This window comes from Nocardia iowensis (assembly GCF_019222765.1).
In the GTDB taxonomy this organism is placed as follows: domain Bacteria; phylum Actinomycetota; class Actinomycetes; order Mycobacteriales; family Mycobacteriaceae; genus Nocardia; species Nocardia iowensis.
This window is the reverse complement of record NZ_CP078145.1, coordinates 3,094,902-3,151,486: the sequence shown is the minus strand read 5'-3', so window position 1 is coordinate 3,151,486 and position 56,585 is coordinate 3,094,902. Positions and strand designations below refer to the sequence as shown.

General features: G+C 67.2%; 55 protein-coding genes (2 of these 55 cut by a window edge). 29 read left to right on the top strand and 26 right to left on the bottom strand.

Annotated elements, in window-relative coordinates; translation table 11 throughout:
* Together KV110_RS14480 and KV110_RS14475 are read left to right on the top strand one after the other, a co-directional pair.
* Window positions 1-636, top strand: the 3' portion of a protein-coding gene (locus KV110_RS14480; protein WP_218476602.1) for a response regulator. It extends 12 nt beyond the left edge of the window; the window shows 636 of its 648 coding nt (coding positions 13-648); the start codon falls outside the window, past its left edge; the stop codon is at window positions 634-636.
* 64 nt (window positions 637-700) lie between these two features.
* On the top strand, window positions 701-2,446 hold the full coding sequence (locus KV110_RS14475; protein WP_218476600.1) for a GAF domain-containing sensor histidine kinase: 1,746 nt from the start codon (window positions 701-703) through the stop codon (window positions 2,444-2,446).
* Between the two features lie 43 nt (window positions 2,447-2,489).
* Here KV110_RS14475 and KV110_RS14470 read toward each other — a convergent pair whose 3' ends face one another.
* From KV110_RS14470 to lpqS, 3 genes are all read right to left on the bottom strand, one after another.
* Entirely contained in the window at window positions 2,490-3,746 is a 1,257-nt protein-coding gene (locus KV110_RS14470) for an MFS transporter (RefSeq protein ID WP_218476599.1), read from the bottom strand.
* A complete protein-coding gene (locus KV110_RS14465; protein WP_218476597.1) occupies window positions 3,743-4,870 on the bottom strand; it encodes a PLP-dependent cysteine synthase family protein in 1,128 nt (375 codons plus the stop codon). Before KV110_RS14465 ends, KV110_RS14470 begins: the two co-directional genes overlap by 4 nt.
* Before the next feature lie 105 nt (window positions 4,871-4,975).
* A complete protein-coding gene (gene lpqS, locus KV110_RS14460; protein WP_218476596.1) occupies window positions 4,976-5,410 on the bottom strand; it encodes a putative copper homeostasis (lipo)protein LpqS in 435 nt (144 codons plus the stop codon).
* 462 nt (window positions 5,411-5,872) lie between these two features.
* On the opposite strand from lpqS, the gene KV110_RS14455 reads away from it, so the two are divergent.
* Together KV110_RS14455 and KV110_RS14450 are read left to right on the top strand one after the other, a co-directional pair.
* Window positions 5,873-6,760, top strand: coding sequence for a hypothetical protein (locus tag KV110_RS14455; RefSeq protein WP_218476595.1), 888 nt, complete (start codon window positions 5,873-5,875; stop codon window positions 6,758-6,760).
* A gap of 73 nt (window positions 6,761-6,833) precedes the next feature.
* Entirely contained in the window at window positions 6,834-8,231 is a 1,398-nt protein-coding gene (locus tag KV110_RS14450) for an outer membrane protein assembly factor BamB family protein (protein ID WP_218476594.1), read from the top strand.
* A gap of 80 nt (window positions 8,232-8,311) precedes the next feature.
* Here KV110_RS14450 and KV110_RS14445 read toward each other — a convergent pair whose 3' ends face one another.
* The 3 genes from KV110_RS14445 to KV110_RS14435 are packed head-to-tail and all read right to left on the bottom strand — an operon-like array spanning window position 8,312 to window position 10,946.
* Entirely contained in the window at window positions 8,312-9,250 is a 939-nt protein-coding gene (locus KV110_RS14445; protein WP_246634534.1) for a metal ABC transporter permease, read from the bottom strand.
* Window positions 9,247-10,005, bottom strand: coding sequence for a metal ABC transporter ATP-binding protein (locus KV110_RS14440; protein WP_218476593.1), 759 nt, complete (start codon window positions 10,003-10,005; stop codon window positions 9,247-9,249). The genes KV110_RS14445 and KV110_RS14440 overlap by 4 nt, the downstream gene beginning before the upstream one ends.
* Window positions 10,002-10,946 (bottom strand): metal ABC transporter substrate-binding protein, encoded by a 945-nt coding sequence (locus KV110_RS14435; protein ID WP_218476592.1) that lies wholly within the window; start codon window positions 10,944-10,946, stop codon window positions 10,002-10,004. Before KV110_RS14435 ends, KV110_RS14440 begins: the two co-directional genes overlap by 4 nt.
* A 238-nt stretch (window positions 10,947-11,184) precedes the next feature.
* Here KV110_RS14435 and KV110_RS14430 point away from each other — a divergent pair, with 238 nt between their 5' ends.
* A complete protein-coding gene (locus KV110_RS14430) occupies window positions 11,185-11,475 on the top strand; it encodes a hypothetical protein (protein ID WP_218476591.1) in 291 nt (96 codons plus the stop codon).
* Between the two features lie 327 nt (window positions 11,476-11,802).
* Here KV110_RS14430 and KV110_RS14425 read toward each other — a convergent pair whose 3' ends face one another.
* Complete coding sequence (locus KV110_RS14425; RefSeq protein ID WP_218476590.1) at window positions 11,803-12,273, bottom strand: DIP1984 family protein; 471 nt, start codon at window positions 12,271-12,273, stop codon at window positions 11,803-11,805.
* A 161-nt stretch (window positions 12,274-12,434) separates the two neighbouring features.
* On the opposite strand from KV110_RS14425, the gene KV110_RS14420 reads away from it, so the two are divergent.
* Both KV110_RS14420 and KV110_RS14415 read left to right on the top strand, forming a co-directional pair.
* On the top strand, window positions 12,435-12,731 hold the full coding sequence (locus KV110_RS14420) for an ArsR/SmtB family transcription factor (RefSeq protein ID WP_246634533.1): 297 nt from the start codon (window positions 12,435-12,437) through the stop codon (window positions 12,729-12,731).
* Window positions 12,731-13,117, top strand: coding sequence for a VOC family protein (locus tag KV110_RS14415; protein WP_218478466.1), 387 nt, complete (start codon window positions 12,731-12,733; stop codon window positions 13,115-13,117). The genes KV110_RS14420 and KV110_RS14415 overlap by 1 nt, the downstream gene beginning before the upstream one ends.
* A gap of 14 nt (window positions 13,118-13,131) precedes the next feature.
* Here the strand turns inward: KV110_RS14415 and KV110_RS14410 are convergent, their stop codons facing one another.
* The gene (locus KV110_RS14410) at window positions 13,132-13,473 is read right to left on the bottom strand and encodes a hypothetical protein (protein ID WP_218476588.1); all 342 of its coding nucleotides are present in this window, start codon (window positions 13,471-13,473) and stop codon (window positions 13,132-13,134) included.
* A gap of 293 nt (window positions 13,474-13,766) precedes the next feature.
* Here KV110_RS14410 and KV110_RS14405 point away from each other — a divergent pair, with 293 nt between their 5' ends.
* Together KV110_RS14405 and merB are read left to right on the top strand one after the other, a co-directional pair.
* Window positions 13,767-14,171, top strand: coding sequence for a MerR family transcriptional regulator (locus KV110_RS14405; RefSeq protein WP_218476587.1), 405 nt, complete (start codon window positions 13,767-13,769; stop codon window positions 14,169-14,171).
* On the top strand, window positions 14,168-15,109 hold the full coding sequence (merB, locus tag KV110_RS14400) for an organomercurial lyase MerB (protein WP_246634532.1): 942 nt from the start codon (window positions 14,168-14,170) through the stop codon (window positions 15,107-15,109). Before KV110_RS14405 ends, merB begins: the two co-directional genes overlap by 4 nt.
* 67 nt (window positions 15,110-15,176) lie before the next feature.
* Here the strand turns inward: merB and KV110_RS14395 are convergent, their stop codons facing one another.
* Entirely contained in the window at window positions 15,177-16,115 is a 939-nt protein-coding gene (locus KV110_RS14395; protein WP_218476586.1) for a helix-turn-helix domain-containing protein, read from the bottom strand.
* Window positions 16,116-16,328: 213 nt separating this feature from the next.
* On the opposite strand from KV110_RS14395, the gene KV110_RS14390 reads away from it, so the two are divergent.
* The 7 genes from KV110_RS14390 to KV110_RS14360 are packed head-to-tail and all read left to right on the top strand — an operon-like array spanning window position 16,329 to window position 24,201.
* On the top strand, window positions 16,329-18,668 hold the full coding sequence (locus KV110_RS14390) for a bifunctional salicylyl-CoA 5-hydroxylase/oxidoreductase (protein ID WP_218476584.1): 2,340 nt from the start codon (window positions 16,329-16,331) through the stop codon (window positions 18,666-18,668).
* A gap of 5 nt (window positions 18,669-18,673) precedes the next feature.
* Window positions 18,674-19,459: an SDR family NAD(P)-dependent oxidoreductase gene (locus tag KV110_RS14385; protein ID WP_218476583.1), complete on the top strand. Its 786-nt coding sequence runs from the start codon at window positions 18,674-18,676 to the stop codon at window positions 19,457-19,459.
* A gap of 1 nt (window position 19,460) precedes the next feature.
* Window positions 19,461-20,075, top strand: a complete 615-nt coding sequence (locus KV110_RS14380) for a MarR family winged helix-turn-helix transcriptional regulator (protein WP_246634531.1) — start codon at window positions 19,461-19,463, stop codon at window positions 20,073-20,075.
* Window positions 20,072-20,923, top strand: a complete 852-nt coding sequence (locus tag KV110_RS14375) for an enoyl-CoA hydratase family protein (RefSeq protein ID WP_218476581.1) — start codon at window positions 20,072-20,074, stop codon at window positions 20,921-20,923. Before KV110_RS14380 ends, KV110_RS14375 begins: the two co-directional genes overlap by 4 nt.
* Before the next feature lie 5 nt (window positions 20,924-20,928).
* On the top strand, window positions 20,929-22,104 hold the full coding sequence (locus tag KV110_RS14370) for an acyl-CoA dehydrogenase family protein (protein WP_218476580.1): 1,176 nt from the start codon (window positions 20,929-20,931) through the stop codon (window positions 22,102-22,104).
* 34 nt (window positions 22,105-22,138) lie between these two features.
* Entirely contained in the window at window positions 22,139-23,782 is a 1,644-nt protein-coding gene (locus KV110_RS14365) for an AMP-binding protein (RefSeq protein WP_218476578.1), read from the top strand.
* Complete coding sequence (locus KV110_RS14360) at window positions 23,779-24,201, top strand: RidA family protein (protein WP_218476576.1); 423 nt, start codon at window positions 23,779-23,781, stop codon at window positions 24,199-24,201. Before KV110_RS14365 ends, KV110_RS14360 begins: the two co-directional genes overlap by 4 nt.
* 61 nt (window positions 24,202-24,262) lie before the next feature.
* Here KV110_RS14360 and KV110_RS14355 read toward each other — a convergent pair whose 3' ends face one another.
* Complete coding sequence (locus KV110_RS14355; RefSeq protein ID WP_218476575.1) at window positions 24,263-25,681, bottom strand: vanadium-dependent haloperoxidase; 1,419 nt, start codon at window positions 25,679-25,681, stop codon at window positions 24,263-24,265.
* A gap of 189 nt (window positions 25,682-25,870) precedes the next feature.
* Between KV110_RS14355 and KV110_RS14350 the strand changes: the two genes are divergently transcribed.
* Window positions 25,871-26,368: a MarR family winged helix-turn-helix transcriptional regulator gene (locus KV110_RS14350; protein ID WP_218476573.1), complete on the top strand. Its 498-nt coding sequence runs from the start codon at window positions 25,871-25,873 to the stop codon at window positions 26,366-26,368.
* Window positions 26,369-26,380: 12 nt separating this feature from the next.
* On the opposite strand, the gene KV110_RS14345 is transcribed toward KV110_RS14350, so the two are convergent.
* Entirely contained in the window at window positions 26,381-26,983 is a 603-nt protein-coding gene (locus tag KV110_RS14345; RefSeq protein WP_218476571.1) for a DUF6506 family protein, read from the bottom strand.
* A gap of 127 nt (window positions 26,984-27,110) precedes the next feature.
* Between KV110_RS14345 and KV110_RS14340 the strand changes: the two genes are divergently transcribed.
* Window positions 27,111-28,019, top strand: a complete 909-nt coding sequence (locus KV110_RS14340) for a LysR family transcriptional regulator (RefSeq protein ID WP_218476569.1) — start codon at window positions 27,111-27,113, stop codon at window positions 28,017-28,019.
* 114 nt (window positions 28,020-28,133) lie between these two features.
* Window positions 28,134-28,688 carry a cysteine dioxygenase family protein gene (locus KV110_RS14335; RefSeq protein WP_218476568.1) on the top strand — a complete coding sequence of 185 codons (555 nt, stop codon included), beginning with the start codon at window positions 28,134-28,136 and terminating at the stop codon, window positions 28,686-28,688.
* Between the two features lie 94 nt (window positions 28,689-28,782).
* Here the strand turns inward: KV110_RS14335 and KV110_RS14330 are convergent, their stop codons facing one another.
* Window positions 28,783-30,696, bottom strand: coding sequence for a Xaa-Pro dipeptidyl-peptidase (locus KV110_RS14330; protein ID WP_218476566.1), 1,914 nt, complete (start codon window positions 30,694-30,696; stop codon window positions 28,783-28,785).
* A gap of 117 nt (window positions 30,697-30,813) precedes the next feature.
* Window positions 30,814-31,773 (bottom strand): M64 family metallopeptidase, encoded by a 960-nt coding sequence (locus KV110_RS14325; protein ID WP_218476564.1) that lies wholly within the window; start codon window positions 31,771-31,773, stop codon window positions 30,814-30,816.
* A 146-nt stretch (window positions 31,774-31,919) separates the two neighbouring features.
* On the opposite strand from KV110_RS14325, the gene KV110_RS14320 reads away from it, so the two are divergent.
* From KV110_RS14320 to KV110_RS14305, 4 genes are all read left to right on the top strand, one after another.
* Window positions 31,920-32,621 carry a hypothetical protein gene (locus KV110_RS14320; RefSeq protein WP_246634530.1) on the top strand — a complete coding sequence of 234 codons (702 nt, stop codon included), beginning with the start codon at window positions 31,920-31,922 and terminating at the stop codon, window positions 32,619-32,621.
* 153 nt (window positions 32,622-32,774) lie between these two features.
* Window positions 32,775-33,212 carry a Fur family transcriptional regulator gene (locus KV110_RS14315; RefSeq protein ID WP_218476562.1) on the top strand — a complete coding sequence of 146 codons (438 nt, stop codon included), beginning with the start codon at window positions 32,775-32,777 and terminating at the stop codon, window positions 33,210-33,212.
* Between the two features lie 11 nt (window positions 33,213-33,223).
* Window positions 33,224-35,452: a catalase/peroxidase HPI gene (gene katG, locus KV110_RS14310; protein WP_218476560.1), complete on the top strand. Its 2,229-nt coding sequence runs from the start codon at window positions 33,224-33,226 to the stop codon at window positions 35,450-35,452.
* A 248-nt stretch (window positions 35,453-35,700) separates the two neighbouring features.
* The gene (locus tag KV110_RS14305) at window positions 35,701-36,594 is read left to right on the top strand and encodes an esterase/lipase family protein (protein WP_246634529.1); all 894 of its coding nucleotides are present in this window, start codon (window positions 35,701-35,703) and stop codon (window positions 36,592-36,594) included.
* 1 nt (window position 36,595) lies between these two features.
* Here KV110_RS14305 and KV110_RS14300 read toward each other — a convergent pair whose 3' ends face one another.
* Both KV110_RS14300 and KV110_RS14295 read right to left on the bottom strand, forming a co-directional pair.
* Window positions 36,596-37,588 carry a quinone oxidoreductase family protein gene (locus KV110_RS14300; protein WP_218476559.1) on the bottom strand — a complete coding sequence of 331 codons (993 nt, stop codon included), beginning with the start codon at window positions 37,586-37,588 and terminating at the stop codon, window positions 36,596-36,598.
* 20 nt (window positions 37,589-37,608) lie between these two features.
* Window positions 37,609-38,253 (bottom strand): dTDP-4-dehydrorhamnose 3,5-epimerase family protein, encoded by a 645-nt coding sequence (locus KV110_RS14295; protein WP_218476558.1) that lies wholly within the window; start codon window positions 38,251-38,253, stop codon window positions 37,609-37,611.
* A 116-nt stretch (window positions 38,254-38,369) separates the two neighbouring features.
* Here KV110_RS14295 and KV110_RS14290 point away from each other — a divergent pair, with 116 nt between their 5' ends.
* From KV110_RS14290 to KV110_RS14280, 3 genes are read left to right on the top strand one after another with little or no spacing between them, the layout of a single operon-like run.
* Window positions 38,370-39,809, top strand: a complete 1,440-nt coding sequence (locus KV110_RS14290; protein ID WP_218476557.1) for an NDP-hexose 2,3-dehydratase family protein — start codon at window positions 38,370-38,372, stop codon at window positions 39,807-39,809.
* 5 nt (window positions 39,810-39,814) lie between these two features.
* A complete protein-coding gene (locus tag KV110_RS14285; protein ID WP_218476556.1) occupies window positions 39,815-40,798 on the top strand; it encodes a Gfo/Idh/MocA family protein in 984 nt (327 codons plus the stop codon).
* Window positions 40,795-41,736, top strand: coding sequence for an NAD-dependent epimerase/dehydratase family protein (locus tag KV110_RS14280; protein ID WP_218476555.1), 942 nt, complete (start codon window positions 40,795-40,797; stop codon window positions 41,734-41,736). Before KV110_RS14285 ends, KV110_RS14280 begins: the two co-directional genes overlap by 4 nt.
* Window positions 41,737-41,764: 28 nt before the next feature.
* Here KV110_RS14280 and KV110_RS14275 read toward each other — a convergent pair whose 3' ends face one another.
* The 4 genes from KV110_RS14275 to KV110_RS14260 all read right to left on the bottom strand — a co-directional run bounded on the left by KV110_RS14275 (window position 41,765) and on the right by KV110_RS14260 (window position 46,028).
* The gene (locus KV110_RS14275) at window positions 41,765-42,370 is read right to left on the bottom strand and encodes a response regulator transcription factor (protein ID WP_218476554.1); all 606 of its coding nucleotides are present in this window, start codon (window positions 42,368-42,370) and stop codon (window positions 41,765-41,767) included.
* A complete protein-coding gene (locus KV110_RS14270) occupies window positions 42,367-43,521 on the bottom strand; it encodes a sensor histidine kinase (RefSeq protein WP_218476553.1) in 1,155 nt (384 codons plus the stop codon). The genes KV110_RS14275 and KV110_RS14270 overlap by 4 nt, the downstream gene beginning before the upstream one ends.
* A 257-nt stretch (window positions 43,522-43,778) precedes the next feature.
* A complete protein-coding gene (gene rfbH, locus KV110_RS14265; RefSeq protein WP_218476552.1) occupies window positions 43,779-45,089 on the bottom strand; it encodes a lipopolysaccharide biosynthesis protein RfbH in 1,311 nt (436 codons plus the stop codon).
* Between the two features lie 18 nt (window positions 45,090-45,107).
* Complete coding sequence (locus tag KV110_RS14260; RefSeq protein WP_218476551.1) at window positions 45,108-46,028, bottom strand: NAD-dependent epimerase/dehydratase family protein; 921 nt, start codon at window positions 46,026-46,028, stop codon at window positions 45,108-45,110.
* Window positions 46,029-46,148: 120 nt separating this feature from the next.
* Between KV110_RS14260 and KV110_RS14255 the strand changes: the two genes are divergently transcribed.
* The 3 genes from KV110_RS14255 to KV110_RS14245 are packed head-to-tail and all read left to right on the top strand — an operon-like array spanning window position 46,149 to window position 48,432.
* On the top strand, window positions 46,149-46,601 hold the full coding sequence (locus tag KV110_RS14255) for an anthrone oxygenase family protein (protein WP_246634528.1): 453 nt from the start codon (window positions 46,149-46,151) through the stop codon (window positions 46,599-46,601).
* Entirely contained in the window at window positions 46,601-47,641 is a 1,041-nt protein-coding gene (locus KV110_RS14250; protein ID WP_218476550.1) for a methyltransferase, read from the top strand. Before KV110_RS14255 ends, KV110_RS14250 begins: the two co-directional genes overlap by 1 nt.
* Entirely contained in the window at window positions 47,638-48,432 is a 795-nt protein-coding gene (locus tag KV110_RS14245) for a tyrosine-protein phosphatase (RefSeq protein WP_218476549.1), read from the top strand. Before KV110_RS14250 ends, KV110_RS14245 begins: the two co-directional genes overlap by 4 nt.
* A gap of 9 nt (window positions 48,433-48,441) precedes the next feature.
* Here KV110_RS14245 and KV110_RS14240 read toward each other — a convergent pair whose 3' ends face one another.
* The 7 genes in view from KV110_RS14240 to KV110_RS14210 are tightly spaced (at most 45 nt apart) and all read right to left on the bottom strand, a layout consistent with a single transcriptional unit that may run on beyond the window.
* Window positions 48,442-49,644, bottom strand: a complete 1,203-nt coding sequence (locus tag KV110_RS14240; protein ID WP_218476547.1) for a DegT/DnrJ/EryC1/StrS family aminotransferase — start codon at window positions 49,642-49,644, stop codon at window positions 48,442-48,444.
* Complete coding sequence (locus KV110_RS14235; protein ID WP_218476546.1) at window positions 49,641-50,822, bottom strand: glycosyltransferase; 1,182 nt, start codon at window positions 50,820-50,822, stop codon at window positions 49,641-49,643. Before KV110_RS14235 ends, KV110_RS14240 begins: the two co-directional genes overlap by 4 nt.
* Window positions 50,822-51,982, bottom strand: a complete 1,161-nt coding sequence (locus KV110_RS14230) for a nucleotide disphospho-sugar-binding domain-containing protein (RefSeq protein WP_218476545.1) — start codon at window positions 51,980-51,982, stop codon at window positions 50,822-50,824. Before KV110_RS14230 ends, KV110_RS14235 begins: the two co-directional genes overlap by 1 nt.
* A 17-nt stretch (window positions 51,983-51,999) precedes the next feature.
* Window positions 52,000-52,752 (bottom strand): VC0807 family protein, encoded by a 753-nt coding sequence (locus KV110_RS14225; protein WP_218476544.1) that lies wholly within the window; start codon window positions 52,750-52,752, stop codon window positions 52,000-52,002.
* A complete protein-coding gene (locus KV110_RS14220) occupies window positions 52,749-53,954 on the bottom strand; it encodes an FAD-dependent oxidoreductase (protein WP_218476543.1) in 1,206 nt (401 codons plus the stop codon). The genes KV110_RS14225 and KV110_RS14220 overlap by 4 nt, the downstream gene beginning before the upstream one ends.
* A gap of 45 nt (window positions 53,955-53,999) precedes the next feature.
* Entirely contained in the window at window positions 54,000-54,959 is a 960-nt protein-coding gene (locus KV110_RS14215) for an amidohydrolase family protein (RefSeq protein ID WP_218476542.1), read from the bottom strand.
* Window positions 54,956-56,585, bottom strand: the 3' portion of a protein-coding gene (locus tag KV110_RS14210) for a PEP/pyruvate-binding domain-containing protein (protein WP_218476541.1). Its footprint extends 818 nt past the window's final position; the window shows 1,630 of its 2,448 coding nt (coding positions 819-2,448); its start codon lies off the right edge, out of view; its stop codon occupies window positions 54,956-54,958. Before KV110_RS14210 ends, KV110_RS14215 begins: the two co-directional genes overlap by 4 nt.

The following is a 56,585-nucleotide window of genomic DNA, read 5'->3' as shown; positions in this document are numbered from 1 at the left end:
TTCTTGGTCGACGACCACGAAATCGTCCGCCGCGGGGTGGGCGATCTCATCGGGCTCGAACCCGACCTCGAGGTGGTCGGCGAAGCGGGCAGCTACGCGCAGGCGATCGCCCGGATTCCGGCGTTGCGACCCGACGTCGTCGTCTTGGACGTGCGGCTGCCCGACGGCAACGGCATCGAACTGTGCCGCGAGCTGCTCTCGGCGAACCCGGCACTGCGCTGCCTGATCTTGACGTCGTTCACCGACGAACAGGCCATGCTCAACGCCATCCTCGCCGGGGCAAGCGGATACGTCGTCAAGGACATCAAGAGTCTCGAACTCATCGATGCCATCCGCGACGTCGGTGCCGGTAAGTCGCTGCTCGACAACCGGGCCGCGGCCGCGCTGATGGCCAAGCTCCGTTCGGAGACCGAGGCGAAGACCGGGCCGCTGGCCGCCTTGACCGACCAGGAGCGCACGCTGCTCGCCTTGCTCGGTGAGGGTCTGACCAACCGCCAGATCGCGGGCCGGATGTTCCTGGCCGAAAAGACGGTGAAGAACTACGTGTCCCGGCTGCTGACCAAACTCGGCGTCGAGCGCCGCACCCAGGCCGCGGTCATCGCCTCGAAGCTGCAGCCGCCACAAAGCCAGGTTTAGGTCCCCCAGCTGCGGCCTTTCCGTGGCCGGAAGGCACAGATCCGGTCGTGGAAGAATGCTGATCATGGACCACCGACCGTCCGACCCGGCGTCCAGCGGGTACGTGCAGGTGACCGAAACGCTGTCGCAGCTGCGGTTGCGGGAGCTGTTGAGCGAGGTCCAGGACCGGATCGGGCAGATCGTCACCGTCCGTGACCGGATGGACCGGCTGATGGAGGCCATGCTGGTGATCACCGCGGGCCTCGACCTCGACAACACCCTGCGCACGATCGTGCACACCGCCATCGAACTGGTCGACGCTGGCTACGGCGCGCTCGGCGTCCGCGAAACCGACCGGACCAGTCTGCGGCTCGCCGAGTTCGTCTACGAGGGCATCGACGACCGCACCCGCGTCCTGATCGGTGATCTGCCGCGCGGCCACGGCGTGCTGGGGCTGTTGATCCAAGAGCCCAAACCCATTCGGCTGTCCAATCTTTCGGATCATCCATCGTCGGTCGGCTTCCCCGCCCACCATCCGCCGATGAGCACCTTCCTCGGCGTTCCGGTCAAGGTCCGCGACGAGGTGTTCGGCAATCTCTACCTGACCGAGAAGGCGGGCGGGCTGGAATTCACCGAGGACGACGAGGTCGTCGTGCAAGCCTTGGCGGCGGCCGCCGGTATCGCCATCGAGAACGCGCGACTGTATGAACAGTCCCAGCTGCGGATGCGGTGGCTGGAGGCGACCAGGAACGTGGCCACCGAACTCCTTTCCGGCGGCGAGCCGAGCGAGGTCCTGACCCTCGTGGTCAATCGGGCGCTGACACTCACGGACTCCGCGTGCACCTTCCTGGCGCTGCCCGAAGACCCCGAAATGCCGCCCGACGAGGCCACCGAGTTGGTGGTCGTCGCGGCGGCCGGAACCGACGCCGAGGCACTGATCGGACAACGGGTCTCGCTGCAGCGCTCCGATTACCAGGAGGCGTACCGGCAGGGGCGCACGGTCGCCGTCGACGAGTTCACGCACGGCCAATTCCTCGATGCCGTCCCGGAATTCGGTCCGGCACTGATCCTTCCGCTGCGCGCGGGCCAGTCCGTCATCGGCGTCCTCACCACCTTGCGGTCCACCGCGGCCCCGTCCTTGGACGCCGCGGCACAGTCGATGATGGCCGCGATCGCCGACCAGGCCGCGCTGGCCCTGCAATTGGCCGCCACCCAGCAACGGATGCGCGAGCTCGACGTGCTGTCCGATCGCGATCGGATCGCCCGCGGTCTGCATGATCACGTCATCCAGCGGCTGTTCGCGGTAGGGCTATCGCTGCAGGGCACCGCACAGCGGACGCAGACACCGGAGATCAAATCCCGGCTCACCGAGACCATCGACGACATCCAGGCGATCGTGCAGGATATCCGCCATTCGATCTTCGACCTGCAGAGCAACACCTCCGCCGATTCCTCGAAGTACCGCCAACACCTGCACAGCATTATTGCCGAGATGACCGCCGACACCGGATTGCGCACCACCGTGCGGCTAGCCGGTCCGGTCACCGTGCTGGCCCCGCCGCTGTCCGATGACGTCGAAGCCGTGCTGCGCGAGGCGGTGAGCAATGTCGTGCGCCACGCGTCGGCAGGCACGGTCTCGGTCGAACTCAAAGTTCGGGACGAGGTCAGCATCGAGGTGACCGACGACGGCATCGGCATCCCCGAAAACATCACGCGCCGAAGCGGGCTCGCGAATCTCGCCGCGCGGGCCGAACAAGCGGGCGGTAGCTTCAGCGTCGAGCCCAATACATCCGGCGGTTCCGTCCTGCGATGGACCGCACCGTTGCCCTGACCGCCTGAGGCGGGCGCCCGGCAATGGGCGCCCGCCTCGGTGTTCACACCTGGACCGCGGTCGACCGAACTACGTCATCCGGCTGCTGCGCTCGGTCGAGCCGGTGCAACGCGAAGGCCGCGAGCGCGCCGATCAGGCTGAGACCGAACCACACCGCCCAGTCGGCGCCGAGCTGCCGGGCCGCTCCCACGACCGCGCCGGTGGCGAGGTTGCCCGCCAGGATGCCGACCCCCACCACGGTGTTGTAGAACCCGTAGTGGGTGGCCACCAGTTTCCCACCGGACAACGACACCACGGTGTCCATCTCGAACGGAAACACCGCCGCGGTGCCGACCGCGAGCAACGCCGCCGACACCAGCAGCGCACCGATCGCGGCACCGGCACCGAACCGGTCCGGCGCCGGGATCACCAGCAACGGCAGAAACGATGCGCCAAGCACGCCCATGCCGACCACCAGGCTGCGCCCGGTGCCCCACCTCGCTTTGAACCATCCGGTGATGCGCAACTGCCCCGCGACGGCCACCACTCCGGACACCACGAACAGCGCCGACACGAGCAGCTGCGAGTGTTGGCCCGCAAGGAATTCCGCGTGCAGCGGCAGCGCGAGGTACACCTGGAACGACAGCACATACGAGCCGATCATGGCCAGCGCGAACCAGACGAACCGCCGGTTCGCCACCACCGTGCGCCAGTCGTCGAGCACCGAAGTCCGCTCGGCAGGGACCTCGGCGCGCCGGGCGGGCAGTGCGCACAGCTGTGCCAGCGTGAGTCCCGCGAAGACCACCGCCGCCGCACCCGCGGTCACCTGGAAATCGACGGTCATCAGTGCCAGCCCGACCAGCGGCCCCGCCAGGATGCCCGCCTGGTAGAAGATGTTGAACATGGCGAACGCCTCCACCCGGCGTTCGCCGGTATCGGCGGCGAGATAGGCACGCACCGCCGGATTGAACAGCGCCCCGGCGAAACCCGTTGCCGCCGAAGCCACCAGCAGCCCCGGCAGCGACGTCGCGAAGACCAGCAACGCGAAACCACCGGTCCGCAACAGACAGCCCGCGACGATCAGGGGTTTGTAGCCGAGCCGATCGGCCAGCGTGCCACCGATCAGAAACATGCCCTGCTGGGAGAAATTCCGGACCCCGAGTACCAGTCCGACCGCCCACGCGGCCAAACCCAGCGGACCCGCCAGATAACCGGCCAGGTACGGCATCAGCATGTAGAAGCCGAGATTGATGCCGAACTGATTGATCATGAGCAGTCGCGCGGCGAGGTCGAAGCTGCGGAACTTTCCGAATGCTGTCACAACGCCACCTCGCGCACTGCGCCCGCTTCCCGTGGATTGATGACGGTGCGGCACCGAGTCCAAGAACGGATCATCTGCTCGTCGGGTCGCGCGACGAGAGCGGGGGCCAGCGGCGGATCGCTGTCGAGCAGCGAATGCTCGGCACAGTAGGCGTCGTTGTAGACGGTGTCGAAGTAACGTTGCGGGCCGTCCGGGAACACGGCCGCGATCCGGGTGTCGGCATCGTAGGTGCGGGCGGCCCAGCCCGCGACCAGCGCCACCGCCCCGACACTCCAGCCGCCGCTGGCGTGATGGGTCGCGGCCAGGGTGCGGCAGGCCCACACCGCCTCGGCGGGCGCGACCCAATGCACCTCGTCGAACGCGGCGTAGTCGACATTGGCCGGGTAGATGCTCGAGCCGAGACCACGCATCAGCCGGGGACCGGCCGGTTGACCGAAGATCGTCGAGGCCACCGTGTCCACGCCGATCAGCGTCAGGTCCGGGTTGAACCGGCGCAGCACCCGCGCCACTCCGGAAGAGTGCCCACCGGTGCCCACCGCGCACACCAGGACATCTATGCCGCCCAGTTGTTCCACGAGTTCGAGCGCCAAAGATTGGTAGCCCTCGACATTGTCGGGATTGCTGTATTGGTCCGGGCACCACGCGCCCGGTTCACTGCCGAGCAGTTCGATCACCCGCTCCCGGCGTGCCTGCTGCCAGCCGCCGGTCGGATGCGCCTGTGCGACCACGTCCACCTGGGCGCCATAGGCGGCCAGCATCCGAGCCACGATCGGCTCTAGCCCCGGATCGGTGACCACCGTGACCGGGTGACCGTACACAATACCGGCCAGCGCCAAACCCAAACCGAGTGTGCCACTGGTGGATTCGACGATACGTGCGCCGGGAGCCAGCTCCCCGCGTTCCTCGGCGCGGCGCACCATGTGCAGGGCGGGCCGATCCTTCATGCCACCGGGATTGAACCCTTCGAGCTTGGCCCAGAAACCGCGGCCCGCGGCGGCCAACGGCGCGCCGACCCAGAGCACCGGGGTATTTCCGACCAGCGCACGCAGGTGCCGGGCAGCCCCCGGCGCGGCAGCGAGTGCCGCTGCTATTTCCCTCGGCTTGTCGAACACGATCTTGTTCATGCGTATCGCTTTCTGTATCGAGACCGCCGCGAGGCGACGGCGCAGACGTCGAGCGGGCAGCGAACACCGGCCGACAACTACAGATGTCGGCGTGGCGCTGACCGATCAGCGTCGGGAGATACAGAACTTGGTGAGAATGTCTCGCCCCTCGACGGCGAGCGGGACGGTCGCCGGTGGGCCGCGCACGCCGTTGGCCGCCACCCGCGTGGCCGAAATGGCACCGGCGATCGCGGCCAGGAATGCGATGAGTAGCTGGAACAGCAGACTGATGGTGGCCCCGCCGGGCAACACCGATTGGACGATGCAGCGGGTCAGGTGTTGACCGCAATCTTCGCCACTGTCGCCGATAGCGCCGTGGTGGTGCCGATCCGGGGTGTGGGAGGTGAACGCGGCTGCGACAGGCGAACCCGGTGGCAGCTGAGCGTAGGCGTGCGACTGCTCGTCGTGCAGCACACAGTCGACCATGGGCGCGGCCAGCAGTACTGCCATGAGCAGCACGAACACCGCGCGGGCAGATCCCAACCGGCCGATGAGGTTCACTGCGCACCGACTATACCGACGAGTCGCACCGGCGTCCCCGATGGTCGCAACGACGCTGACAGCCACGGCATCGACGGCGCTCCTTCCTCGGAACTCGGTGCGCGCAACGATGTTCCGCCTCGCCCGGCAAAGGTTCGACGATGAGCGCGTGAGACTCCCTGCACGACCATCACCTACTGTCCCCGCGTACGTAGCCAGAAGGAAGCCGGGCCACCGCCGGGCTCGCGACACTACCCCCCTACCGGTCGCATAGTTCGCGACTTTGACCGCAACCTTCATGAATAAGGCCAGCTCAGATGCCGTTCCTGATAGCTAGGTCGATTATACGACTACAGGGTAGGGGTACTCGATAGGAATCCCCAGTTCCTGGGCGCACCAACTGGTCAGGCATGGTGATCAACTGCGCGATCGTCCGCCGACCGACAGGACGAAGCCGCCATTCAGCACACCACCGCTACTCTGATGAGCGAGATCGGAGGGGAACGCGTGCCGGATACGAAGGACGACGGCGGATCGACCGAGCCGTCGCGGGCGGTCACCGCGTGGACGCAAGGTTTGCTGTGCGTGGCGATTGTGGCGGGCGGTGTGATCGTCGGCGGGCTCCTGCACGACCCTGAGCCGGAACTGACGACCACGCCGGTCTCCCCGACCAGCTCTGCGCTACCACAACCGGCGGAGTACTCCTACGTCACGCCGACGGCCACGTATCCGACGCAAATCCCCGGCTGCACCACCGTCGAACCACCCGGGCCGGGTGGGTTGTTCAGCTTTCTCGGAGTGGACGAATTCGGTTACGACAACCCGGCGTACCCGTGGTTTTCCGGACCGAAGGCCGTCGCGATGTCGAGGGCACTGCACGAGGCGCTGCCCGGCGGGATCACCCTCGAAGCCGCCCCTGAAGGCGAGTCCCTATTCTTCGAGCCGATCCTCGACCCCTCCGGTGACTCCGACAAATCCGCGGAATTCGGCGGTTCCACCACCGCTCACGCCACGCTGCGGCGCGGCAATCAGGAGGGCTGGATGTCGGTGTCGGTCCGGCAATCCACCGCGCCGATTCCACCCTGTGTCGCGGGCGAACTCGATGAACGACGGCTACTCGCCGACGGCACGACGGTCGACACGCATGACACCTGGTCGGAGAGCAGCGGCGTCCGAACGCTCTCCCGCAGCGCCACCGCCTACGTGCCCGACGGCAGTACGGTGACGGCGTATGTCGCCCACACACTGGATGGAAACGATTCCAGCGGAACCGTGCCGATGACCATCGACGAACTCGTTGCCCTGGTGACCGCCCCCGGCGTACGGGTCACGGCGCCGGTCCCGCCCGGAACACCGGACGTGCCGAAATGACCACCGCCGCAGTGAGTCCGGCCACCGCCCGACTGGTCCCGATCGCACCGCCCGCTCGACTGGAGGTGCTGTGATGGCGTGGCCGCCCGGTGTTCGAAACCTGGTACTCGCCGCCGTGGCCGCCCTCGTCACCAGCGCGGGTGCGGTCGCGGTGCTACTGCACCCCGAAGACACCACCCGCAAGATCACCGGAACCACCGACGCCGCACCGGGTCTCGCGTGGTCGGTCGACGCCGCAGCCACCTATGGCCGGGCGTTCGCCGAGTTTCGCAACCCCATCGGTGGCACCGAATACGACTACGGCAGTGCGGGTTTCATCGACGCGGGGGACACACTGCTGACCGTGATCGGCGTCTCGGACGACGACATGTCGTTGCGTGACCCGATGATGTACGGCATCGACGCCGCGACAGGCAAGGTGCGCTGGAACTATCCCGCCGCCGAACTGGGTGGTTGCGCGGCCGCTCCGGTCGACGGCGAACTCGTGTGCTTCACTTCCCCTTCGGCCGACACTCCCGCGATAGTCGGGTACGACATTGCCAGCGGCGCGATCACTCGCACGCCGGTGACCTGGAACGTTTTCGCCCTCGCGACCGTCGACGATCGCGTCTATGTCGCCGAAGGTGACGTCGAGTCCGACGACGTGCGCGTGCACGCGGGAACGCTCGCGGACCCGGACACGTACTGGTCCCGGGCCTTCGCCATGGGCACGTCATGGGAAGATCTCCCCTACGATGCCCTGGACGTTTCGCACGGGCAGGGCGTGCTCACCCTCGGCGCCGACCTCGCCGGTTTCGACCTCGGCACCGGCGCGCCGACCTGGACCGCCGAGCTGAATGGATGTTCCCGCACCGCCGTGACTTTCGCTGCCCTCGTGCTGCGCGTCAACACCGAGTGCCCCGGCTACCGGGTCACCGGCACCGACATCCTGGACCGCACCGGGCGCATCCTCGTCAGCACCGATCGCGCGGGCGTGCACGATCTGACCCTCGACCGTCCCACCGACGACACCATCCCGGTGCTGCTGGCCGACACCGCCTATGACCGCCGCGACGGCACCGTGCGGTGGACCAGCCCCGACCTCGTCCACACTCCCGCCGACACCGAAGGCGCCGCCCCGGCGGGTACCGCAATCGCTGTGCTCGGCGACATCGCCCTCCTCCGCGATACCACCACCGCGGGCGCCCTCACGGGCCTGGATCTCCGCACCGGCCAACGGCTCTGGCGCACCACTCCCGAACGCTTCGGTACCGTCCACGCCTCGGACGACCGTGTCGTCATTCTCTCCGACAGCACCGGCCTGTGGGCGATCGACTCACGAACCGGCGAAACCGTATGGGACATCCCCTTCCGTGCCGTGAACGCCGACCCCGACGCCCTCACTGGCGGCGGTGAGCTCGTCGCGAAGAACAAAGCCCGCTATGTCTACGCCGCCCCACGCACGATGATCGGCCTGCGCCCACTCCCCTAACGATCATCAGCGCCGACGCCGAGTTGCCCAATAAATATGTCGCCCAACAGATATGGCGGCAGCACCCGACTGAAGTGGGCTCAAACAGCCGGATTCTGTGACACAGACGGGGTTTCGGACGCCTTCCCGGTGACAGGTCGAGCCACCGTCTCCCGACGATCGATCCGACGCCGTCGGGCAGCGAGAATTCGGCGACCGATGATTCCGTGCCGCGGCGCGAAAAGATAGACCAGGGTGAACACCACACCTTGCGTCACCACAACCATCCCGCCCGACGCCGTGTCCAGGTGATAGCTCAGATACAGCCCCGTCACCGCGCACGACACCGAGACGGCGGGCGCGATGAGCAGCATGCGACCGAAGCGGTCGGTGAGCAGGTACGCGGTCGCGCCCGGGATGATCAACATCGCGACGACCAGGACCACGCCGACCGCTTGCAACGCCACCACCGCGGTCAGTGCCAGCAGCCCGAGTAACGCGGTGCCGAGCAACCGCGGGTTGAGACCGATGGCGTGCGCGTGGATGGGATCGAAGGCATACAGGGTGAAGTCGCGGCGCTTGAGCCCGAGGGCGGCGAGAATGATCACCGCCAGGATCATGATCTGGATCATTTCACCGCGGCTGATGCCGAGCAGGTTCCCGAACACGATGTGGTTGAGATCGGTCTGGCTCGGGGTCACCGACACCAGCACCAGCCCGAACGCGAACAACGTGGTGAACACGATGCCGATCGCGGCATCCTCCTTGATCCGGCTGGTATCTCGGATCACGCCGATCAGCGCCACCGCGAGGAATCCGAAGACCACCGCGCCCACCGCGAACGGCCACCCGACAATGTAAGCCAGCACGACCCCCGGCAGCACCGCGTGCGACACGGCATCGCCCATCAGCGACCAGCCGATGAGCACCAGCCAGCAGGACAGCACCGCGCAGACGGCGGCGGCGGTCACGGTGGTGGCCAGTGCGCGCACCATGAACTCGTAACCCAATGGGTCGATGAAGAATTCGGTGAAGCTCATTTGTCGCACGCTCGATCCGGTGCCGGTCGGTTCAGCACATCCAGGCCGAAGGCCCTGGCCAGATTCTCCGGCCGCAAGACGACTTCAGGGTCGCCGTGCTCGAGCACACTGCGCATCAGCAGCACCGCTTCGTCGGCCAGGTTGGGCAGGGAGTGCAGATCGTGGGTGGATACCAGGATCGTCGCACCCGCGGCGGCGAGTTCACCGAGCAGCGTGGTGATGGTCGCCTCCGAGCGCTTGTCGACACCGGCGAACGGCTCGTCCAGCAGCAGGATCGTCGCGCCCTGGGCGATACCGCGCGCGACGAACGCCCGCTTCTTCTGTCCGCCGGACAGCTGCCCGATTTGGCGGTCGGCCAGCTCGGTCAATTCGACCCGCTCCAGCGCCGTAGCGACCGCCGCACGATCGGCCCGGCGCGGGCGGCGGGTGAAACCCATCTGCCCGTAGCGCCCGGCCATCACGATGTCGCGAACCGACAGCGGGAAACTCCAGTCGACGTCCTCGGCCTGCGGTACATAGCCGAGCAGTCCCGCGCGCCGCGCCGCCGCGGGCGGTCCACCGTTGATCAGCACCGTGCCCCGGTCCGGTTTCACCAGGCCCATCATGGTTTTGAGCAGGGTCGACTTGCCCGATCCGTTCATTCCGATCAGACCGCAGATCCGCCCGGCCTTCAACGTCAATTCGACGCGATCCAACGCGAGCACATCGCCGTAATGGACAGTGACGTCCTGGATTTCGACTGCGGGCGCGTTCATGGTCGAGCACCGGTCAACGCGGCGCCGATCGTGTTCGCGTCGTGCCGGATCAGCGCGAGATAGCTGGGCACCGGACCGTCGGCCGCCGAGAGGGAATCGACGTAGAGCACCCCGCCGAAGGCCGCGCCGGTGGCTTCGACCACCCGCTGCATCGGCGCGTCGGACACGGTGGATTCGCAGAACACGGCGGGCACCTTGCGCTGCCTGACGAAGTCGATCGCCGAGGCGATCTGCTGCGGGGTCGCCTGCTGTTCGGCGTTGACCGCCCAGATGTACTTCTCGGTCAGCCCGGTGTCGCGGGCCAGGTAGGAGAACGCGCCTTCACAGGTCACCAGGGCGCGCTCGTTGACCGGCAACGCTTCGAGCGTGCGGACCAGCTCGGCGTGCACCTTACCGAGTTCGGCCTTGTACGCCGCGCCGTTGGCCTGGAAATCCGTCGCGTGATCGGGGTCGAGTTCGCCGAAGGCGCGGACCATGTTGTCGACGTAGATCTGCACGTTCAGCGGCGACATCCATGCGTGCGGATTCACCTTGCCCGCGTAGGCGTCCTCGCCGATGCTCATCGGTTCGACACCCGCACTGACCACCACGTGCGGCACTTTCACATCGGCGACGAACTGGGCGAACCATGCCTCCAGGTTCATGCCGTTGTCCAAGATGAGATCGGCTTTCGCCGCCTTCTTGATGTCGCCGGGCGTCGGCTCGTAGCCGTGGATCTCCGCGCCGACCTTGGTGATCGACTCCACCGTCAGATGCTCACCGGCCACATTCTTCGCGATATCGGCCAACACGGTGAACGTGGTCAACACCACCGGCTTGCCCGCCCGCTCGGTATCGCCGCCGCCGCAAGCTGTCAGCGCAAAAGCCAAGGCGCCCACAAGGATTGCCACGAGAAATCGGTATGCGGATGGAACGGAAGAACGGTGGAGCCAAACCCTCATACACGGAGATGATAATCTTCGGGTCACCTAACTTACAAGTTCGATAATGTGAAACAGCTCCTGTCGGCCCGTCCGGAAGCGACGTTCACCCCCGCGCACGGCTGCCGGACAGCACTCCCAGCCGACTCACAGCTCCTTGCCCAGTCGCAGCCCAGCTTGGCGTCTTACGGTCTGGACCGACTGCACCGCAGTCGATGCACAAGAGTGCAATTCCGAACGACGGCAAGGAGATTCACACATGCTGAAGTCGAGGACACAGTTGCTGGGCGCCACCCTGTGCGGCGCCGCGTTAGTAGGCGCGGCCCTGGCCGGCGCTGGCACCGCGGCGGCCGATCCGGGGCCCGGGGAGCAGGTGATCATCATCAACGGCGAACAGCGTCACGACATCGACCGCGTGATCCTGCGCGAGGACCTGTCCCGCGATCTGCCCGGCTACACCCTGCCCGCCGGTAGTCCCGGCGTGCTGGTCTTGAAGAACGGTGAAGTGCAGCCCGTCCCCGAGGGTGCGGTGCTCAAGAAGAACCGGTAACCGATGAAAGAGGAGCGCTCGACCGTTCGAGCGCTCCTCCCTTTCGTCGACCTGCTCGCGGCGGATCGCCGACCGCGATGCCTGCTGGGCGCTGATCGCCGAGAGTAGAGGTGGAGTGCCCCTTGCCCGCCCTCGTCGTCACGAATCTGCACATGGTGGTGTGCTGTGTGCTGTACCCGGTCACTTGTACGCAATGCTGGGCTGCGATGTGAAATGGGGAATCGAACCCCCCGCACTGCCCATCGTGCGCCAAGAAGGTGCCGATTGCCCGTCGGCCCAGCGGGTTGTGCACGCCTCCGCAACGACTACCTGCTCCACCTCTTCGGGTCAGTCCAGCAGATCGACCTCCCAGTTGGCGCGCTGGATTCGCACGTCGAGTTCGCGCAGTTCCCTGGCGAGCTCATCGGCCTGCCCACGCAGCTCGGCGACCGGCAAGGCGGACAGCATCTTCAGCTCGGACCGCAGCTGACGCGTGTACCCGGACTGGTTCTGGCCCGCGGCCGCATCCGCCGCGGCGGTGACCACGGAGTGCCGCAGCCGCAACGCATCTCGGCGCGCCAGCGCATCCGTCAGCGTGCCGCCAGCGTCGATTCGCGCGGCGGCATTGGTGCGGTTGATCCGCCGGATCAGCGTTTCGTATTCACCGAGTACCGCACCGGCCTCGGCGAGCAGAGCGGTCGCGTCCTCGGCGGGCTCCTCGCCTTCCTGAAAACGGGCACTGCTCACGATCCGAGCGCGCAACTGCTCGATCCGACGTACCGAATCCGCGCGCAACGACAACGCCTCTGCCAGCTTCAAACCCCTGCCCTCCCATATCGACCCCGGAGGGTCGAGTATGCGTCATCCCCCGGGACCAGTCACGCGAATTAGACCCGACCTCGCATTTCGCAGCGGCGCGACGGGCGAAGCCCATGCCCCATATCTTGATAGGCAAGTCTCAGCTTGCCTATCGTTGGGCGGTGGACGCAGACCCCGACCTGTTCAAGGCTCTCGGCGACGCGACCCGACGCATCATCCTGGACGAGCTGACCGACAAGGACGGCCAGACGCTGTTCGAGATCTGCGGTCGGCTGACCATGAAGCACGGCCTTGCCTCCTCGCGCCAAGCCATTTCGCAGCACCTCGCGGTCCTCGAACAGGCCGGTCTGGTGCGCAGCCGGCGGCAGGGCCGCTACAAGTTCCACCACATCGACACCAGGCCGCTGCGCTCGATCATCGAGCGGTGGCCCATCGACCGAGAGGAACCGAACCCGTGATCCGCATCAATATCACCAGCGTATTCGTCGACGACCAGGCCAAGGCGCTTGCCTTCTACACCGAGAAGCTGGGGTTCATCAAGAAGACCGATGTGCCCACCGGCGCGGCCCGCTGGCTCACCGTTGTCTCCCCCGCCGACCCGGACGGCGTCGAGCTGCTGCTGGAGCCGGACGGCCACCCGGCAGCGGGCCCGTTCAAGAAGGCCCTCGCCGCCGACGGCATCCCGTTCACCCAGTTCGCCGTGGACGACGTGTACGCCGAGGTCGAGCGGCTCAAGGGGCTGGGCGTCGAGTTCACCCAGGACGCGACCGACATGGGGCCGGTGGTCACCGCCGTCCTCGACGACACCTGCGGCAACCTGATCCAGCTCGCCACCATGAAGTAGTCACCCCCGAGCGGTTACCCGTTACGCCTACGCAGATCGCGAACGGTCACCGAGATCACCGACCGAGCCAGTGCGCGGAGATCATCAGGGATGAGCCGCGGTTCGACCGCACCCTCGAACCCTTCCAGGATCGCCCCGTCCGGCCAACGCACTTCGTAGCGATACCAGCACCGGAAATCGGTGGGATCGTAAGGAAGTTCGAGTTCCAGCCGCACCGCCATCTCGATCAACGCCGCCGCCACCTGCGCCGCACCACCAGAATTGCTCACCTGCCACCACAGCGGACTGAAGCGGTCTGCCTCGGAAATCTCGACCAGGTAGGTCAGCAGCTTGCCCCTATCGCTGAACTCGCTCACCCCTCAACCCTGCCAGAACGAACTGGACACCCGAACCAAAACCCGTGCGCGCGGGCCAGTTTGAGCGGGATCGGCGTAGCCGCTGTCGAGAAATACGGTTTACCGCGGCCGGAATCCTGGAGGATCATGTCTCGATGGGCCACTGAAGGCACTGCTCGACACCCCGAACCGGCGGGCGGGCACCCGAGCTGACTCGTCCCGCGATAGCCGCTCCCGCCGCACTGATCTCGGTCGAACTCGTCCAGAACTTCGCGCTTGACCTTGTACCGGGGTACCGGGTCGAGAATGTGCGTATGCGAAGCGGTGAACTGGCAAGCCGCGCCGGGGTGAACGCGCAGACGCTGCGGTACTACGAGCGCCGCGGACTGCTCGCGGAGCCGCCGCGCGCACCGTCGGGGTATCGGGAGTATCCCGCCGACGCCGTGGCCGTCGTCAGGTTCGTCAAACGAGCCAAGGAGCTTGGATTCACCCTCGACGAGATCGCGGATCTGCTGCATCTCGCCGACGGCGGTCCCGGTGATTGCGACGCGGCCCGGCAACTGGCCGAAGCGCGAATAGCACTGCTGGCCACCAGGATCAGCGACCTGCAACGCATGCTGCGGTCGCTGTCGGAGTTGGCCGCCACCTGCGAACGTCCCCGCCGCGACCGACACTGCCCGATCCTCGAATCCCTCCACGACGAAGGTGCCCGACAATGAAGCTGGAGATCTTGCAGATCCCGAACTGCCCCAACGTTCCCGTCCTCGAACAACGAATTCGGCAAGCGGCACAAGCACTTTCGATGCCTGTCGAGTTCACCCATCGGGTGATCGGCGATCCGGCCGAAGCGGCCGCGGCCGGGATGACCGGCTCCCCCACCCTGCTCATCGATGGCCGAGACCCATTCCCGGCGCCCGACCGGATCGAAAGTCTGTCGTGCCGGTTGTATCCGTCCGACGACGGCGGGTTCGACGGGGCGCCATCGGTCTCCGCGTTACGTACGGTCCTCGGCTCGATGACCAACCCCTTCACCGGCCAGATCATCGACACATTGTTCGCCAACGACACGCCGACCGGCACCACCCTGATGCGCACCGCGATTCGGCTGCTCGCGCTCGGCGCACCCATCACCGTCGAACAGCTCGCCGCCGCCGCGGGCGTGGACCCCGCCGAGTTGGCGACCGCGCCCGCCGCCGCCGACATCGAATACGACGAGAGGCACCGCATCACCGGATGGGGACTGACACTCAACCCGACACCGCACCGGTTCACCGTCGAGGGCCGACTGCTCTACGCCTGGTGCGCCGCCGACACGCTCCTCTTCCCGGCAATTCTCGATCGCTCCGCTGACATCGAATCACCCTGTCCGGCAACCGGAACCATCATCCGACTGACAGTCCACCCGGATACGGGTGTCGCCGACCTAGACCCCGCCACCGCGGTCATCTCGCTGCCCGGCCCCGACGAACTGGACCGCACCATGGTCCGCACCACCACCTGCAATCCCGGCCGCTACTTCGCCGACGCGAGCGCCGCGACCACCTGGCAAGCTCAGCACCCCACCGGCCTCGTGCTCGCCGTGGCCGACGCCTACCGCCAGCTCCAACCGATCAATCAACGCGTGCTCACCGAAACCAGCACGCCCGAAGACCGCTGACGTCGGCGGCCTACTGGCGAATACCCAGCGGGAGGCGAGAACTCGCGCGTCCGGTGCCCAGGCCGATTTACAGCTCCTCGGCAGCGGCGATCAGCAACTCACGGGACCGGTCCGGCGGCTCGGCCTGCACGGCGAGTTGGTCCATCACTTCGCGGTACAGATGGACATCCTCCGGACGGTCCAGATAGAGCGCACTGGTCAGTTGCTCCAGATAGATGATGTCGGGGAGTTCGCGCTCGGCGAACCGGAGCATCGTGAACGAACTGCCCGCCGCCGCATGGCCGCCGGCCCGGTACGGCAGCACCTGGATGGTGACACTGCGCTTGTTCGTCATCTCCACCAAGTGCTCGATTTGCGCGCGCAGCACCTTCCGGCCGCCGATCGGCCGATGCAGCACGGCCTCGTCCAGCACCGCCCACAGCGCGGGCCCGCCCTGCACATCCAGGATCTCCTGGCGCCTACCGCGCAGCTCCACCCGCCGCGCCGCCTGGGCGTCGAACTCTTGGCGCATGGTGCGCTGCTCTGTTCGCCGCGCCGCCTCGGCGTTCTCGTGGCCGACCGCGACGACCGCGCGGGTGTAGTCCTCGATTTGCAGCAAGCCCGGAACCAACTGGCCCTCAAACGTTCTGATCGTCTGCGCGGCGCCCTCCAGGCCGATATACGTCTCGAACCATTGCGGCAGCAGGTCGTTGTACCGATGCCACCACCCGGGTTCATTGGCCTTGCGGGCCAGCCCGAGGAACATTTCGCGCTGATCCGGCTCGGTGACGCCGTACAGGCTCAGCAGATCCGCGATGTCGCGTTCCTTGAAGCCGGTCCGGCCGAGTTCGAGTCGGCTGATCTTGGCGTGCGAGCCGCGGATGTGCTCACCGGCGGCTTCACGGGTGATGCCGCATTGTTCGCGCAGCTTGCGCAATTGACCGCCGACGGCGATCCGCAGCGCTGTCGGACCGCGTTCGGCGACACGTGAGTCGACGACGCCGATCCGGACCGGTTCTGCGACCATGAGCTGCTACTCCGTTGTTTCAAGATTCCTCGGCGGGCCATTCCGTTCCTGAGCGAACCACAGCGCGTCTACCACGATGGTATCGCTCAATTGCACCAGATCAATCGAACTTTCACCTAACCACGGATCACTTGGCCGTAGTCCGGCAAAAGTGCTTTATACCTAAAGCTTTAGAGGTAAAGTACTTCCATCGCGACTCCCTGAGGAGAGCACATGAAGATCGTGTGCATCGGCGGCGGACCCGCCGGGCTGTACTTCGGGTTGCTGATGAAGCAACTCAACGCCGAACACGATGTCACCGTGGTCGAGCGCAACCGCCCCTACGACACCTTCGGCTGGGGCGTCGTCTTCTCCGACGCGACGATGGAGACCATGCGCGCGTGGGATCGCCCCACCGCGGACCGGATCCAGACGGCCTTCAATCACTGGGACGACATCGAGCTGCGGTTCAAGGGTCGCGTCCTGCGCTCCGGCGGACACGGCTTCGTCGGCATCGGCCGCAAGAAGCTGCTGAACATCCTGCAGGCGCGCTGCGAGGAGGTCGGCGTAACGCTCGAGTTCGACCGGGAGGTCCACTCCGACACCGAATATTCCGATGCGGACCTGATCGTCGCCGCCGACGGCATCTCCTCGAAGATCCGCGGCAAACACCAAGACGTCTTCGCACCCGACATCGTGCAGCGCCCGAACCGCTACATCTGGCTGGGCACCGAAAAGCTCTACGACGCTTTCACTTTCGACTTCGTCCGGACCGAGCACGGCTGGATCCAGGCACACATCTACAAGTTCGACGACAACACCAGCACCTTCATCGTCGAGTGCCCGGAACACGTGTGGCTGGCGCACGGACTCGACAAGGCCGGACCGGACGAGTCGGTGGCGTTCTGCGAAGAGTTGTTCGCCGACAATCTGCAGGGCGAGAAACTGATGACCAACTCCCGCCATCGCCCGGAGTCGCCGTGGCTGAACTTCCAACGAGTCAAATGTGAGCGCTGGTGGCTGCACAACGGCAACAGTCACGTCGTGCTGATGGGCGACGCCGTGCACACCGCGCACTTCGCCATCGGTTCGGGCACCAAGCTGGCGCTCGAGGACGCCATCGAGCTGGTGCGCCAATTCGGCGAGCACGGTGACTCCCCCTCCGCACTGCCCGCAGTGCTCACCCATTACCAGGAAGCCCGGTCGATCGACGTGCTGCGGTTGCAGAACGCCGCATGGAATGCCATGGAGTGGTTCGAGGTCTGCGGCGAACGTTATTGCGACCAGCTCGAACCCGAGCAGTTCATGTACTCGATGCTCACCCGCAGCCAGCGCATCAGTCACGAGAATCTGCGCTTGCGCGACAAGGGCTGGCTGGAGGACTACGAGCGGTGGTTCGACGCGCGAGCCGGGGTGGCCCGAGCCGCCGACGAGCCGTCCGTTCCCCCGATGTTCACGCCGTACACGACGCGTTCGGTGACGCTGAAGAATCGGGTCGTCGTCTCCCCGATGGCCCAATATTCGGCCGTCGACGGAATTCCCAGCGAATTCCACCTGGTGCACCTCGGCGCGCGTGCGGTGGGTGGCGCCGGATTGGTTTTCGCCGAGATGACCTGCGTGAGTCCGACGGGCCGGATCACCCCCGGTTGCCCGGGCCTGTACACCGACGAACAGCGGCGGGCGTGGCAGCGCATCGCCGACTGGGTGCACGACAACTCCGACGCGAAGATCGGCATGCAGCTCGGCCACTCCGGGGCCAAGGGCTCCACCCGCCGCATGTGGGACGGCATCGACCAACCGCTCACCCCGGCGGACGACGAACCGAACTGGCCGTTGATCTCGGCCTCGCCGCAGCAGTACCTGCCGGGGGTGAGCCAGTGGTCGCGGGCGATGACCCGGGCCGACATGGACGAGGTGACCGCGCAGTTCGCCGCTGCCACCCGGCGCGCGGCCGAGGCCGGCTTCGACTGGCTGGAATTGCATTGCGCGCACGGCTATCTGCTGTCGAGTTTCATCTCGCCGCTGACCAACCGGCGCACCGACGCCTACGGCGGGTCGCTGCCGAACCGGCTGCGCTATCCGCTGGAGGTGTTCGAGGCGGTGCGTGCGGTGTGGCCCGCCGAACTGCCTATGTCGGTACGTATTTCGGCACACGACTGGGCCGAAGGCGGCATCACCCCGGCCGACGCCGTCGAGATCGCGCAATGGTTCAAACAGGCGGGCGCCGATCTGATCGACTGTTCCTCGGGTCAGGTGACCAAGCAGGAAAGCCCGATCTTCGGGCGAATGTGGCAGACGCCGTTCGCCGACCGGGTGCGCCAGGAGGCTGGGATCGCCACGATCGCCGTCGGGGCGATCTCCGAGGCCGACCATGTGAACAGCATCGTGGCCGCGGGGCGGGCCGACCTGTGCGCGATCGCCCGCCCGCATCTGGCGAACCCGGCCTGGACGCTCACCGAGGCGGCCAAGATCGGCTACACCGAGCTCACCTGGCCCAAGCAATACCGCGCCGCCAAGCGGCAATTCGAGGCGAACATCCAACGCGAGCAAGCCGCCGCGGCGGCGAAAGGCTGACCGGCATGACCGAGGTCGACACCGCACTGGCCGGTCGGCACGCCCTTGTCACCGGCGGATCACGCGGCATCGGCGCCGCCATCGCCGACCGCCTCGCCCGCGACGGCGCCCGCCTCACCCTGGTGGCGCGCGACCTGGACCGCGTCACCGAAACCGTTGCGCGACTGCCGAAGTCGGCGCAGGCGCAGGCCGTAGCCTGCGATGTCACCGACCCGGCGGCCGTCGCGACCGCGTTCGTCTGCGCGCACCAGCGCCACGGCGCGGTCGACATCCTGGTCAACAACGCCGGGCAAGCTGCTAGCGCGCCATTGCGGCGGACCAGCGACGAACTGTGGCATCGCATGCTCGCTGTCAATCTCACCGGCACGTTCCTGTGTAGCCGGAGCGCGGTGACCGACATGCTCGCGGCGGGCCACGGCCGGGTGATCAACATCGCCAGCACGGCAGGTCTGCGCGGCTACCCCTACGTCACCGCCTACGCGGCGGCCAAGCACGGCGTGATCGGGTTGACCCGTGCCATGGCACTGGAACTCGCGGGCACGCCGATCACCGTGAACGCGGTCTGTCCCGGCTTCACCGACACCGACTTGTTGCAGGAGAGCGTGGCACAGGTGATCGACACGACCGGCCGTAGCGCCGACGAAGCGCGGGCGGCCTTCGTCCGGCACAACCCGCAGGGCCGGTTGATCGAGCCTTCGGAGGTCGCCGCCACCGTCGCCTGGCTCTGCTCGGATGCGGCCGCTTCGCTGACCGGCCAAGCGATTTCGCTCAGCGGCGGGGAGGTGATGTGAGGTGAGCACCCGCCGCCAGGACACCGGGGGCGTGCTCGGCGACGAGCGCATCGGCATGGAGGCCCGCACCGTATCCGGTGATCACCTCGACGTACGGCTGTGGCTGCGACTGTTGGCCACTACCAATGAGATAGAGCAGGAGATCCGCACCCGGCTGCGGGTGCGCTTCGCGACCACCCTGCCCCGTTTCGACTATCTGGCCCAGCTCGACCGGCACCACGACGGCCTCCGGATGAGCGCGCTGTCGCGCTACCTGATGGTGACCGGCGGCAATGTCACCGGCTTGACCGATCAGCTGGTTGCCGAGGGCTGGGTCGACCGGATCCCGGACCCGGTCGACAAACGCGCGACGCTGGTGCGGCTGACCGAGCTCGGCCGCACCCGGTTCGACGAGATGGCCGCCGAGCACGAACGGTGGCTCACCGAAATATTCGCCGGTTTCGGCCGTGCCGACGAGCAGGCGCTGTTCGATCTGCTCGGCAGGCTCCGCGTCCACCTCGCCGGAACAGCCGACCAATCCGCCGGAACGGCAGACCATCTCGGCGGAACAACCGACCGCACCGCCGACCAAGACGGCAAGAACGCTCGCTCATCGACACATCGGGGACGCTCATGACCCAGGATCTGGATCCCGCACTGCGCGCGGCCAACCGCACCACGCTCGCCGACTACGCGAGCACGCACTTCCGCTGGCACGTCCACCAGGGCGTCGGCACGATCGTGCTCGACCGCCCGCAGCGCAAGAATCCGCTGACCTTCGACTCCTACGCCGAGCTGCGAGAGTTGTTCCGTCGCATGGCCTATGCCGACGACGTCACCGTCGTTGTGCTGCACGGCGCTGGCGACAACTTCTGCTCCGGTGGCGACGTGCACGACATCATCGGCCCGCTGATGGCGCTGCGGGCACCGGACCTGTTGCTGTTCACCCGGATGACCGGTGATCTGGTCAAGGCGATGCGGGCCTGCCCGCAACCGATCGTGGCCGCCGTCGACGGGGTCTGCGCGGGTGCCGGTGCGATCCTCGCGATGGCGTCCGACTTGCGCGTCGGCACTGCCCGCAGCAAGACGGCGTTCTTGTTCACCCGGGTCGGCCTCGCCGGGTGCGATATGGGCGCCTGCGCGATCTTGCCGCGCATCATCGGGCAGGGCCGCGCGTCCGAGTTGCTGTACACCGGGCGCGCGATGACCGGCGACGAGGCGTTCGCGTGGGGGTTCTTCAACCAGCTGGCCGAACCGGAGCAGCTGCTCGACGCCGCCGGACAACTCGCGCGCCAGTTGGCCGAGGGCCCGACCTTCGCGCAGGGAATCACGAAAACCATGCTGCACCAGGAGTGGTCGATGTCGGTGGACCAAGCCATCGAGGCGGAGGCGCAGGCCCAAGCACTGTGCATGCTCACCGAGGACTTCGCGCGCGCCTATCACGCGTTCGTCGCCAAGCAACGTCCGAAGTTCGAAGGGAACTAGCCGCCATGTCCAGCGATCACTGGGACTGGCCCTTCTTCGACGACGCGCACCGCAAACTCGCTGCGTCACTGGATGATTGGGCTACCGAACAGGTGCAACACGACACCGGCATCGATATCGACGACCGCTGTCGTCGCTTGGTCCGCGCGCTGGGTGACGCGGGCTGGCTGCGGCACACCGTCGCGGGCACCACCTTCGGCGGCAGCCACGACCGAATCGACACCCGCGCACTATGTCTCGCCCGTGAAATCCTGGCCCGGCACGACGCGCTCGCGGACTTCGCGTTCGCGATGCAGGGGCTCGGCTCCGGCGCGATCAGCCTGGCGGGTACCGAGGAGCAGAAGCGCCGGTACCTGCCTCGGGTGGCCACCGGTGCGGCGATCGCGGCGTTCGCGCTCTCGGAAACCGACGCGGGCTCCGATGCCGCCGCACTGTCCTGTGCCGCGCGCGCCGACGGCGACGGATTCGTCATCGACGGCGAGAAGACCTGGATCTCCAACGGCGGTATCGCCGACTTCTACGTGGTGTTCGCCCGCACCGGGGAAGGCGAAGGCGCACGGGGCATTTCCGCGTTTATCGTCGACGCGGACTCCCCGGGCCTGCACATCGCCGAACGCATCGAGGTGATCGCACCGCACCCGCTCGCCCGGCTGTCCTTCGAGGGCTGCCGGGTGCCCGCGACACGGCGTCTCGGCAGCGCGGGCGGGGGATTCGCGATCGCGATGCGCACACTCGACGTCTTCCGCACCTCGGTGGCGGCCGCCGCCGTCGGCTTCGCCCGCCGCGCCATGGCCGAGGCGCTGGCCAGGGCCACCTCGCGGCACATGTTCGGCGGGGTGCTGGCCGACTTCCAGCTGACCCGTGCCGAACTCGCGCGGATGGCGACGACGATCGACGCGTCGGCCCTGCTCACCTATCGCGCGGCCTGGCAGCGCGATCAAGGTCGACCAGTCACTCGCGAGGCCGCCATGGCCAAGATGGCCGCGACCGAAGGCGCCCAGCGGGTCATCGACGCGGCCGTGCAGATGTGGGGCGCGCTCGGGGTGGTCCGTGACCGCCCGGTCGAGCGGCTCTACCGCGACATCCGGGCGCTGCGCATCTACGAGGGCGCCACCGAGGTGCAACAACTGATCATCGCCCGCGAACTCCTGCGTGACGCCGGCCGCGATACGGCGTCGTGACTTCCGATCTCCTTCTCCCCCACAAGGTTCCACCATGACAAGCGCGCACATCGATACCTTCGCCCGCGACAACCTACCCCCGCTCGAGCAGTGGCCCGACCTCGTCTTCGACCGGCCGGAACTGCGGTTCCCGGCGCAACTCAATTGCGCCAGTGAGCTACTCGACCGCCAGCTGAGCGACGGCAACGGCGACCGCCCATGCGTACGCGCGCCCGGCGGACCGCAGTGGACCTATGCCGACCTGCACGAGCGGGCCAATCGCATCGCGGCGGTACTGGTGCACGAGATGGGGCTGGTGCCAGGCAACCGGGTGCTACTGGACGCACCGAACAACCCGATGCTCGCGGCGTGCTGGTTCGCGGTGATGAAGGCGGGCGGCATCGCCGTGACGGCCATGCCGATGCTGCGCGTCAAGGAACTCACCCAGATCGTCGACAAGGCGCGAATCACGCACGCGCTGTGCGATATAGCCGTGGCCGGGCAGCTCGAACAAGTGGTCGCGGCCTGTCCGACCCTGGACCAGGTTCGCTACTTCCACAGCGGCGCCGACGACGGCCTCGAAGCGCTGATGGCGCGCCAGAGCGACCGGTTCGACACGGTTGCCACCGCCGCCGACGACGTCTGCCTCATCGCTTTCACCTCCGGCACCACCGGCGTGCCGAAGGCGACCGCGCACTTCCATCGCGATGTCATGGCGATCTGCCACTGCTTCCCGCAGCACATCTTGCGGCCGCGGCCCGATGACGTGTTCATCGGCAGCCCACCGCTGGCCTTCACCTTCGGCCTCGGCGGGCTGCTGCTGTTCCCCATGGCGGTCGGCGCCTCGGCGGTGCTGCTCGAACAGGCGAGTCCGGCGCTGCTGCTCGATGCGATCAAGAACTTCGGTGCGACAGTGCTTTTCACCGCCCCCACCTCCTACCGAATCCTCGCCCAGCACGGCGCCGAACTGCGCGACAGCGCGCTACGCAAATGTGTGTCGGCCGGGGAACCGCTGCCACCGACCACGCGCACCCGATGGCGCGAGGCCACCGGCATCGAACTGATCGATGGCATCGGCGCCACCGAAATGCTGCACATCTTCATCTCCGCCGACGAAGAGCACGCCCGGCCCGGCGCGACGGGCCTGCCGGTGCCCGGATACGAGGCGCGCGTCGTGGATGAGAACGGGCAGCCGCTGCCGCCCGGCGCGGTCGGCCTGCTCGCGGTGCGTGGGCCGACCGGCTGCCGCTACCTCGCCGATGAGCGGCAGACCGTTTATGTGCGCGACGGCTGGAACTACACCGGCGATGCGTATTCGGTCGACGCCGACGGCTACTTCCACTATCAGGCACGCTCCGACGACATGATCGTGTCCGCCGGCTACAACATCGCCGCGCCCGAGGTCGAGGACGCCCTCGCCGGGCACGCCGCCGTCGCCGATTGTGCCGTGATCGGGGTGCCAGACGAGGACCGCGGTCAGATCGTCAAGGCGTACGTTGTGCTGCGGCCGGAGATCGAGGCAACCGACAGAATGGTCGAGGAATTGCAGGATTTCGTGAAACAGACAGTGGCGCCGTACAAGTATCCGCGGGCCATCGCCTTCGTCGACGCGCTACCGCGCACGCCGACCGGCAAGCTACAGCGGTTCCGGCTGCGCGAATCCGGTGCGGTGCAAGGTGATTCGGCGGCGACACCATGAGGGTGCTACAGCCGCCGGGGTGGCCGCGCCCGCGCGGCTACGCGAATGGCGTCGCCGCGCGGGGCGAGCTGGTGTTCGTGGCGGGCATGGTCGGCTGGGACGTCGACGGCGTCTTCCGGTCCCATGACATCGCGGGCCAGGTACGTCGAGCACTGCACAATATCGTGGCGGTGCTCGCCGAAGCAGGCGCCGAGCCCGCGCACATCGTGCGAATGACCTGGTATGTCACCGATGTCGACGCCTACGTGCGCGCGTATCCGGAAATCGGGGTGGCCTTCCGCGAGATCATCGGCGGCTTCCATGCCGCGATGACCGCCGTGGAGGTGAGCCGCCTCGTCGAGAAGGATGCCAAGATCGAGATCGAGGTCACCGCCGTGATCCCGGACCCGCCCGACACCGGCGGCCCGCCCGCTGGCTGATTGTTTCGCCTCCCCCGTCGGAGTCGAACTACCGACAATGCCAGCGGGCGTGCGAGCTGGCCTATCGGCTAGCGGGGCCTATCGGTGACTTCATCATTCCGGTGTCGAAGATGTCGTTGGCAATAGCTAGCCCCAGGGGCAGACCACCGATTTCGATTGGCCTTGGCGCGAAATCGAATTCCCAGTGGACGCCGAGCCATACCCGGCTGCGCCCGTTCTCGACGATCATCTGCCAGAGCCCCTCGGGGAAGCTGCGGACGTGCCTCGGCCGCACGGTGCCGGAGTTGTCCCTGGTGATGCCGTTCAATTCGTCGGAGACGAACGTGATGCCCGCCGCCAGCGAGTCCGGATTCATGTCGTCCTTCGCGATGCCATAGAACCGCCGCGCGATGTGCAGCGCGGCCGCACCGAAGGTTGCGTGCCCGGACGGATAAGCGGGAAAGTTCGGAGTGAAGTTCCGGTCGGTCGAATTCGAAGCGGGCGCGCCAAGTGGCAGCCAATCGATCTGACAATCGGTACTGATGTCGTTGGCGGCGTCGTCGGCGGCCGGTCCCATCGATAGGTCGTGTTCCCGGATACCGACCACGGGTCGCCACAGGTCGTGCGCGTATTTCTGCTCCCATGCGAGAATTCCCGCGTCCGCCATCGCGACGTTGATCAGCGCGAACAGCCGCGCGTTCTCCTGGGTCGAGTTGTTCCGGTCTTCGGCGACCAGACGCACGATCTGGTTGTAGAGCCGCGGTGGTGTACCGATGCCGTTCGCCCCGTCGTAAGCCCAGAACAGGCCGATCAGCGTGCGCTCCTCGGTACGGCGCCGACGGTCGGGCGGCAGGCTGTCGATGACGAACTGGGGCACACTGCCCAGTAGTTCCGGCGCGATTCCGGTGACCCGAACGACGCGTTGCACTTCGAGATACGCCTCGTTGCCCAGGGGCGGAGGTCTGTTCTCATGCCGCTCCATCGCCGAGAACAGCTTGGAGCGTGCACCGTAGAACGGGCCGTGGAAGCCCTGATCGGGGTTGAACGGATCCGGCCGATGCCGATAGCGCTCCGGCGAAGGCTGGTACCCGGCGTCGCCAACACCCGGGTCGCCCGCGCGGTCGGCCAGGATTCGCTCGGCGACGAGCCTGCCGAACGCCAATCCTTCCGCCACGCCGGGACCGCTCAGTCCCGCGCCGGCAAGCGCCTCGTCGAACGCCTCTTTCTGACTCGGGAACAACGACTTCAGCGTCACCTCCGCCGCGCCCGCCACCGCGGCGTCCGGGTTCGCCCCTGGCGGTGCGGGCGGCAGATCCGGCAGGTACGGACCGTATTGCGCGCTGTCACCGAGCACGCCGATGTACCCGTCGTACATCCCCAAGTGCACGATTCCCAACGCCCGTGCGCTGAGCGGCGGCCCGATCTGTTCGCGCGCGCCATTGCTGTGGCTGACGCGGTTCGCTTCCAGCGCGACAGCATTCCAATACAAGATCGAATCCATGACGTCCCCCTCCCATGAGGCCCGATGAGGCTCATACCAGTTCAGCATGAGGCCAGGTCAGGGCATAGCCCGAAATGGTCGGGGCATCGTGCGGTCCGCTATCGAGTTGTCGGCTCAGGGCCGGTCAGCGCCGCCGCGGCCGCCCAGCCGGTGGGCGGGCGCACCGGCCGGGGCGGCTACTGTCGGGCCGTGCCAGAGGATTCCATCGACCGGATGGTCGACGAGTGGGCAGCGCGGGACCCGCGGCTCGACGTCAGCGCCCTACAGGTCGTCGGCCGACTCTTCCGATGTGCCGCGCACGGACAGCGAGCCATCGCGGACGCGCTACGGCAGCTCGGACTGAGCTATGGCGACTTCGACGTGCTGAACACCTTGCGTCGCCGCAACGACCCCGACGGCACGAATCCGCGCGACCTCGCGCGGACGGCCCTGATCACGTCGGGAGCGATGACCACTCGGCTGGACCGGCTCGAGCGAACGGGACTGATCGAGCGACGACCGGACCCGAAGGACCGCCGGGCCGTGCTCATCCATCTCACCCCCGCTGGTGAAGAGGTCGCGGCGCAGGCACTCGACGCTGTGCTCGCCGCCGACGAGGCCTTTCTGAAGCCGCTCAGCCCGAAGCAACGCGACGCGCTGGCGGCTTCCCTGAAAGTCCTGCTGCTGCACAGCGAAGCGGACGGCTAGCCGCTTCGGCACTCAGTGCGCCGCGTCGAAATCGGCCTTGAAAGCGGCGGCGCGTTCGATCGAATCGACCGGCCAACTCACCAGGCTCACCGCGACCCGGTCGCCCACCGCTGCCCGCACGTCCCGCGCCGCGAGCAGGGATGCGCCACCGCAGATCTCGATCAGCTCGGCGCCATGGCCGACCAGTTCGAGCGCGACCGCGGCGGCAGCGGCGGAATCCGGTGCCGCGACCGCCGTCGTGCGCCCGCCGCCCGCGTGCGCTCGGGTGACCCGGTGCACCGCCGGATCCGCGCTCGGGTGACCGACGAAAATGGTTGCGGAGTCGCGAATGGGCCGGGCGGTAGCGATGCCGAACCCGAAACCGGCCACGCCGACCGCGGCCCTACCGTCGACCGCGTCGATGACCTGCGCGGCCGATTCGAGGTCGAAGCCGCGGTACAGCTCCATCAGCCGCACCCCGCGGGCGACCTCTTCGGCGGCCACTTTGGCGGCGGCTGTCCCGTCCGGTACCCAGACCAGCAGCGACTCGCTCTCGCCGAAGTTCTGGACCACCCGGTCCTCGTCCGGGTTCGCGCCGGGCTCCAGGAACAGGAACAACTCGACGATCTCGCTCATCTCGATCTCCTTCATTTAGCTTGTCATCAAACTACTTGATACCAAGCTTAACCGGGCCCGGTTCGGGGATATTCCCACCGGGGAGCGACTTGCTATGGGAGGCAAAAGAAATGCTTATCCTGAACCGATGTTCGACTCGCGGTACGTTCGGGTTTTCGATGAGGTCGTGCGGACCGGTTCGTTCGCCGCGGCGGCCCGCAACCTCGGCTACACCCAGCCCGCGATCAGCCAGCAGATGAAGGCGCTCGAACGTTCCGTCGGCACACCGCTGTTCATGCGGGTTGGCAGGCGGCTGCGGCTGACCGATGCGGGTGAGGTGCTCGCTCGGCACGCTTCCGGCATCCTCGGCGCTATCTCCGCGGCACAGCAGCAGATGACGGCCATCACCCGATTGAAGTCCGGCCGCGTCCGGGTCTACGCGTTCCCCAGTGCCAGCGCGACGCTCATCCCGACGGCCGTCGCATCGATCAAGTCCCGGCATCCCGGCATCCGGATCGAGTTGATCGACGCGGAGCCACCGGACTCGGTGGAGGCGCTGCGCCGCGGGGACTGCGACATCACGCTGGCCTTCACCTACGACGCGCCGAGCGAGCAGCCGGAATCCGATGACCTGTACACGATTTCGCTGCTCGACGACCCGTTGATCGTGCTGCTGCCGAAGGGGCATCCGCTGGCCAGGCGCCGGTCGGTCGAGCTGGCACAGCTCGCTGAGGAGCGGTGGATCGCCGGATGCGTGCGCTGCCGTAGCCATTTCATCGAGTCCTGCGCCACCGCCGGTTTCGAACCGCACATCGATTTCACCACCGACGACAATCTGGCCGTGCAGAGCCTGGTGGCCGCGGGCACCGGCATAGCGGTGATGCCGAGCATGGTCCGGTCGTTCATCAGCCACCCCAAGGTCGTCAGTCGGCCTGTGCTGCCCGCTGATTCACGGACGGTGGCCGCGTACACGCTGTCCGGCCACCAGAAGATCCCGGTCACCCGGCTGATGATGGAGGCACTCCAGCTCGCTGCCGACAAGATGCGCGGTGAGTGAAATCTATTGCGGCACGCCTGGTTCGATCCATAAGCGATTCTTGGGTAACGGCAACATTGTCTGAATAGACCGCAGTGCTCGATCAGTCGCATGCTGGTCGGTATGAGCGGAAACATGTCCATCAGTACCGCCGCACCCACCACCAAGGCCCTGGACGATCTCGTCTGCGCGGTGCGGGAAGTCGTCCGGCTCGAACGTCCGCCCGCCGAGTCCGCGCGCCTCGTCGCCGACCGGCTCGAAGGCTTTCTGACGCAACCCGATCTGCTGCCCGACGAGTACCGCGAGGGCGACCCGGATCGGTATCGCCAGCACCTCGTCCACACCGAAAGCGACGGCAGCTTCTCGGTGGTCGCGCTCGTGTGGCAGCCGGGGCAGGCGACGCCGATCCACGACCATGTGGCCTGGTGCGTGGCCGGGGTGTACGAGGGCGCCGAGACCGAACGGCGCTACGAGTTGCGCGGCGCGGGCCCCGACGCCCGGCTCGTCGTGGCGGCAGACGCGATCAACTACGCCGGAACCGCCTGCGGTTTCGCCCCGCCCGGCGACATCCATCTGGTCCGCAACACCGGCACAGCCCCCGTGCTCTCGATTCACATATACGGCGCCAACATCGGCAAGCTCGGCACCAGCGTGCGCCGCGAATACCGACTCCCCATCGCGGACAACTGAACCCCGCGGATTGGTGCACCCACAGCGGCCCAACCGGATCACAGATAGGCCCGGTCGCACCCGACCGCATCGGGTACGACCGGGCCAGCTGTGCCTAGCCGATCGCGGCAGTGAGGGCGGCTTGGCCGCCGACCACCGGGAAGGTGACCTTGGTAGTGCCCAGGTTCACCGCGAAGCCGGGCCCTGGCTTGGGCCGCAGGGTGTACTCGTTGTCGCTGCACAACACCACCACGCCCAGTTTGTGTCCGCGCATCAGCACGTAGTCGTGCGGTTGCATGGACAGGTTGACCGTGTACTCCTTACCCGGGGTGATCGGCTCGGTGTCGCTTTCCGAGCCGCGGTTCTGCGGATCCACCCAGCCCCTGGTGACGATCCGGGAGCTGCCGTCCGGAGCCCGATCCACCAGCAGCGCGGTGACATTGGCCGCCGGACGTTTGAAGGACATCTGGAAGGTGACACCGACCGTGCCACTGACCCGCAGGGGCGTCGTGGCGGCCTTGGAGAAATAGGCCAGCCGGTTCGGCGAGTTCGGCGCGGCGACGAGGGCGGAGGCGAGTTTGGTCGCATCGTCGTCGAGGGACTCGGTGACGAGTTCGGCGCCACCCGTGGCGAGTCCGCCGATTGCCCTGCCGCCGGGCTTGAACACCGCGGTCGCGGCGGCGGTGCCGGGGGCGGGCCAGTCGGCCTCGTTCACCCAGGACTTGTTCTCCCGCTGGATGGTTGCCTTTGGCTCCTTGTCGATCCCGTTGTTCTTGCCGAGCAGGTACTTGCTGAACCAGCGGTTGACGGTGCGCAACCACTCGTCCCTGCGCAGGCTGATCGGGTCGGTGTGGCCGGACTGGTGCAGCCAGATCTTGTGCGGCACACCGGCTTTCTTGATCGCCTCGTACCACTGGGCGACATGCTTGGTCTTGACGTTGAAGTCGTTGAGACCGTGCACGGCCAGCACGGCGGCCCGCACCTTGCCGACGTCGTTGAGGTAGTTGCGCTCGTTCCAGAAGGCGCTGTAGTCGCCGGTGACCCGGTCCTGGTCCCGCTCGAGCCCGGCGATGACGGGCTGGCAGATCTGCCGGTCAGCCCTGGTGTAGACGTACTTGGCGAGTACGTCGGTGTCCTCACCCTGGTAGGTGCCCGGTGCGACCACCGCGCCCGCCGCCCGGTAGTAGTCGTACCAGTTGCTGATGGCGGCGATGGGCACGATGGCCTCCAGGCCGGGCACGCCGGTGGCGGCGACGGCGTTGGGCAGCGTGCCGTTGTAGGACACGCCCATCATGCCGACTTTGCCGCTGGCCCAATCGGCCACGACGGCTTTGCCTTGCCCGTCGCGGGCCTTGGCCCGGCCGTTGAGCCAGTCGATGGGTGCCCGCGCCCCGATGGTCTCGTTGCGCCCGCCCGAGGTCGGGCAGCCGGTGGATTTACCGGTGCCAAGCGACTCGCCGTACATCACGGCGTAGCCGCGGGCCAGGAAGAATTCCTCGTACTGCCAGCTGATCCGGCCTTCGGAGACGGTAATGCCCGCCGCCTTCAGATCCTCGGCCACCCGTGCGCGCAGCGGTCCTGGCGCCTTGGCCATCCGCGCGTCGGGGCCGTCGGGCACGTAGAGCTCGACGTCCACATTGTGGTTGGGTACCTCGTTGCCGCCGGCGTAGTACGGACTCGCCTGGTACACCACCGGCAGCTTGCCGGTGGCTCCGGCCGGGCGGACGACCTGGACGTGCACCTCGTCGTCCTTGCGGTCCCCGTCGCTGTCGATCGGCGCGCGCACCCAGAGGTCCTGGCGGATGGGCGCGGCCGGGTTGAACATCGGCTGGGCCTCGCCACTCGAGGCGTCCGGCTCGACCGTCGGGTCGGCCATCGCGGGCGCGCTAGACAGCAGCAGCGCCGCGGCCACGGCCAACAGCGCGAGTCGGGGTAGTCGCCGAATGATCAGCACCGTCCGGCTGGCGGCAGCCCAGCGCACGCGGGTGCGCCGCCGGTCGCGCCTGCGGTGTTGTCGACTGGATGCCATAATCTTCTCCTTGTCACCCCTCAGCACGAGACGCTCCCGTGTGAGACTCGAAATACTTACTGGCTCAAGGGAATTGCCCGGGCGCCCAGCCGATACGGCCGGGCGCCCGGTGCTGGGTCAGTGCTGGGTCGGCGGGCTCTTCCGCTCGATCGCGGCCTTCATCGCGTCCAGCCCGATCAGGTTGAACTCACGGCCGAGCGACCGCATCAACGAGTTCTGCGTCGGCCGGTACACCCCGCGCTTGTGGTAGACCGCGCCCTCGTAAGTGCCGACCACACCACCGTCGGGGGACTGCTTGCCCAGGTACTGGTACCACTTGGTCCGGTTCTGCTGCATCTGCGCGCTGGTGTAGGTCGACGCGTTGACCTCGCGTGGCTCGCGCCCGGTATAGCGGTCGTTGGGATAGTCGTACTCGTCGGCCAGACCGGCCATCGAGTGCCCGAGCTCGTGCAGCACGATTTGTCCGGCCGCGGCATTCCCGCCGGACGAGGTCGCGACCCGGCCGCCAGCGCCGCCGTACTTCGTGGTGTTGGCCAGCGCAATCACCTGGTCGGCCTCGGGAGCGAGCCGGGCGTACTGGATCGCCTTGGTCTCGTTGACACAGAGCAGGCGCTCGGTGCCACCGCACCAGAACGTCATGTCCAGGGCGGTGTTTCGGTACGTGCCGCGCGGATCGTTGTCCACACCGGACTGCTGGGACACCACATTGACGGCCCAGACGTTGAACGAGTTCTTGTACGACTTGAACGGTTCGACCTGGACGATCTCGTTCCACCGGTTGACCGCGTGGTCTTTGTACGTGCCGAGTTGGCTCGACGTATACCCGTCACCGACGAACACCAGATCGAACCGTTGACTGGACGGCCCGGTCTGCTGGATCGGCACGACATCGGCCTGTAGGGCGGATCTCGGCGCGGGCGGTTGGTCGGGAACCGGAACGACAACGCGGCTGATGGTGCCGTCCGGCGAGAACACTTCTCGCTCTTCGGTCGGGGTGGCCGATCCGGTGGCCACGGAGAGTCCGGCGATCATCAACGCGCCGAACGTGATTGCGGACAGGCGTCGTAACAATGGCATGGCGAAGCTCCTGGAGTGGTTTCGCGAATTTGATCCGGACGGCGGCGATGTAGCGTGCCGCACTTCGATGTATCGAATTCATGACAAGTAGAACCCGACGTAGGCGGTCGGCTCGACTGGAGAACAACTGGGGAGGTGATGGACGTGTGGAGGCCGGGGCCACTGCCCTGGCCCTCGAAATGCGTAGTGTGCGCGTGGAATTCCCGGCGCGGTTTTTGATCGAGCGACCGGGGAATTCCGATCGGGTGAAGATTTACGCCGATCGCACACCCGTCGCCGTCCGCCAACTGGTCACGGATCTGCTCGTGGTGGCGTGGGTGTACGCCGCCGTCCGGGTCGCCCTGTGGCTGCACGATCTGTTGCACAAGCTCGCCGTTCCTGGGCAGAAACTGGAGGGCGCTGGCAATGGCATGGCCGACAATCTCGATGCTGTCGGTGACAAGGTGGGCCGGGTGCCGATGGTGGGCGACGAGCTGACCTCACCCTTTGAACGGACCGCCGCGGCCGCCCGGACGATCTCCGAGGCCGGACGCGATCAGCAGGACCTCATCGGCGACCTCGCCATGGCGCTCGCCATCGGCTCGTTGATCGTCCCGATCGGCCTCGTACTCTTCCTCTGGCTGCCGCTGCGTCTGCGCTGGATCCGCCGAGCCGCGGTAGCGGCCCGCCTCCGAACCGACCCCTCCGGCCAGGACCTCCTCGCCCTGCGCGCCCTCGCCAACCAACCCCTCCGCACGCTCGACCGTCTCGACCCGCACGCGGTAGACGCCTGGCGTCGCGGCGACGACACCACAATCCGCCAACTGGCCGCGCTGGAACTACACGGCCTCGGCCTCCACGGCGAGTGACCACTCGGCCGACGCCGGACCTGCCCCGAACTCCGCGCGCACCAACCGCTTTCGTGGCCTTCTCGAATCGAACACGCAGCACCGGCAAGCGGCTGGAGAGCAAAATATCCGAATCCGGCACGGAAAAGACTTGAATCGATCATACTTCTGAACGTGTCCAATATTTCGGAGCTCGAGCGTCTGTTGCGCGGCGCTGACCTGCGGGTGACGGCACCGCGGCTCGCGGTGCTCGCCGCCGTGCACGAGCATCCCCACTCCGATACGGACTCGATCCTCGGTCTCGTGCGCAAGACCCTCGGCACGGTGTCCCATCAGGCCGTATACGACGTGTTGCGGGCGCTGACCGGTGCGGGTCTGCTCCGGCGCATCCAGCCGATGGGCACCGTGGCGCGGTACGAAACACGCGTCGGAGACAACCACCACCACCTCGTCTGCCGCTCGTGCGGCGTCATCGTCGATGTCGAATGCGCCGGCGGCCGGGCACCCTGCCTGACCGCGGCCGACGACAACGGCTTCGTCCTCGATGAGGCGGAGGTCATCTACTGGGGCCTTTGCCCCGACTGCACGGCGCTACCCGCGCCACAATTGTGAAAGGAACTGCTGTGCCTCAGGAACACCCGCCCATCGCGGAGGCGAACACGGAGCCCGCGCAAAGTGGTTGCCCCGTAACCGGTCGCCTCAAGTACCCGACCGAGGGCGGTAGCAACCGCGACTGGTGGCCGAACCAGCTCAACCTGAAAATCCTGCAGAAGAACCCCGCCGTGGCCGATCCCATGGACGAGGACTTCGACTACGCCGCGGAGTTCAAGACCCTCGACCTGGATGCCGTGCGGCGCGACGTCGAAGCGGTGATGACCACCTCGCAGGACTGGTGGCCCGCCGACTTCGGCCACTACGGCCCGTTCTTCGTCCGGATGGCCTGGCATGCCGCGGGCACCTATCGCATCAACGACGGCCGCGGTGGCGCCGGTGCGGGCATGCAGCGGTTCGCGCCGCTCAACAGCTGGCCCGACAACGCGAGCCTGGACAAGGCGCGCCGCCTGCTGTGGCCGGTCAAGCAGAAGTACGGCAAGAAGCTGTCGTGGGCCGACCTCATCGTCTTCGCGGGCAACTGCGCGCTGGAGTCGATGGGCTTCACCACATTCGGCTTCGGCGGCGGCCGCGTCGACCAGTGGGAACCCGAAGAGGACGTCTACTGGGGTCCGGAGCAGACCTGGCTCGGCGACGAGCGCTACACCGGCAGCCGGAGCCTCGAAAACCCCCTTGCCGCAGTGCAAATGGGTCTGATCTACGTGAATCCGGAAGGGCCCAACGGCAATCCGGATCCGCTCGCCGCGGCGAACGACATCCGGGAGACGTTCCGCCGCATGGCGATGAACGACATCGAGACCGCGGCGCTGATCGTCGGCGGGCACACCTTCGGCAAGACGCACGGTGCGGGCCCGGCCGACCTCGTCGGCCCCGAGCCCGAGGCGGCTCCGCTGGAGCAACAGGGCCTTGGCTGGCAGAGCGCCTTCGGCACCGGCGTCGGCAAGGACGCGATCACCAGCGGCCTGGAGGGCACCTGGACGCCGACCCCGATCACCTGGGACAACACCTTCGTCGAAACGCTGTACGGCTACGAGTGGGAGAAGACGAAGAGCCCCGCCGGTGCGTGGCAGTGGATTCCGAAGGACGGCGGCGGGGCGGGCACCGTGCCCGACGCGCACGAGCCGTCGAAGACCCGCACGCCGGTGATGCTGACGACGGACCTGTCCATGCGGGTCGATCCGATCTACGAGCAGATCACCCGTCGCTGGCTCGACCATCCCGAGGAGCTGGCGGAGGAGTTCGCCAAGGCCTGGTTCAAGCTGACCCACCGCGATATGGGTCCCAAGGTCCGCTACCTCGGCCCGCTGGTGCCGCAGGAGACCCTGCTGTGGCAGGACCCTGTCCCCTCGGTAACGCACGACCTCATCGGGGCCGATGATATCGCCGCCCTCAAGAGCCAGATCCTGTCGTCGGGTTTGACTGTCGCGCAGCTGGTTTCGACCGCGTGGGCGGCGGCGTCGTCGTTCCGTGGCAGCGACAAGCGCGGCGGCGCCAACGGTGGGCGGATTCGCCTCGAGCCGCAGCGCGGCTGGGAGGTCAACGAGCCCGACCAGCTCACGTTGGTGCTGCCGACGCTGGAGCGGATCCAGGAGTCGTTCAACTCGGCCCAGACCGGGAACACGCGGGTTTCGTTCGCCGATCTGGTGGTGCTCGGTGGCGTCGCGGCGGTCGAGCAGGCCGCCAAGAACGCCGGGTACGACGTCGAGGTGCCGTTCACGCCCGGCCGCACGGACGCCACCCAGGAACAGACCGATGTCGAGTCCTTCGCCGCGCTCGAGCCGAGTGCCGACGGCTTCCGCAACTACCTCGCGAAGGGCAACCGGCTCTCGGCGGAGTACCTGTTGATCGATAAGGCGAACCTGCTGACCCTCAGCACTCCCGAGATGACGGTGCTGGTGGGCGGTCTGCGCGTGCTCGGCGTGAACCACAAGCAGTCACCGCACGGTGTGTTCACCTCGGCGCCCGAGTCGCTGACCAACGACTTCTTCGTGAACCTGCTCGATATGGGCACCAAGTGGGCGCCGTCCGCGGCCGACGACGGGACCTACGTCGGCACCGATCGCGGCACCGGTGCGGTCAAGTGGACGGGCAGTCGCGTCGACCTGGTCTTCGGATCCAACTCGCAGCTGCGCGCGGTGGCGGAGGTCTATGCGACCGACGATTCGAAGGAGAAGTTCGTCCGGGATTTCATCTCCGCGTGGAACAAGGTGATGAACCTCGACCGGTTCGACCTGGTCTGATCACGACGCGATGACCGGCCGGTCCGGCTGGTCATCCACAGCTCCTCCGGCACCCCGCGAGCTCACATAGCTCGCGGGGTGTCGCCGCATCACCGGCAGGTACGTTTACCCGATATTCGCCCAACTGGCCATTGACAGAGTCCAGCGATTCTTGCTTGCCTTGCAGCATCAGCGTTCCAGGATTCAGTGTGGAACATGGACCGCCGATATCGCGGCAGCATTACCGTCGAATCGGAGATGAGGGCCCAGTGCGTGTATCTCTTTTCAAAATTCAAGTAACCGGCCTGTGCGCGTTGGCGCTCACTTTCGGATCGGCGGCCATCGCCTTCGCCGATAGCCCCACGGCGGTCGAGGCGTCCTCCGATGTCGATGTCGTCCCACCGCCGCCGGGCGCCGACAACTGGTCCTGCAAGCCCAGTGCCGCGCATCCGCGGCCAGTTGTGTTGGCACACGGCACTTTTGAGAATCGCTGGGACAACTGGTTCGCCCTGTCGCCGAGGCTGGCGGAGGCGGGCTACTGCGTCTACGCGCTCGATTTCGGCCGCAGCCTCGGCGGCACGATTTCGGGTGTGGGGCCGTTGCGCGTTTCGGCGCAAGAGATCTCGGATTTCGTCGACCGGGTGCTCGCGGCAACCGGAGCGCAACAGGTCGATATCGTCGGCCATTCCCAGGGTGGCATGCTGCCCCGTTATTATATGAAGAACCTCGGCGGAGCGAGCAAAGTCCATACACTTGTCGGTCTCGCCCCGGACAATCACGGCACCACTTGGGGTTTGATCGGCTTGCCGATAACCTTGGCGCCACCGGTAACCAACGCGGTGTGCCCGGCATGCACGGAACAACTGCCCTCGTCGGATTTCATCCGACAGCTCAATAGCGGTGGAGAAACACTGCTCGGTGTCAGATACACGGTGATCGCCTCCAAGTTCGACGAGTTCGCGACGCCATACACCACCGCGTTCCTCAACGGTCCCGATGTCGACAACATCACGCTGCAAGATCTCTGCCCGGGCAACTTTTCCGAACACATGACGATGCCCGCCGACCCCGTCACGATCCAGCTGGTGCTCAACGCCCTCGACCCTGAGCACAAGGCCCCGATCCCGTGCGGTTTCGGTACCGGAGCGGCGCAGATCAGATAGCTCAGATCGCGAAGACGATCTTGCCGGTGGTGCTCGCGCTGAGCATGGCGCGCACGCCGACTATCGCGTCCCGCAAGGCGAATTCGTGTGCGATGGTCGGTCGCAGACCCGTACGGACCAGGAAGGCCAGCAGCGCGGCCAGGTCTTCCGCGGTGCCCATACCGGAGCCGACCAGGCGATGCTCGGCGAAGACCAGGGTGTGTAGCGCCCGTGCGGCCGCCACAGAGTCGAACGCCGTGATGGCGCCCGCGCGGTAACCCGAGCAGACAATGGGTGCGCCGGGCCGCAACGCCTCGATCGGCCACCACCAGTCCGCGACGTCGATACCGGCGTCGAACGCGGCGTCCAGATCGGGCGGCAGGGGCTCGTCGGCAGTCGTGACCACGGTCGCGCCGCTGCGCAACGCCAGCGCGTGATCGGCGGCATCGGCGCGCACGCAGACCTCGATACCCGCCGCGGCGGCCATCGCGATCAGCGCCGTCGCGATGCTGCCGAGGCCACGCCGCCCGCGCACCACGATGGTCTGGCCCGGTCGAATATCGGCCGTGGTGAACAGCATTCGATAAGCCGTCAGCCATGCCGTCGGCAGGCACGCGGCCTCGGCGAAGGACAGTTCGGGCGGTTTGGGCACCGCGTTGCGGAGCGGGATCGTCGCGTAGCCCGCGAACGTGCCCTGATGGTTGGCACCGAGTACCCCGCGATCAGGGTCGCGAGCTTCCGGTCCGGCCCAGCCGGCCGAACCGACCGATGCGTGCACCACCACTTCCGAACCGTCGGCGAGGGTGCCCGCGCCGTCGTTGCCGAGGATCAGCGGATAGGCCTGCGACGGGACGCCGACACCGCGCAGGGTCGCGATATCGCGCATATTCAGCGACGCGGCGCGCATTCGCACCGTTGTCCAGCCCGGTGGCGGTTCCGGGTGCGGCCGTTCACCGAACCGCAGCGCGGCGAGTGGGTCGGCGGGGTCGGGGCGCTGGCAGTAGACGGCGTCCATCGCGGCAGTGTCCTCCGGCATCATTGCGGCCTGTAGCGCGGCAGCATGTCCTGAGCCAGCAGTTCGGCCAGAGTCGGTGCGGCGCGGTCGTTCTCGGAAAGGATCGGGTCGAAGCCGGTGGTCAGCGGTATGCCCAGGTGCGGATCCAGCACATTGACCGCGAGCTCGCTGCCGGGCGTGTACAGCGTCGAACACTGATAGAGCACACAGGTGTGCTCGGCGGTGGCCACGAACGCGTGGCCGACACCGGGGCCGAGGTAGACGCTCGCCGACATCTCGTCGTCGAGTGCGACCATCTCGAAACGCCCGAAGGTCGGGGACCCGACCCGCAGATCGACGGCGATATCGAGCATCGAACCGCGCACACAGGTCACGATCTTCGATTGCCCCGGCGCCCGCGCCACCACGTGGATGCCACGGATGACGCCGCGGTGCGAGACCGAGACGTTCACCTGCTCGAGACGCACCGGGTAACCGATGATCTCTTCGAGAACGTCTGTCCGCGTGAGCTCCTGGAACCGACCGCGTGGGTCCGCGAACCGACGTGACCGCAGCAGGTAGACATCCGGCAGGCCGAGCTCGGTCGCGACGATGGTCGCCGGGCGCGGCGCGCTCGGCGGTTCGGCGCCCGGTCGCCGCACCGTGTCACTGTCTGCGTGGTGCATGGCGGCGAGGTTAGGGTGGCGCGCTAGAGAATCTGTCCGGTCGCGCTCCACCCGCGGCGGCGGTGGTCCCATCCGCGTCCCAGTGGTTCTCGAAGACCCGGGCCGACCCTGTGCGCATGGGGAAAGCGGCACAGATCGAGCATCAGTCGGTTGCGACGATCAATGACGAGCTGGCCTGGCGGTTCGCCCGCTCGGCCGCGGTCACCGCGACGTCGTTGTGTTCGGTCGCCGGGTTCCGGGACTGGTTCGCCGCGTGCCGCCGCACCGAACAGCTGACGGTAGACCGGATACCGTTCACCGAGCTCGTCGGGTGGGAGTTCGACGACGACGGCAATCTGCGCCACCACAGCGGCCGGTTCTTCACCATCGAGGGGCTGGACGTGCGCACCGATTTCGGGTTCGTCGAACACTGGCAGCAACCGATCATCAACCAGCCCGAGATCGGTGTGCTGGGTATTGTCGTCAAGGAATTCGACGGGGTGCTGCATTTCCTGATGCAGGCCAAGGCCGAACCGGGCAATATCGGCGGCGTCCAGTTGTCGCCGACCGTGCAGGCGACGCGCAGCAATTATTTGCGCGTGCACCAGGGGCGGCCGGTGCCCTATCTGGAACACTTTCTGGACGCGAAACCCGAAGCGGTTCTGGTCGATGTGCTGCAGTCCGAGCAGGGCGCGTGGTTTCTGCGCAAACGCAATCGGAACATGGTCGTGGAGGCCACCGGCCCGGTTTCGGCGATGCCCGGCTTCTGCTGGCTCACCCTCGGGGTCATCCGAGAATTGCTGCGGCAGGACAACACCGTCAACATGGATGCCCGCACCGTGCTGGCGTGTGTGCCGTGGCGGATCGATGCGGCGCGGGCCGAACGGGGCGACGAGTTCACCCGTGCGTTGGCCCGCGGGCTCGATCCCAGTGCGGCGGCCCGGCACGGCACGGCCGAAATCTTGCACTGGCTCACCGATCTCAAGTCCCGGCACGAACTGCGCCAACGACTCATGCCGCTGGCCGAGGTGGCCGACTGGCGACGCGGACCGAACGAGATCACCCATGTCGGCGGCAAGTATTTCCGGGTGGTCGCCGCCCGAGTGAGCGCGGGGCAGCGGGAGGTCGACTCGTGGACCCAGCCGCTGCTCGCTCCGGTCGGCCAGGGCGTGGCCGTCTTCCTGGCCAAAGCGATCGACGGCGTGCTGCATCTGCTGGTCAACGCCAAATTGGAGGCCGGGGTGCTCGATGTCGCGGAACTGGCGCCCTCGGTGCAGTGTCAACCGGCGAATCATCATGATCTGCCCGCGCATCGGCAACCGACGTTCCTGCGCGAGGTGATCGGCGGCGCCCTCGGCGTGGTGCGCTACAGCGGATTGCAGTCAGAGGAGGGCGGGCGGTTCCAGCACGCCGACAATCTCTACCAGATCCGCCTGCTCACCGCGGATTTCCCGATTGCCGAGCCACCCGGGTTCCGGTGGATGACACCGGCCCAGATCACCAATCTGCTCATCCACAGCAACTACGCGAATGTGCAGGCCAGAAGCCTGATGGCCTGTCTGCTGGCGAGTTGGTGAGGCCGATGCTGCGGTGGGGCATTCTGGGGACCGCGCAGATCGCCGAGCGCCGGATGCTGCCCGCGTTGCTGCGCCATCCGGCCGCCGAACCGGTGGCGATCGGCAGCCGCGATCCGGTGCGCGCGGCGCACTGGGCGGACCGGCACGGGTTGCCCAACTCCGGCGGATACCACCAGGTGCTCGAGGACGACACGGTGGATGCGGTCTATCTGCCGCTGCCGAACGCGTTGCACGCCACCTGGATCGAGCAGGCGCTGCTCGCGGGCAAGGACGTACTCGTCGAGAAGCCGATGCTGTCGCCCTGCGCCGACGGCTCCGAAATAGCTACGGCGCACGGTCTTTTCGACCTCGCCGCGCAGCAAGGACGAACACTGATGGAATGCATGACCTTTCCCCGGCATCGGCAGCACGCCGCAGTGCGCGCGCTGGTCGAATCCGGCGAGATCGGACGAATCCGCCGGCTCACCGTGCGTTTCACCATCCCGGAGCTGGCACCCGACGATATCCGCTACCGCGCGGACCTGGGTGGTGGCGCACTCGCCGACCTCGGCTGCTACGCGCTCCGTGCCGCACTGTTCTACCTCGGTCCTGATCTGCGGGTCGAGAATTCGCGGTTGCGGCGCAGCGCGCGTTTCCCCGGTGTCGATTCCGCGGGCTCGGTGCGGCTGAGCAATCCCGATGGTGCGCAAGCGGATCTGGAGTTCGCGATCGGCGCGCCCTACCGGTGCGAGTACCACCTCACCGGCACCGAGGGCAGCCTCTCGGTGGAGCGGGCGTTCACCCTGCCGCACGATCACGCGCCCCGGGTGCACCTCGATCGCGCGGGTGAGATACGACAGCTCGACCTGGCGCCCGACGATCAGTTCGGCAATACTTTGACGGAGTTCACCGACGCGCACGAATGCGGAGATCTCGGAAAGCTCAGCGCCGAAGCGACATTGCAGACCATGGCGTTGGCCGCGGCCGTGCTGGGTGTGGGGTCGCGATGACCGATTCCGCACCAGAGGTCGCCGTCGTGTTCGGCGGTACCGGTTTCGTCGGTAGGCATATTGTCACCGTGTTGCGGGACAACGGGTATCGGGTCATCACCGTGTCGAGCCGACCCTCGACCGAGGCCGACCACAGTTCGTTCGACCTCGACACCGACGATGCTCGACCGCTGACTGAGTTACTGCGCCACCATAATCCGACGCTGGTGGTGAACGCGGCCGGTTCTTACTGGGGTCTGGACGAACCGCAGCTTTACCGATCGTTCGTCACGGCCACCGCCACCATCCTCACCGCACTGTCCGCACGCCCCGACCAGCGCCCACGGTACGTACACCTGGGCAGCGTGATGGAGTACGGCCCGCTCCCGCAAACGGGTCGGGTCGATGAGTCGGTGCCCACCGAACCCGAATCCCCCTACGGCCGAACGAAATTAGCGGCAACCAGACTGGTCCAGGCGGCGAGCGCCCGCGGTGCGGTAAATGGCATCGTCCTGCGGGCGACCAACAGCATCGGCCCCGGGGTGCACACCGGCAGCCTGATCGGAAAGGTCGGCTCGGCCCTCGCCGAAAACCGCACCGGCCGCGCACGTATCGAACTGTCACCCCTTGCCGCGTACCGCGACTACATCGACGTACGCGACCTGGCCGACGCAGTACTCGCGGCGGGGCGCTCACAAACCACCGCCGATGTGGTGAATATCGGCCGCGGCCAGGCATTCTCGGTACGCGAGCTGGTCGACCGCCTGGTCGCCATCAGCGAGGTGCCCGCCGACATCATCGAATCCCCCGCCGCCCCCACCGCCCCCGGCACCAGTTCCATCTGGCTCGAAGTCGCCACCGAAACCGCCGAGCGAACGCTCGGCTGGCGAGTCACCCGCACCATCGACCAGGCGCTACACGACTACTGGCGAACCCTCTCCCTGACCGCACCCGGCTGACGATCGTCCGGCTCGCCGACGACCGAACTCACAACCATCCGTTGTCCTCGGCGAATCGGATGGCCTCGATGCGGTTGCGGGAGCCCGTCTTCGCGATCGCGGCGGTGATGTAGTTGCTGACCGTGCTGACCGACAGGTGCAGGTGGGCGGCGATCTCGGCGACGGTGTCGTGGGAGCGGGCGGCGACAAGGACATCGCGTTCCCGCTCGGTCAGCGGGTTGTGTCCCACCGACATCGCGGCACGCAATTGCTGGTCGTCGATCAGCATCCGCCCGGCCATCACCTCCCGGATCGCCTGCGCGATATCGCCGACCGGCGTGTTCTTGGTGAGGTAGGCGCGCACCCCGGCCTCCAGTGCGCGCCGGACGTAGCCGGGGCGTTCGAAGGTGGTCAGAATCATGACCAATGGCGGCTCGGCCTGCTTGGCGAGTTCTTCCGCCAACGCGAGCCCGCTCTCGCCGCCCATCTCGATGTCCAGCAGCACGACATCGGGGCGGGTCTGTTCGAACACCTCGGTCGCGCCGTCCCCGGAACCGAGGTCGGCGACCACGGTGAGATCGGGCTCCAGTTCGAGCAGCGTGCGAATGGCGTCACGCAGCGTTGCCTGGTCCTCGACGAGCGCCACACGGATCATGCCGATGATTCTGCCGGTCGCGCGGCGGGCAGCGGCACCGACACCGCCAGCCGGTAGCTGCCGTCGGCGGTCGGCCCCGCGGTCACCGTGCCGCCCAGTTCCGCGGCACGCTCCGCCAAACCGGTCAGCCCGTGCCCGCCACCGGTGGACGCGCGCCCGAACTGTTCGTCGTTGTCCACGGTCAGCTCCACCGCGGGCGGCGTGGTAAACACCCGGACAGTGATGGCGCACCGGCTCGCGTCGGCGTGCCGCAGCACATTGGTCACCGCTTCGCGCACCGCCCAGCCGAGCAGCGTGTCCACCCGCTGATCCCACACCCGCTCCGGGACGGTCACCGTCAGCCCGCCGCGCAGCAGACCGAGACTGTGTCTGGCTCGCTCCAACTCGTCGGCGAGGGTGGTGGTCCGATACCCGCGCACCGCCTCCTGGACCTCGAGCATGGCCTGGCGTCCCACCTGCTGCACATCGGCCGCGGCCGCGGCGGCGGTATCCGGATCGGTATGCGCGAGCCGTTGCGCCACTTCCGCTTTCACCAGCATCGTGGCCAAGCTGTTGCCCAGCAGATCGTGCAGATCGCGGGCAATCCGCAGGCGTTCGTCGCCGACCGCGGCGGCGGCCATCGCCTGCCGGGTGGTGCGCGATTGGACGATCTCCAGCAGCAGCCGGCCACGCAGTACGGCGATCATGCCCGCCCCGAGCACCGCGGTCGCGACATCGCCCTGCCCGAAAATCACCCACGCCGTGGCGCAGACGAACACCACACCCAGTATCGAACCGAGCACCAGTGGCAGCAGATTGACGCACGCGACCGCGGTCAGCATCAGCGTGACCGCCCATGAGGTGCCGAAAGCGGCGGATCCCGCACCCGCGACCACGGTCATGGCCGCCAGCAGGCCGATGCGTAAGCCCATCGGACGGTCTGCCATATCCGACTGGCTCCAGACGAACAGCGCCCCGAACACCGCGACGACGCAAGCCGCCAGCACGAGACGGCCGACCGGCAATGTGGTGGCATTCCACAACGGCAGCGCCAGCGCGACCAGCAACACATACAGCCCGCCCGGCCCGGTGTCACCGACGCCGACACCCAGATTCCAGATCCGGCGGCGTACCCGGACGATCACCACCTTCGCGCGATCAATCGGTCGCATGCGCCGAATCTACCGGGATCGATCGCCGTGCCAGGCCGCCGGTAGGAGAAAACTCCGATCCGATTGCAGACATTCCTCTGTTGTCCAGGACCCAGCGCAACACAGATACTTTCCGAGGTAGCCGACATTGTCCAGCGGAAGGTACGAATATGAGTGGACCGATGCAAGGGCTTATCCTCGCCATTATCCTCATCACCCTGTTCATCATTTCCCAGATCATTCAGCGGCGCCGTAAGCGGGACCGCAAGGACTGAGCGTCAACTGATCCGATCGACCGGCCGGAGCGCGAATTCCCGGATGACGCTGACGACGTAATCGATCATCTCGTCGGTCAATCCGGGATACACGCCCACCCAGAAGGTCCGTTCGGTCACGATGTCGCTATTGGTCAGCGGATCGGCGATCCGATGCGGGATCTGCCGGAAAGCGGGCTGACGCAGCAGGTTTCCGGCGAACAGGAATCTGGTCTGGATGTTGCGCGCGAGCAGGAACTGCACGATTTCCCGCCGGTCGAACGGCGCGTCCTCGGCCACGGTCAGCACGAAGCCGAACCAGCTGGGGTCGCTGCCCGGCGTCGCCCGCGGCAGCAACAGCCATGGCACGTCGGCCAGTCCGTCGCGCAGTCGAGACCAGTTGCGCCGCCGGGCGGCGACGAACTCCGGTAGTTTGCGCAATTGACTCAGGCCGAGCCCGGCCTGGATATCGGTGGTCTTCAAGTTGTATCCGATATGCGAGAACACGTATTTGTGGTCGTAGCCCGGCGGCAGCGTGCCGAAATTCTGATCGAATCGTTTGTGGCACCGGTTGTCCTCCCCCGGTTCGCACCAGCAGTCCCTGCCCCAATCGCGCATCGATTCGGCGACTTTCGCCAGCGCCAGATTGTCGGTGAGCAGGCAGCCGCCCTCGCCCATGGTCAGGTGATGCGCGGGATAGAAGCTGACCGTCGCGAAATCGCCGAAGGTGCCGGTGGTCTGCCCCTGATAGGTGGACAGCACCGCGTCGCAGTTGTCCTCGATCAGGAACAGATCGTGCGCGGCGGCGAGTTCGGCGATCTCGGCTACCGGGAACGGGTTGCCGAGGGTGTGCGCCATCATGATCGCCCTGGTGCGCGGGCCGATGGCGGCGCGTACCCGGTCCACCGTGGTGTTGTAGGTGCCCAATTCGATATCGACGAACACCGGCACCAGGCCGTGCTGCAGGATCGGGGTGACCGTGGTCGGGAAGCTGGTCGCGACGGTGATCACCTCGTCGCCAGGCCGTAGCGCCCGCTCGTCGAGTTCCGGGGCGGTCAGCGTCGCGACGGCCAGCAAATTCGCCGAGGAACCCGAGTTGGTCAGGTGCGCCCGGCGCACCCCGATGGCCTGCGCGAACAACCGCTCGAACCGCAACGCGGTCGCACCGGAGGCGATGCGCAACTCCATCGCCTGCTCCACCAGGGCGACCCGGTCTTCGGCATCCAGTACCGCCCCCGAGCTGAAAATGGGCGTCACGCCCGGCTCGAACGTCGCGGGCCGCCGACGCTGATGCAGTTCACGCACCAATTCCAGAACGGCGTCATCCGCCGGCATCCGCTCACCATGCACGAATCAGTTGTTACCCGTACCGGTTCGAGCCTCGCTGGTGTAGCGCCATAGCTCGCGCAACGCGTCGTCGAGGTCGAAGCGCGGTGACCACCCCCACTGGCGATACGCCTTCTCGATCGAGATCGACGGCGCACCGTTGGCGGTCGCCCGCGGCGAACCCGGTCCCTCGGCGCTGACCACGCGCACCGGCAGGGCACTGAGCTCGACCAACCGCTGCACGGCGTACTCGACCGGCACCCGAACGCCCGAGGCGACATTGACGATGTCGACGGCGGCCGCGGTGTCGCAAGACAGCCAGCGATCGGCCGCGAGCACCGCCGCACCCAGATCACGCAGGTCGAGCACGTCGACCGTGCCACGTAACGGCGGCAGTTCCAGGATGCTCGGCCCGGTCGGGTTCGCGACCGGTTCGGCCAGCCGATGCGCCACCGAGCCGAGCAGGCTCGCGCGCGGGGCGCGCGCCCCGACCACCGTCGAGCAGCGCAGCACCACGCCGGGACCGTGCCACCGGGTCAGGCATTCGGTGGCGGCGAGCTTGCTGCGGCCGTAGGCCGATTGCGGGCGCGGCGGCGCGGATTCGTCCACACTCCGGCCGTGTGGCGCGGCCCCGTACTCGTACACCGAGCCGAGCTGCACGATCGGCACCGGTCGGTCCATCGCGTCGACGGCGTCCAGGAGTCGTTGCACCAGAACGATATTGGCGACCTCCATCTGCTGATCGGTGGCCTGCCACAGCGCACCGGCCGCGTTGACCACGAGATCGGCGCCCGCCAGCAGTCTGGTGAGTGCCGCGATCGGCCGGGTCAGGACGTCGAATTCGGCGCGGCCCACCGAAATCACCGCGATACCGTGCGCGGTGAGTATCCGGCCGATCCCGCCGCCGAGATACCCGGTGCCGCCGATGAGTACTGCCGTCCGCGCCACCGCTGTCCTCCGCTCCCTGAATGCGCTGATCGTCGCGACCGCGGATCGAGAACGATCGGAGCGCGAATCCAGCGCCGCTCGATGCGCCCCTGTCAGGGTGAGAGCCGGAAGGGAGAATCCGTGGTCGGGGTTGTGGCGACAGTGGTAGTGCTGATCGGCAACGGTGTACTGGCCGGTGTGCTGGTGGCGGTGGCGATCGGGTTGGTCCCGGTGTTCACCGCGCTGCCCGCGCCGGATTACATCCGGGTGCATACGCTGGCCGGGCGCTACTTCGACCGGATCATGCCGCCGCTGGTGCTGTGCAGTATCGGCGCGGACGTCGTGCTCGTGATCGACACCGATTCGGCGGCGACCCGGCCGCTGTTCGCCTTGGCGGCGCTGGCGCAATTGGGTGTTTCCCTGGTCTCGCAGTTCGGCAATGTGCCACTCAATCAGCAGACGCGTGCCACCGATCCGGCGGATATCCCACCGAGATGGGACGATCCGCGATCGCGCTGGCGCGCCTTGCACACGCTGAGGACGGTGTTCGCCCTGGTCGGACTGTTCGTCAATGCGATTGCGGTGGCCGTGTGATGACCGTGCCCACACTGCGCGATGCCGCCGACATCAAACAACTCGCCAACGCCTTCTGTCACGCCAAGCTGCTGTTGACCGCGCACGAGGTCGGTATTTTCGGCTGGCTCGCCGCCAACGGCCCCGCCGACGCGGACCGGATCGCGGCGGGTACCGGCCTGCATCCCCGCGGCGTCGGCGATCTGCTGCGCGGCTTGGCACTGCTCGATCTGCTCGTGGAAGACGAAGCGGGATACCGTAATTCGCCGATCGTCAGGCAGACCCTGGTACCTGGCGCACCTGAGTACCTCGGCGGGTTCCTGCGCCGCGCCGATCACATGCTGTATCCCACCTGGGGATCACTCGCCGAGGCGCTACGCACCGGCCAACCGCAGGCGGCCGGGGCCGGAGCGGACGCGTTCCTGCGGATGCTGGCCGATCCGGGACAGCGGGCGCAGTACCTGAGGATGATGGATTCGGCCTCCACCCCGGTCGCGCATCGGCTGGCCGAGGTGTTCGACTGGTCCCGGTATCGCACCGTCGCCGATATCGGCGGCTGCCGCGGCAATCTGGCGGGCATCCTGCTGCGCCACCATCCCGGCCTGCGCGCAACGGTTTTCGATCTCGCGCCGATGGGACCGGAGCTGACCGCCCACCTGTCCGCGCAGGGCGTCGCCGACCGGGCCGAGTTCGTGGCGGGTGATTTCTTCACCGACGCGCTGCCGAGCGCCGATGTGCTCGTCCTCGGCCACGTTCTGCACAACTGGTCGAGCACCGAACGAGCGAAGTTGGTGGCCAAGGCGTTTCAGGCGGTGCGGCCGGGAGGTGCGCTGCTCATCTACGACGCGATGTACACCGGAAGTTCCGATGATCTGGCGCGGGTGCTGGTGAGCATCAACATGCTGCTGGTCACCGAGGGCGGATCGGAATATCCGGTGGCCGAAGCCGTCGACTGGCTGGCCGCCGCGGGCTGCACCAGTCACGAAACGGTACCGCTCGGCACCGCCGACACCTTGCTGATCGCGCACAAACCAGCTACCGGAGCAGAAACGAGCCGATGACCGCGTACGCCCCACACCGAGTGCCGCTGGATCGGCGAAAGTTGTTGCGCCTGGCCGCAACCGCAGGATTCGCCGCCGCTGTCGGATCGGCGGCGCGCACCCCCTCGGCTGTCGCCCAGCCGGGTTCGTTCATCGATATCTCGCTGAACATGCGTGATATCGGCGGATATCCGACCGACAGCGGCAGTCGTATCGTCACCGGAGCGGTATATCGCTGCGCCGCATTGTCGCAACTGTCCGAGCAACAGTTCGCGGTACTGACCCGGCTGCGCCCGCACCACGTCGCCGACCTGCGTTCAACTCAGTCGCGCGCCATCCACGGCCCCGACCGGTTGCCGCCCGGCGCCACACCGATCATCGCTCCCGTCGGCGATCCGGATCCAGCGCCATTGAGATCCCCTCTGACCCAACCGGATTCCGCCACCATCGCCGAGTTCCGCGGTTACGTGACCTCCGCGTCGAACCGAGCGGCGTTCGGCCATGTACTGAACACGCTGTCGGAGAGCGGGCGAGCGGGCTATCTCTACCACTGCAACTCCGGCACTTACGTCACCGGCTGGACGACGGCCACCCTGATGACCCTGCTCGGTGTCGCCCGCCACGATGTGGACGCCGAATTCCTGCTGTCCAACGAGGCATACGGCAGCACGGTCGCGCGTACGCAATACCTGGACGCGGCCTTCGACCAGATTCGCGTCTCGTACCAGAGCTTCGAGAACTACCTCAGCGACGGACTACGCGTCACTCAGCCGACGCTCCATCGTTTGCGCGACATCCTGCTGACCCGCTGATCGGCCTCGTCACGCCGCTCGGCGGGTCCGTGCCAGGGCGTCGCGGATGGCGTGACCGTTGTGGGCGATGACGCCGAGCAGGCCGCAGATGCGGTCGATCTGGCGGGGTTCGAGATCCACTCCGGTCGGCAGGACGAAGGTGTCGCGGGCGACCCGATCGGTGCCGGGGAAGGCGCGGTCGGTCTGATAGGGCGCCATCCGATGGCAGCCCGGATAGAAATATCTTCTGGTATAGACATTTTCGGCGGTGAGCACGGCGAGCAGATCATCGCGGGACAATCCGATCCGATCGATATCGCAATCCACGACCGCGTACTGGTAGTTGCTGCGTTCGGATTCGTCGATGTCGAGCAGGGAGAGCCCCGCGATGCCGCTCATGCCCTGCCGATACCGGTGATAGTTCTCCCGATTGCGCGCCACGAAGTAGTCCATCGAGTCCAGCGAGGTCAGTCCCATGGCGGCGGCGGCCTCGCTCATCTTCGCGTTGGTGCCGACCTCCGCGATGTCATCGCCGCCCGAAATCCCGAAATTTCGTAGCCGCGCGGCGGTTTCGGCGATCTCCGGATCATTGGTGACCAGGGCACCGCCCTCGAAGGTATTCACGAATTTGGTGGAGTGGAAGCTGAACACCTCGGCCGTGCCGAACCCGCCGATCGGCCGACCCGCGTAACCGCAGCCGAACGCGTGCGCCGAGTCATAGATCAGGGCAAGACCGAACCGGTCGGCCAACTCCTGCATGGCCTCCAGCGCGCGCGGCCTACCCCAGATGTGTACGCCGAGAATGCCGGTCGTGCGCGCGGTGATGGCCTGTTCGACACTGCGCGGATCGGCGCTGCCGGTCAGCGGATCGACATCGCAGAACACCGGTTTCAAGCCGAGCCAGGCCGCCGCGTGCGCGGTCGCGGCGAAAGTGAAGGCGGGAACGATGATTTCGCCGCGCAGCCCGGCTGCCCGCAGGGCCAGTTGGAGAGCGGAGGTGGCGTTGCAGGTCGCCACGCAGTAGCGAGTGCCCGCTGTCTCGGCGACCCGGCGTTCGAATTCGCGGCTCAATTCGCCGCCGTTGGACAGCCATTTCGCGTCCAGCATCCGGTCGAGCCGGTCGAACAGCACGGCCCGATTGCCGATATTGGGTCTGCCGAAGATCACGGGGGTGTCGAATGCCGGTCTGCCGCCGAAGATCGCGAGTTCGGCCCCGCTCCACTTACCCGTCACAGCAGTGCCTCCAGATCGTCGAGCAGCACATCCACCCCGGGCAGGGCATGGATCCGGCGTTGCAGCCTGCGGGCCGAGCGGCGGAAGTCCGGCTCGGTCAACGTCCGAGCGCAGGCCCGCGCCACGGTGTCGGCCGAAACCTGTTCCAATGGAACAACAGTCGTGGTGCCGGTGGCCTCGGCCTGTGCGGCATTGTGCCGATGGTCGTCGAGCACCGGGATATTGACCATCGGCACCCCGAGCCGCATGGCCTCTTTCATACTGTTCAACCCGCCGTGGGTGACGAACAGGTCGGCCCCCTCCAGCATCAGCGGCTGATCAACGAAGTCGACCAGCCGGACGTTGGGCGGCAGTTCGCCGTAGGCATCGGTGCTGCCGTCCGCGCCGACCGCGAGCACCGCGGTGCAGTCGACCCGACCCAGTGCCTCGATCACCGTGCGCACGAATCCATCCGCACCGGGCAATCCGTAGACGACAGTGCCGAAACCGGCGAAGACGAAGGGGCGCGCAAGGTCGAGTTCGGCCAACCAGTCCGGCAGCCGGTCGCTCTGGAAACCGGCGTTCGGGTGGCGGTAGCACCGGGTGTTCGGCAGGATCATCTCCGCCGCCGAGTATTGCGGTGGCAGGAAATTGGCGTGCAGATAGTGGTAGAGCCGCGCGCCGGCCGGGTCGGGGGGCAGGCCGAACCGCGCCCTGCCTTCCGCCAGCCGTACCGCGATTTCGGCACCTGCCATCGCTTCGACACCGCCGAACGACGCGATCGAAACATGAGGTATGCCAAGCACTTCCGCCGCCAGGTAGCCGCCGAGTTCATCCAGTTCGCGAATGACCAGGTCCGGTCGCCAGTCCTCGGCGATCTCCAGCAGATCCGCACAGGTGGCCTGCCCCATGTGACCGGCAAAGCCCTTCGACATCCTGCGCCCGAGCACCCGGAACACCTCGGCGGCGGCGAGAAAGTCCAGTTCGCGCAGATTCGCAGGCAGCCAGCTCGCCACCTCGGCGCGCCAGTCGTAACCACCGACCAGATGCGGCAGCCCGTACGCGGCGATCTCCGCTGCCTGGGGCTGGGGTGCGAGCACGGCCACCTCGTGGCCGCGCACGCGCGCCGCCCTGGCGATCGGCACCAGCGGACGCAGGTGTCCACTGGCGGGCTGGGTGGTGAAGACGATGCGTGCCATCACCGTGCTCCGGCCAGGTCCGCCAGCGCGCCGACCACTTGGCCGACCGGCGGTTGTGCCCGCATCTCGTCGCGCAGTCGCTCCGCGTGAACGCGAAACTCGGCGTCCGCCAACAACTGCCGTACCTCCGTACGTACCGCGTCCGGCTCGAGTGTGCCGCCGAACAACCAGCGGCACGCGCCCGCCTCGGCGAGCTGTTCGGCATTGGCCACGTGATCGGTGAACAGCGGCGTGAGCAATTGCGGCAGACCGTAGAACAGCGCCGTCATCAGCGCTCCGCCACCGCCCTGGTGGATGACCAAAGCGCAGTCAGCCAGCAGCAGATGCAATGGCGTCGGGCCCAGGAAGGTCACCGACTCGCCCTCGGCGAAGCTCGGGGCGGCGCCTGGATTCATCAGCGCCACCACCTCCACGTCGAGCCCCGCCAGTCCGGCCAGCACGTGCTCCGCGAACGGGATGGCGCGTCCGGCAAGTTGTTCGACCGCACTGCTGCCCAAGACGCAGATCCGTGGCCGCCGCGGCGGCGGCAACCCGACATCGGCGGCCGCCGCCGGGCCGTTGTAGGGGGCGAAGCGGATCGGCAAGGTGTCCACGCCGGTGTCGAACTGCAAGGAGGCCGGACACGGGTCGACGGTGACCGTGCCCAGCGTCTCGACGCCGTCCAAGCCGAGTTCCGCGCACAGCTCGCGCAGCGCGAGCGGCTCGAATTCCCTTGTCCGATAGGTGTAGTCGATACCCCAGAGGTGGCGGACCGCTGGAATGCCGAGCACCGCCGCGACGAGTGGGCCCGCGTAGGTGGTCGGGTCGAACACGATCAGATCCGGTCGCCAGCGGCGCGCGAAGTCGAGCAGCGGGCCGACCGATCGCTGCGCGATCACCCGGTAGGTCGCGACATTGCCCGCGCCCCAGTGCTGGATATCGCTCCAGCGCACCGGTTCCGGCTGTTCCACCAGCCAGCTGAAGTACTTACCGGCCTGCGCGCTCAGATCCACCTCCTCGCCGACGGCGACGGCGGTCAGCCCGGTCGCCCGGATCGCGGGCACCAGTTCGGCCGAACTGGCCACCACCACCTCGTGACCGCTCGTACGCAGGCCCCAGCAGAGTTGCACCAGCGGGGTGAGGTGGGACTGCCACGCCCAGGTGGTGACGATGACGCGCATATGCGGCACTCCCCCGTTCAGGCGTCGACAGCGGAGTCCCGCTCCGCCGCGATCGATGTGCGCTCGAAACCTATTGGCCGGACTGGTGATTCGAGCACCAGCAGGGGCTCGGTTGGCTTGTCGGCGATGGCACGGCGCAGCGCAGCACGCAACGGCCCGGCCAACCGCACGGTCGTGAAGATCAGCACCGGCAGCGTGACCAGGGTGGGCAGCTGCCCGGCGAATACCGCGATATCCAGCGGCGTGCTGTAGATGATGACCACCCTGGTCACCGCCGAGGCAATGAACCCGAGCCCCCACAGCAGATTGATCAACCGCAGGCGACGACGGAAGTGCGCGTCGTCGTTCCACCCGCCCTCCCATGCGGCGATCAAGCGCGGATCGCCCTTGGTGACGAACGGCGCGACGACATCGAAGACCACCGCGCGACCGACGTAATTGGTGATCAACCCGTACACCCCGCCGACGAACGGCATCACCGCCGATTTGGCGAGCACCAGCCTCGGGTCGCCGGTGATGAACACCAGCAGCAAGGTTGCCAGCAACATCACCAGGATCATCACCGAAAACGCGTTCACCCTGCGTTCGGTGGCTACTCGCCACACGGTGCGCAGCCCGGCCACCACAGCGCCGACCGACAGCGCGATGACCGGAGAGACACCGAACACCAAGTGCAGCACCACAAAGCTGATCACCGGCGCGGCCATATCGAGGGCCATCGGTGCCGCCGCGGCGACCGCGGGATAGCGCGTCAGCGCGGTCGAGCTCATCGCGCACCGCCTTTCACCAGAGGTCCGGTCCGGAACAGCTGTTCGGACCCGTGCAGCGAATTGCGCACGGCCGCATAGCCGTACTCGCGCATCGCCGTCTCGTATCGGCCGACCGCCACGACCGGATCCGAACCCGCGACCACTGCGCCCGTGAGTTGTTCGGTCAACAAGGCCGCGTCGCGCAGTGCGGTGTTGGCACCGATGCCGCCGACCGGTGCGGTGGCATGGATGGCGTCGCCGAGCAAGGTCACCCGGCTCGGCGACCAGTCCGCTCCCGGTTCGGTGACCCGGATCGAGAGCGGAAAAACGTCGTCCACCAACGATTCCGACATGATGCGGCGCAGCAGCGGACTCCAGTCCTCGGTGTGCTCGAGCGCCAGACGGTGCAGCTGAGCGGGCGAGAGCGCGAAGAAGCGCGCGTCATCGACGCCGAGAACCTCTTTCGGCGCGACCAGCGTCCACTTCAGATAGCTCTGCACCGGGTCGATCGCACTGCCGGGGGCGAACCGCCGCACCGCCTCCTCGACATCGGTCTGCGGCTGAAAGATCCCGCACGCCAAAGTTTTCGGTCCGGGCGCCAGTACCGGCCTGGAACCGCCGAACAAGACGGCAGGCACCCACGACAGGGCCGCCGCATCCAGGTTCATCTGGCCATAGATGGCCCGCAGGCCGGTGTCGAGCAGGCCGACGTCGGGCAACAGCTGACCGCGCACCGCCGAGCCGATACCATCCGCGCCGACCAGCACATCCGCCATCCAGGTGGTCCCGTCGGTGGTGTGCACGCGGACCCGTTCGCCGACCTCGTACCCGACGACCGCGGTGTCGAAATGGACGCTGTCCTGCAGGCCGGTCAACAGGATCTGGCGCAGCGTCCGGCGATTGACCACGGTGCTCGCCCGCGCCGGATCGACGGCGGTCCCGGCAGCCTGCACCGAGAAGATCTCCCGCAGTTGCTCGTCCAGTCCGATCCCCCGCGACATGTACAACGGGTTCGCGGTGGCCATCGCCAGCTCGTACAGGTTCTCGGGCAGGCAGGCCGACAGTGCGGCGCGGCCGTGCGCGTCGATCCGCAGCCGCAGCCCCTGGAACCGCGACCGCGCCGACGAGTCCCGCTCGAGCACGGTGGCCTCGATCCCGTTCTTGCGCAACCCCTGGGCCAGGCACAGTCCGCCGACACCCGCACCCGCAATCACCACATGCATCCGCAACCAGATCCTTTCGCAGTGAGCCGTGGCCAACGCTGCCCGTTACTGTTCGAACATCGCTGGAATCGGGCTGGGAGCCGCACCAGCGGACCAGCCGGTGAACAGCCTGCGGGCCGTGCGCGCACCGGCCTCCGCCGCGCCGGGAAGCCGCGCGTACTGCTGCTCGAGTGCCGCACCCGCGGCAGTGACCGCGGCGTGCGGCGCGGCGCACCAGTCGGTGCCGAACAGGATCCGTTCGGGCGCAACCGTGGCGAACAGACCCGGCAGCGCCGACGGACCGGCCAGCGCGGTGTCGTAGTAGAAGCGCCCGAGCTGATCCCGGACCCGCACGGGGTCCGCACCGAAGAAACCGTGCGCCAACGTTTCCACCCGGAACGCCGCGTACGGCAGGAAGCCACCGGCATGCGCGAGGACGAAGGAGATATTCGGATAGCGGTCCAGTGCGTCGGACAGCACGAGACCGATGGCCCCCCGGGTGGTGTCGAGCAGGAAGTCGGCCAGCACCGCGGGCACCGACGAACCCGCGGAATCCGGCGGCATCATCGGATGCACCAGCACGACGGCATGGCGTCGGTCCAGTTCGGCGAGCACCGGCTCGAACAGCGGATCGCCGAGATAGTCGGAGCCGGAATGCGGGATCAGCACGAACCCGTCGGCGCCGAGTATGTCCCGCGCATACTCGATCTCGGCCAGTGCGTCATCGATATACGGGATCGGCAGCGCGGCGAGCAAGCCGAACCTCCCCGGATGCGCACCGGCGAACTCGGCGACGGCTTCGTTGGCCTCGCGGCAAAAGAATTTCGCGGTGGCCGCGTCCGGAAGATATTCGACCGGAATGGGATTGGAGATCACGGCATAGTCGATGCGCTGTTCGGCCAGCACGTCGAAGGTCTCCGACAGCGTCCAGGGAATCTTGAACGGCGCCCCCATCCGCCGCATCAGGGCGGCGATCCGCGGCACGATGGCGTGATGGTGCACGTCGATACGGCCCGGTACGGTCATCGCAGTACTCCGCCGCCCTCGGTATCGAGCACCCGCACCACACCGGCGGTGCCGTCGACCTCGACCAGTTGTCCGTCGCGCAGCAGCTCGGTCGCGCCCGTCGCCGCCACGACGGCCGGGATGCCGTACTCGCGGGCGATGATCGCCGGATGGGAGAGCAGACTTCCGTTGTCGGCGATCAACGCGCCGAGGCTGGGGAACACCACCGACCACTGCGCGGTCGTCTCGGGGCAGACCAGGACGTCACCGGCCCGGATCTTGCCGAAATCCCCTGCCCCCAGCACGATTCGGGCCGGGCCTCGGTACCGGCCCGCTGCCGCGGCGACCCCGGTCAACGTCCCCTCGGCGGCGCTCGCGCCGTCGGGCTGCCCGCCGAACAGGCTCATCGACCAGGTCGCGATGTCCATGACATGCGACGCCGCGGCGGAGGGCGGCGTCATCTGGGGCTCCAGCGTCATCGGCTGCGGCGGTGTCCCATAGGTCGGTGGTCCGGGATGGGTGGCGGCCCAAAGGTGTCTGCCGCGCCCCGTTCGCACCGCACCGTCCCGGTCGACGCCGTCGGAAAGTGCGGCGAGTGCGTCCCGATGGTCCAGATAGAACACGTCCCCCGCTTGGCCGATCACCTCGCGAGCGGCCAGCCGTCGTCCCAGATCCAGGACCGCATAACGCACCAGTGCCCACGTCGACACGGCGAGATAGACCTTCTCATCGCGCACCGGCGCGGCTGATTCCGCCGCGGCTACGGCGCGGAAGAACTGTTCGCGCCGCTCGGGTGGCTGGTCGGCCAGACCCTCCTGCGCGGCGGCCAGGGATTGCTCGACCCGGGTGCGCAGCGCCGCGCGTTCGACAGCCAGGTCGAACGGCGAATCGATTTGTGCGAACACCAGATTCAGCAGGATCTCCGGCTGCTCGGCGAAAGTCGGCTCGGTGAGATCGAAACCGAGGGTGCGATGACCGTGGTCGCGGACGTAATCGGCGAACGCGGCCGCGAATTCGGCGTCGATCTCCGGCAGCCGGGCGGCGGCGTCGCGAGTTCCAGCGGCCAGGGCCTGCCGGACCGCGGGTTTGGCGGCGGCCAGGCGAGCGAGTGCGCCGAGCCCGACCGCCGCCGCCATGTGTTCGCCGGTCAATCCGCCACGCAGGCCCAGTGTTTCGGCGGCGGACCAGCCGAGCAGTTCTTTGGTGAGCACACCCAGCTCGCCGTTGAGGCAGACTCCCGCGCCGGTGAGCCGGAAGTACGCCAGGTGCAGCTCGCTGAACAGGTCCAGCAGATCGGCGAAATACGTGCCGAACGCCGCGTCGTCGAGTTCGGCGAGGGACAGCGACACCGGACGCAACGCATCGATCCGTTCGGTGAACTCTCGGCGCTGCACCGAATGCCACTGTGCGACCAGCTTTTCCGGTGCCCCATCGGCAAGTTCGACGGCTATCTTCTCCAAACGCTCGATCAGCGCGGGCATGGTGTCGGGCGGTGTCGTGGTGTAGATCCAGCCGCCGATCGCGTGCACCGCCAACCGATTTCCGGTGGTGAAGGCGAAAACGCCCGGCGCGGCGGCGTCGAAGACGGGCAGGAAGATCGATTCCTGAATGGGCGTCCACGGCGCGGACACGCGCGCATCCTTCACC

Excerpts from the sequence above, each read along its gene's own strand:
- KV110_RS14455 (WP_218476595.1), top strand. The coding sequence starts at position 5,873 with ATGAGCGAGATCGGAGGGGAACGCGTGCCGGATACGAAGGACGACGGC.
- KV110_RS14440 (WP_218476593.1), bottom strand. The coding sequence starts at position 10,005 with ATGAACGCGCCCGCAGTCGAAATCCAGGACGTCACTGTCCATTACGGC.
- KV110_RS14280 (WP_218476555.1), top strand. The coding sequence starts at position 40,795 with ATGACCGATTCCGCACCAGAGGTCGCCGTCGTGTTCGGCGGTACCGGT.
- KV110_RS14335 (WP_218476568.1), top strand. The coding sequence starts at position 28,134 with ATGTCCATCAGTACCGCCGCACCCACCACCAAGGCCCTGGACGATCTC.
- KV110_RS14395 (WP_218476586.1), bottom strand. The coding sequence starts at position 16,115 with ATGGTCGCAGAACCGGTCCGGATCGGCGTCGTCGACTCACGTGTCGCC.
- KV110_RS14230 (WP_218476545.1), bottom strand. The coding sequence starts at position 51,982 with ATGCGCGTCATCGTCACCACCTGGGCGTGGCAGTCCCACCTCACCCCG.
- KV110_RS14295 (WP_218476558.1), bottom strand. The coding sequence starts at position 38,253 with ATGCACCACGCAGACAGTGACACGGTGCGGCGACCGGGCGCCGAACCG.
- KV110_RS14345 (WP_218476571.1), bottom strand. The coding sequence starts at position 26,983 with ATGAGCGAGATCGTCGAGTTGTTCCTGTTCCTGGAGCCCGGCGCGAAC.
- KV110_RS14300 (WP_218476559.1), bottom strand. The coding sequence starts at position 37,588 with ATGGACGCCGTCTACTGCCAGCGCCCCGACCCCGCCGACCCACTCGCC.
- KV110_RS14430 (WP_218476591.1), top strand. The coding sequence starts at position 11,185 with ATGCTGAAGTCGAGGACACAGTTGCTGGGCGCCACCCTGTGCGGCGCC.
- KV110_RS14325 (WP_218476564.1), bottom strand. The coding sequence starts at position 31,773 with ATGCCATTGTTACGACGCCTGTCCGCAATCACGTTCGGCGCGTTGATG.
- KV110_RS14370 (WP_218476580.1), top strand. The coding sequence starts at position 20,929 with ATGTCCAGCGATCACTGGGACTGGCCCTTCTTCGACGACGCGCACCGC.
- KV110_RS14360 (WP_218476576.1), top strand. The coding sequence starts at position 23,779 with ATGAGGGTGCTACAGCCGCCGGGGTGGCCGCGCCCGCGCGGCTACGCG.
- KV110_RS14235 (WP_218476546.1), bottom strand. The coding sequence starts at position 50,822 with ATGGCACGCATCGTCTTCACCACCCAGCCCGCCAGTGGACACCTGCGT.
- KV110_RS14475 (WP_218476600.1), top strand. The coding sequence starts at position 701 with ATGGACCACCGACCGTCCGACCCGGCGTCCAGCGGGTACGTGCAGGTG.
- KV110_RS14385 (WP_218476583.1), top strand. The coding sequence starts at position 18,674 with ATGACCGAGGTCGACACCGCACTGGCCGGTCGGCACGCCCTTGTCACC.
- KV110_RS14275 (WP_218476554.1), bottom strand. The coding sequence starts at position 42,370 with ATGATCCGTGTGGCGCTCGTCGAGGACCAGGCAACGCTGCGTGACGCC.
- KV110_RS14215 (WP_218476542.1), bottom strand. The coding sequence starts at position 54,959 with ATGACCGTACCGGGCCGTATCGACGTGCACCATCACGCCATCGTGCCG.
- rfbH (WP_218476552.1), bottom strand. The coding sequence starts at position 45,089 with ATGCCGGCGGATGACGCCGTTCTGGAATTGGTGCGTGAACTGCATCAG.
- KV110_RS14465 (WP_218476597.1), bottom strand. The coding sequence starts at position 4,870 with ATGAACAAGATCGTGTTCGACAAGCCGAGGGAAATAGCAGCGGCACTC.
- merB (WP_246634532.1), top strand. The coding sequence starts at position 14,168 with ATGAAGCTGGAGATCTTGCAGATCCCGAACTGCCCCAACGTTCCCGTC.
- KV110_RS14355 (WP_218476575.1), bottom strand. The coding sequence starts at position 25,681 with ATGGATTCGATCTTGTATTGGAATGCTGTCGCGCTGGAAGCGAACCGC.
- KV110_RS14285 (WP_218476556.1), top strand. The coding sequence starts at position 39,815 with ATGCTGCGGTGGGGCATTCTGGGGACCGCGCAGATCGCCGAGCGCCGG.
- KV110_RS14250 (WP_218476550.1), top strand. The coding sequence starts at position 46,601 with ATGACCGTGCCCACACTGCGCGATGCCGCCGACATCAAACAACTCGCC.
- KV110_RS14375 (WP_218476581.1), top strand. The coding sequence starts at position 20,072 with ATGACCCAGGATCTGGATCCCGCACTGCGCGCGGCCAACCGCACCACG.
- KV110_RS14330 (WP_218476566.1), bottom strand. The coding sequence starts at position 30,696 with ATGGCATCCAGTCGACAACACCGCAGGCGCGACCGGCGGCGCACCCGC.
- KV110_RS14365 (WP_218476578.1), top strand. The coding sequence starts at position 22,139 with ATGACAAGCGCGCACATCGATACCTTCGCCCGCGACAACCTACCCCCG.
- KV110_RS14245 (WP_218476549.1), top strand. The coding sequence starts at position 47,638 with ATGACCGCGTACGCCCCACACCGAGTGCCGCTGGATCGGCGAAAGTTG.
- KV110_RS14270 (WP_218476553.1), bottom strand. The coding sequence starts at position 43,521 with ATGCGACCGATTGATCGCGCGAAGGTGGTGATCGTCCGGGTACGCCGC.
- KV110_RS14220 (WP_218476543.1), bottom strand. The coding sequence starts at position 53,954 with ATGCATGTGGTGATTGCGGGTGCGGGTGTCGGCGGACTGTGCCTGGCC.
- KV110_RS14450 (WP_218476594.1), top strand. The coding sequence starts at position 6,834 with ATGGCGTGGCCGCCCGGTGTTCGAAACCTGGTACTCGCCGCCGTGGCC.
- KV110_RS14405 (WP_218476587.1), top strand. The coding sequence starts at position 13,767 with ATGCGAAGCGGTGAACTGGCAAGCCGCGCCGGGGTGAACGCGCAGACG.
- KV110_RS14340 (WP_218476569.1), top strand. The coding sequence starts at position 27,111 with ATGTTCGACTCGCGGTACGTTCGGGTTTTCGATGAGGTCGTGCGGACC.
- KV110_RS14445 (WP_246634534.1), bottom strand. The coding sequence starts at position 9,250 with ATGAGCTTCACCGAATTCTTCATCGACCCATTGGGTTACGAGTTCATG.
- KV110_RS14390 (WP_218476584.1), top strand. The coding sequence starts at position 16,329 with ATGAAGATCGTGTGCATCGGCGGCGGACCCGCCGGGCTGTACTTCGGG.
- KV110_RS14290 (WP_218476557.1), top strand. The coding sequence starts at position 38,370 with ATGGGGAAAGCGGCACAGATCGAGCATCAGTCGGTTGCGACGATCAAT.
- KV110_RS14225 (WP_218476544.1), bottom strand. The coding sequence starts at position 52,752 with ATGAGCTCGACCGCGCTGACGCGCTATCCCGCGGTCGCCGCGGCGGCA.
- KV110_RS14435 (WP_218476592.1), bottom strand. The coding sequence starts at position 10,946 with ATGAGGGTTTGGCTCCACCGTTCTTCCGTTCCATCCGCATACCGATTT.